General features: G+C 71.9%; 37 protein-coding genes and 1 pseudogene. 29 read left to right on the top strand and 9 right to left on the bottom strand.

The annotated features are described in order from the left end of the window. The coding region (locus CWC38_RS02675; RefSeq protein WP_133306229.1) for an NAD-dependent succinate-semialdehyde dehydrogenase at positions 1-1481 on the bottom strand (1481 nt) is incomplete at its 3' end. A 300-nt stretch (positions 1482-1781) separates the two neighbouring features. On the opposite strand from CWC38_RS02675, the gene CWC38_RS02670 reads away from it, so the two are divergent. Beyond that, positions 1782-3161 carry an NAD-dependent succinate-semialdehyde dehydrogenase gene (locus CWC38_RS02670; RefSeq protein ID WP_121845283.1) on the top strand — a complete coding sequence of 460 codons (1380 nt, stop codon included), beginning with the start codon at positions 1782-1784 and terminating at the stop codon, positions 3159-3161. 178 nt (positions 3162-3339) lie between these two features. Here CWC38_RS02670 and CWC38_RS02665 read toward each other — a convergent pair whose 3' ends face one another. The 3 genes from CWC38_RS02665 to CWC38_RS02655 form a co-directional block, all read right to left on the bottom strand. After that, positions 3340-4968, bottom strand: coding sequence for an amidohydrolase (locus CWC38_RS02665; protein WP_121845282.1), 1629 nt, complete (start codon positions 4966-4968; stop codon positions 3340-3342). 248 nt (positions 4969-5216) lie between these two features. Beyond that, positions 5217-6863, bottom strand: a complete 1647-nt coding sequence (locus CWC38_RS02660; protein ID WP_121845281.1) for a thiamine pyrophosphate-dependent enzyme — start codon at positions 6861-6863, stop codon at positions 5217-5219. A gap of 195 nt (positions 6864-7058) precedes the next feature. After that, positions 7059-8732, bottom strand: a complete 1674-nt coding sequence (locus CWC38_RS02655; protein ID WP_121845280.1) for an amidohydrolase — start codon at positions 8730-8732, stop codon at positions 7059-7061. 468 nt (positions 8733-9200) lie between these two features. On the opposite strand from CWC38_RS02655, the gene CWC38_RS02650 reads away from it, so the two are divergent. From CWC38_RS02650 to CWC38_RS02635, 4 genes are all read left to right on the top strand, one after another. Then, a complete protein-coding gene (locus tag CWC38_RS02650; RefSeq protein ID WP_121845279.1) occupies positions 9201-10694 on the top strand; it encodes an amino acid permease in 1494 nt (497 codons plus the stop codon). A gap of 132 nt (positions 10695-10826) precedes the next feature. Beyond that, entirely contained in the window at positions 10827-11162 is a 336-nt protein-coding gene (locus CWC38_RS02645) for a rhodanese-like domain-containing protein (RefSeq protein ID WP_121845291.1), read from the top strand. Continuing rightward, positions 11159-12160 carry a prephenate dehydratase gene (pheA, locus tag CWC38_RS02640; RefSeq protein WP_121845278.1) on the top strand — a complete coding sequence of 334 codons (1002 nt, stop codon included), beginning with the start codon at positions 11159-11161 and terminating at the stop codon, positions 12158-12160. Before CWC38_RS02645 ends, pheA begins: the two co-directional genes overlap by 4 nt. Positions 12161-12165: 5 nt before the next feature. Beyond that, complete coding sequence (locus CWC38_RS02635; RefSeq protein WP_121845290.1) at positions 12166-13560, top strand: GntP family permease; 1395 nt, start codon at positions 12166-12168, stop codon at positions 13558-13560. Positions 13561-13724: 164 nt separating this feature from the next. On the opposite strand, the gene CWC38_RS02630 is transcribed toward CWC38_RS02635, so the two are convergent. Next, positions 13725-14666: a diacylglycerol/lipid kinase family protein gene (locus CWC38_RS02630; protein WP_121845277.1), complete on the bottom strand. Its 942-nt coding sequence runs from the start codon at positions 14664-14666 to the stop codon at positions 13725-13727. A 126-nt stretch (positions 14667-14792) separates the two neighbouring features. On the opposite strand from CWC38_RS02630, the gene serS reads away from it, so the two are divergent. The 3 genes from serS to CWC38_RS02615 all read left to right on the top strand — a co-directional run bounded on the left by serS (position 14793) and on the right by CWC38_RS02615 (position 17979). Continuing rightward, positions 14793-16097, top strand: a complete 1305-nt coding sequence (gene serS / locus CWC38_RS02625; protein ID WP_121845276.1) for a serine--tRNA ligase — start codon at positions 14793-14795, stop codon at positions 16095-16097. A 168-nt stretch (positions 16098-16265) separates the two neighbouring features. After that, on the top strand, positions 16266-17282 hold the full coding sequence (locus tag CWC38_RS02620) for an HAD family hydrolase (RefSeq protein WP_240625014.1): 1017 nt from the start codon (positions 16266-16268) through the stop codon (positions 17280-17282). Positions 17283-17346: 64 nt separating this feature from the next. After that, positions 17347-17979, top strand: a complete 633-nt coding sequence (locus tag CWC38_RS02615; protein ID WP_121845275.1) for a hypothetical protein — start codon at positions 17347-17349, stop codon at positions 17977-17979. A 15-nt stretch (positions 17980-17994) separates the two neighbouring features. Here CWC38_RS02615 and CWC38_RS02610 read toward each other — a convergent pair whose 3' ends face one another. Both CWC38_RS02610 and CWC38_RS02605 read right to left on the bottom strand, forming a co-directional pair. Beyond that, entirely contained in the window at positions 17995-18774 is a 780-nt protein-coding gene (locus CWC38_RS02610; RefSeq protein ID WP_240625013.1) for a hypothetical protein, read from the bottom strand. Positions 18775-19061: 287 nt separating this feature from the next. Further along, entirely contained in the window at positions 19062-19577 is a 516-nt protein-coding gene (locus CWC38_RS02605) for an inorganic diphosphatase (protein ID WP_121845274.1), read from the bottom strand. Between the two features lie 141 nt (positions 19578-19718). On the opposite strand from CWC38_RS02605, the gene dacB reads away from it, so the two are divergent. From dacB to CWC38_RS02510, 20 genes and pseudogenes are all read left to right on the top strand, one after another. Then, on the top strand, positions 19719-21104 hold the full coding sequence (gene dacB / locus CWC38_RS02600; RefSeq protein WP_121845273.1) for a D-alanyl-D-alanine carboxypeptidase/D-alanyl-D-alanine endopeptidase: 1386 nt from the start codon (positions 19719-19721) through the stop codon (positions 21102-21104). A 75-nt stretch (positions 21105-21179) separates the two neighbouring features. After that, positions 21180-22277 (top strand): zinc-dependent metalloprotease, encoded by a 1098-nt coding sequence (locus CWC38_RS02595; RefSeq protein ID WP_121845272.1) that lies wholly within the window; start codon positions 21180-21182, stop codon positions 22275-22277. 44 nt (positions 22278-22321) lie between these two features. Continuing rightward, entirely contained in the window at positions 22322-22792 is a 471-nt protein-coding gene (locus CWC38_RS02590; protein ID WP_240625012.1) for a DNA-binding protein, read from the top strand. A 4-nt stretch (positions 22793-22796) separates the two neighbouring features. Then, positions 22797-24017, top strand: coding sequence for a tRNA lysidine(34) synthetase TilS (gene tilS, locus CWC38_RS02585; protein WP_121845271.1), 1221 nt, complete (start codon positions 22797-22799; stop codon positions 24015-24017). After that, a complete protein-coding gene (hpt, locus tag CWC38_RS02580) occupies positions 24014-24565 on the top strand; it encodes a hypoxanthine phosphoribosyltransferase (RefSeq protein ID WP_121845270.1) in 552 nt (183 codons plus the stop codon). The genes tilS and hpt overlap by 4 nt, the downstream gene beginning before the upstream one ends. Positions 24566-24804: 239 nt before the next feature. Continuing rightward, positions 24805-26934 carry an ATP-dependent zinc metalloprotease FtsH gene (gene ftsH, locus CWC38_RS02575; RefSeq protein WP_121845269.1) on the top strand — a complete coding sequence of 710 codons (2130 nt, stop codon included), beginning with the start codon at positions 24805-24807 and terminating at the stop codon, positions 26932-26934. Further along, positions 26935-27582, top strand: coding sequence for a GTP cyclohydrolase I FolE (gene folE / locus CWC38_RS02570; RefSeq protein WP_240625011.1), 648 nt, complete (start codon positions 26935-26937; stop codon positions 27580-27582). 2 nt (positions 27583-27584) lie between these two features. Next, on the top strand, positions 27585-28523 hold the full coding sequence (gene folP / locus CWC38_RS02565; RefSeq protein ID WP_240625010.1) for a dihydropteroate synthase: 939 nt from the start codon (positions 27585-27587) through the stop codon (positions 28521-28523). A 13-nt stretch (positions 28524-28536) separates the two neighbouring features. After that, on the top strand, positions 28537-28947 hold the full coding sequence (gene folB / locus CWC38_RS02560; protein WP_121845268.1) for a dihydroneopterin aldolase: 411 nt from the start codon (positions 28537-28539) through the stop codon (positions 28945-28947). Next, entirely contained in the window at positions 28944-29468 is a 525-nt protein-coding gene (folK, locus tag CWC38_RS02555; protein ID WP_121845267.1) for a 2-amino-4-hydroxy-6-hydroxymethyldihydropteridine diphosphokinase, read from the top strand. The genes folB and folK overlap by 4 nt, the downstream gene beginning before the upstream one ends. Next, positions 29456-30010, top strand: coding sequence for a DUF3180 domain-containing protein (locus CWC38_RS02550; RefSeq protein ID WP_121845266.1), 555 nt, complete (start codon positions 29456-29458; stop codon positions 30008-30010). Before folK ends, CWC38_RS02550 begins: the two co-directional genes overlap by 13 nt. Then, entirely contained in the window at positions 29994-30509 is a 516-nt protein-coding gene (locus CWC38_RS02545) for a PH domain-containing protein (protein WP_121845265.1), read from the top strand. The genes CWC38_RS02550 and CWC38_RS02545 overlap by 17 nt, the downstream gene beginning before the upstream one ends. After that, positions 30506-32251, top strand: coding sequence for a PH domain-containing protein (locus CWC38_RS02540; RefSeq protein WP_240625009.1), 1746 nt, complete (start codon positions 30506-30508; stop codon positions 32249-32251). The genes CWC38_RS02545 and CWC38_RS02540 overlap by 4 nt, the downstream gene beginning before the upstream one ends. A gap of 98 nt (positions 32252-32349) precedes the next feature. Further along, positions 32350-33372, top strand: coding sequence for a Rossmann-like and DUF2520 domain-containing protein (locus CWC38_RS02535; protein WP_121845264.1), 1023 nt, complete (start codon positions 32350-32352; stop codon positions 33370-33372). Continuing rightward, positions 33369-34202: pseudogene (panC, locus tag CWC38_RS12330) on the top strand (pantoate--beta-alanine ligase); the annotation flags it as partial. The gene CWC38_RS02535 and the pseudogene panC, both read left to right, overlap by 4 nt. Before the next feature lie 3 nt (positions 34203-34205). Continuing rightward, positions 34206-35774, top strand: coding sequence for a lysine--tRNA ligase (lysS, locus tag CWC38_RS12325; RefSeq protein WP_439108824.1), 1569 nt, complete (start codon positions 34206-34208; stop codon positions 35772-35774). A gap of 60 nt (positions 35775-35834) precedes the next feature. Continuing rightward, complete coding sequence (locus CWC38_RS02525) at positions 35835-36110, top strand: hypothetical protein (RefSeq protein ID WP_240625008.1); 276 nt, start codon at positions 35835-35837, stop codon at positions 36108-36110. 229 nt (positions 36111-36339) lie between these two features. Next, the gene (locus CWC38_RS02520) at positions 36340-36687 is read left to right on the top strand and encodes a histone-like nucleoid-structuring protein Lsr2 (protein ID WP_121845261.1); all 348 of its coding nucleotides are present in this window, start codon (positions 36340-36342) and stop codon (positions 36685-36687) included. A 286-nt stretch (positions 36688-36973) separates the two neighbouring features. Then, complete coding sequence (locus CWC38_RS02515; RefSeq protein WP_121845260.1) at positions 36974-39592, top strand: ATP-dependent Clp protease ATP-binding subunit; 2619 nt, start codon at positions 36974-36976, stop codon at positions 39590-39592. 161 nt (positions 39593-39753) lie between these two features. Beyond that, positions 39754-40272: an amino-acid N-acetyltransferase gene (locus tag CWC38_RS02510; RefSeq protein ID WP_121845259.1), complete on the top strand. Its 519-nt coding sequence runs from the start codon at positions 39754-39756 to the stop codon at positions 40270-40272. Here CWC38_RS02510 and CWC38_RS02505 read toward each other — a convergent pair. Further along, entirely contained in the window at positions 40256-41239 is a 984-nt protein-coding gene (locus CWC38_RS02505) for an iron-sulfur binding domain-containing protein (RefSeq protein WP_240625007.1), read from the bottom strand. The genes CWC38_RS02510 and CWC38_RS02505 overlap by 17 nt on opposite strands. A gap of 25 nt (positions 41240-41264) precedes the next feature. Here CWC38_RS02505 and CWC38_RS02500 point away from each other — a divergent pair, with 25 nt between their 5' ends. Beyond that, complete coding sequence (locus CWC38_RS02500) at positions 41265-41999, top strand: hypothetical protein (protein ID WP_121845257.1); 735 nt, start codon at positions 41265-41267, stop codon at positions 41997-41999. A 285-nt stretch (positions 42000-42284) separates the two neighbouring features. Here the strand turns inward: CWC38_RS02500 and disA are convergent, their stop codons facing one another. Continuing rightward, on the bottom strand, positions 42285-43361 hold the full coding sequence (disA, locus tag CWC38_RS02495) for a DNA integrity scanning diadenylate cyclase DisA (protein WP_121845256.1): 1077 nt from the start codon (positions 43359-43361) through the stop codon (positions 42285-42287). Positions 43362-43421: the final 60 nt, after the last annotated feature.

The raw sequence follows: 43421 nt of genomic DNA, 5'->3' as shown, positions 1-43421 counted from the left end.
GGCCGCGAGGGCGGTGCCGAGGGCATTGCCGAGTACACCACCGTCCAGTACATGGGCATGCCCTCGGCACCGCCCTCGCGGCCCACGCCGGACTCCTTGACGCCGCCGAACGGAGCGGCCGCGTTGGAGATGACGCCCACGTTCAGGCCCAGCAGGCCGTACTCGATGCGCTCGCCGATGCGCAGCGCGCGGGAGATGTCCTCGGTGAACACGTAGGAGGCCAGGCCGTACTCGGTGGTGTTGGCCAGGCGCACGGCGTCGTCCTCGTCCGTGAAGGTGATCACGGGCGCCACGGGCCCGAAGATCTCCTCCTGGAACACGCGGCAGTCCTCGGTCACGCCGGTGAGCAGGGTGGGCTCGAAGAAGTAGCCGGGCCCGTCCACGGGCTTGCCGCCCACGACGGCGCTCGCGCCCTTGCTCAGCGCGTCCTGCACGAACTCGTTGACGGAGTCCAGGGCCTTCTTCTCCACCATGGGACCCACGGTGGAGTCCTCCTCCAGACCGTTGCCGGGCTTGAGGGCGGCGAGCTTCGCCGCGAACTTCTGCGAGAACTCCTCGGCCACCGACTCGTGCACCAGGAAGCGGTTGGCCGCGGTGCACGCCTCTCCCATGTTGCGCATCTTCGCCGCCATGGCGCCCTCCACGGCCTTGTCCAGGTCCGCGTCCTCGAAGACGATGAACGGGCCGTTGCCGCCCAGCTCCATGGAGGTGCGCAGCACGTGGTCCGTGGCGGTCTTCATGAGCTGCTTGCCCACCGGCGTGGAGCCGGTGAAGGACACCTTGCGCAGGCGCGGATCCGCCATGATGGGGTCCGAGACGTTGGCCGCGGACTTGGAGGAGACCACGTTCAGCACACCCGCGGGGATGCCCGCCTCGATCATGAGCTTCGCGAAGAACTGCGAGGTCAGCGGGGTGAGACGCGCGGGCTTGAGGATCATGGTGCAGCCGGCGGCCACGGCGGGAGCCACCTTGCGGGTGGCCATGGCCAGCGGGAAGTTCCACGGGGTGATCAGCAGGCACGGGCCCACGGGCTTGTGGGAGACGAACATCCTGAGGTTGCCCTCGGGGGTGGACGCGTAGCGGCCGTAGTGGCGGACGGCTTCCTCCGAGAACCAGCGCAGGAACTCACCGCCGTAGACCACCTCGCCGCGGGCCTCCATCAGCGGCTTGCCCATCTCCAGGGTCATCAGCAGCGCGAGGTCCTCGGCGTGCTCCTGCACCAGGTCGAACGCGCGGCGCAGGATCTCGGAGCGCTCGCGGGCGCTCGTGCGGGCCCAGGACTCCTGCGCGTTCGCGGCGGCGTCCATCGCGGCGCGCGAGTCCTCCTCGGTGGCCGAGGCCAGGGTGGCCAGCACCTCGCCGGTCGCGGGGTTCTCGACGTCGAACGTGCCGCCGTCCGAGGCGCCCCGCCACTCGCCGTTGATCAGCAGGCCCTTGGGCGTGGCCTCGAGAACGGCGGAAACCTTGTCGTGGATGCTCATCTGTGTCCTTTCGGCGCGCACGGGTGCGCTTCGGTCTCGGGTTCGTGGGACAGAGCTGTCTGCGTTCATCGTATGCCCGGGCGCAAGGGGCGCCGGGCCGGAATCCTCCATTGTCCTGGGGCAACCCGCTGACGCGTCGAATGTGCCGGTTCGTGACGCCGGCCACGACGGGCCGTCTTACGGGGGCGCGACGCCGGACGGCCGGCTCGGCAGCCGGGGGGCACCGGGCGTCGTCGTCGTGTGCTCTCGCCCAGGGTGAAACCCCTGCCACCTGGGTGTGACGACGCCTACGCTGGGGCCATGGCTTACGCAACCACCAACCCCGCGACCGGGGAGACCGTCAAGACCTTCGAGACCGCCACGGACGAGCAGATCCGGGACGCCGTGGCCCGCTCCGCCGCCGAGTACCGTTCCTGGCGCTGCGTGCCGGTGGCCGAGCGCGCGAAGCTCATGCACCGCATGGCGGAGCTGTACCGCGAGCGGCAGGACGAGCTGGCCGCCCTGATCACCGAGGAGATGGGCAAGCCGGCCGCGCAGGCGGTGGGCGAGGTCCAGCTGGTGGCGGACATCTACGACTACTACGCGGACAACGCCGCGGAGTTCATGAAGGGCCGCACCCTCACCCCGTCCACCGGGGGAGAGGCCCGCGTGGTGCTGGACTCCACGGGCGTGGTGCTCGGGATCATGCCGTGGAACTTCCCCTACTACCAGGTGGCGCGCCTGGCCGCGCCCAACGTGATGCTCGGCAACACCGTGCTGCTGAAGCACGCCCCGAACGTCCCTCAGTGCGCGCTGGTCCAGGAGCAGCTGTTCCGGGAGGCCGGATTCCCGGAGGACGTCTACCTCAACATCTTCGCGTCCAACGAGCAGATCGCGGACATCGTGATCCCGGACCCCGCCGTGCAGGGCGTGTCCCTCACCGGTTCCGAGCGCGCGGGCGCGGCCGTGGCCGCCACCGCGGGCAAGAACCTCAAGAAGGTGGTGTTGGAGCTCGGCGGTTCCGATCCGTTCATCGTGCTGGACGACCAGAACGTGGAGCGCACCGTCAAGCAGGGCGTGTTCGGGCGCATGCTCAACAACGGCCAGGCGTGCACCAACGCCAAGCGCTTCATCGTGCTCGAGGACGCCTACGACACCTTCGTGGAGAACTTCGCGCAGGCCGTTCAGGGCGTCACCCCGGGGGACCCCACCGACCAGAAGACCTTCCTGGGCCCACTGTGCACGGTGGCGGCCCGTGACGGGATCATGGAGCAGGTCCAGGACGCCGTGGACAAGGGTGCCACCGTCCTCGCCGGCGGCAAGAAGCTGGACAAGCCGGGTGCCTGGATGGAGGCCACCGTGCTCGCGGACGTCACGCCCGAGATGCGCGCCTACACCGAGGAGATCTTCGGCCCCGTGGCCGTGGTCTACAAGGTCAAGGACGCCGACGAGGCCGTGGAGCTCGCCAACTCCTCGCCGTTCGGCCTGGGCGGCTCCGTGTTCGGCGCGGACGAGGCCGCAGCCCTGGAGGTGGCCCAGCGCGTGGACTCCGGCATGGTGTTCGTCAACGAGGTCACCGGCACCGCCCCGGACATGCCCTTCGGTGGCGTCAAGCGCTCCGGCGTGGGCCGCGAGCTCGGCCCGTTCGGCATCGAGGAGTTCGCCAACAAGAAGCTGATCCACACGCCGAAGAAGAAGTAGCGCCCCCGCGCGCCGCACCCGCCGCCCCCGCGCCTGCACAGGCGCGGGGGCGGCGTCGTGTCGGCGTGGGGACGGCCACGTGGGGGCCGGGCGGTGCGGTGGGCGACGCCGCTGCGCGCGGTGAGCGGGCGGCGTCGACTGCCGGGACAACGCCGCCGGGCGCAGTCCCCGGGGCCGGTCAGTCCTCGCGCTGGTAGCGGATCTGGGCGCCCACCACGGTGGCCTCCACCACCGTGTCGCGCACGGCCTCGGCGTCCACGGCGAAGATGTCCCGGTCCACGCTCACGAAGTCCGCGAGCATGCCGGGGGCCAGGCAGCCCTTGAGGTTCTCCTCGTAGGACGCGCGGGCCACGGCGTGGGTGTAGTAGGTGACGGCCTCGGGGCGGGTGACCACCTCGTGGGGCTGCCAGCCGCCCTCGGGGGCGCCGTCGCGGGTGCGGGTGATGGCGGCGTGGATGCCGTGGAACGGGTTGGGGTCCTCCACGGGGGCGTCCGAGCCGAAGACCAGCTCCACGCCAGCCTGCCGCAGGGTGTTCCACCCGTACGCCACGAGGTCGCGGTCCGCCAGGAAGCCGTTGAGCGGGATGTCCGTGGTGCAGTGCAACGGCTGCATGGAGGCCGTGACCCCCAGCTCGCGCAGCCGGGGGACGTCGCTGCGCTTGATGTACTGCGCGTGCTCGATCCGGTGGCGCAGCCCGAACGCGCGGGCCACGGACTGGCTCGCCGCCATGGCGTCCAGGGCCTCCGTGGCGGCCTGGTCCCCGATGGCGTGCACCGCCGCCGCGATCCCGGCCGAGGCCGCCGTGCGGATCCAGTGCTCGATCTCCCCGGGCTCCATGACGGCCATCCCGTGGTCGTGGGTGCCCGGCCACGCCTCGGACATGTGGCACGTGTGGGAGCCCAGGGCACCGTCCGCGAAGAGCTTGAGGGGACCCATGGAGATCCACTCGTCCCCGGAGTGGGTGCGGATCCCGCGCTGGATGAAGTCCTGGATCTGCTCCTGCCGCAGGATCTTGTGCACGCGCAGGTCCAGCTCGCCGCGCTCGTGCAGCTTCCGGTAGGCGTGCAGGCAGTCCACGCCGTCGATGTCGTGGAGGGACGTGATGCCCCGCTTGAGCAGCTCCCGCTGGCCCAGGGGCAGATAGGAGTCGATGCTTCCGGAGACGTCCGACTGCATGAGCCCGTCCCGGATGGGGATGGCCGCTGCCTCCTTGAGCACGCCGGTCAGTTCGCCGTGCTCGTCCCGCTCGAACTCCCCGCCGTCCGGGTCCTTCACCGTGCGGTCCAGGCCCAGTTCCTGCAGCGCCCGGGAGTTCAACCAGAGGGTGTGCAGGTCCAGGGAGCTCAGCGCCACGGGAACGTCCGGGGCCACCGAGTCCAGCACCCGCCGGTCCGGGCGCTGCGGCGTGGTCCACGCGTTGATGTTCCACTGCCCGCCGAAGATCCACGTGATGGTGGGGTCCACCCGGGCCTGCTCCACGTAGGGCCGCAGCACGGCCAGGGCCTCGTCAAGGGTGGTGCAGTGGCGCATGTCCGGCTCGATGAGCGAGCGCGAGTACATGGCGGAGTGGATGTGGCCGTCGCCCATGCCCGGCAGGACATACGTCCCGCCCAGGTCCGTGCGCTCGGTGCCCAGCGGGGCCAGGTCCCGCAGCTCGCGGTACTCGCCCACCGCCACGATCCGGTCCTCGGAGGTGAGGATCGCGTTGGGGTGGGGCATGTCGTGGGAGTGCCACTGCCCCTGCGGCGTCCAGCCCGTGGCCGGGTTCATGGCGTGGACCGTGGCGTTGTGGAACAAGCGGTACATCGGGGAACTCCTCGTGGTGCGCCGGGCACGGCGACGGCCCGGCAGCCGCCGGTCGTCAGGCACCACCCTACGACGCCGCCGCCGCGCCGGGTCGGGCACCTCGCGCTCACCCGGGCGCCCGGCGGGGACCGCGCCACGGTGCCGAACGGCGGGTGCCGCAGCGCACGCGCCTGGCCACGGGGCGGACAACGCCCGGGCTCCCGTGGCCCGGGGGCGTGGCGCCGCGGCGCCGCCGTGCGGGGCTCGGACTACATGCCGGGGAGCAGCTTCGCGGGGTCCGCGAGCACGTGCACCACGGCCGGGACCCGGTCCTCGGTGACGGCGCGGACGGCGTCGGCAATGACGCCCTCGATGTCCTCGTTGCGCTCCAGACGCGCACCGAAGGCCCCGTAGCCGCGCGCCACGGTGGCGAAGTCCGGGTTCTGCAGCTGGGTGCCGGAGACGCGGCCGGGGTAGTGGTTCTCCTGGTGGGCGCGAATGGTCCCGAACTGGCCGTTGTCCACCACGATGATCAGCGGGTGGGCGCCGAACTGGCGGGCGGTGGCCAGCTCCTGCGAGTTCATGAGGAACTCGCCGTCCCCGGCGATGGCGAACACGAACCGCTCCGGCTGCTCCAGGGACACGGAGACCGCGCCGGGCACGGAGTAGCCCATGGTGCCGTTGCGTACCGAGAGCTGCGACGGGAACGCACCCGTGGGCACGTACGTGTTGGCCCATGCGGTGTGGTTCCCGGAGCCGTACACCACCGCGGCGTCCTCGGGCAGGTGGGGGATGAGCGCCTTCATCACCAGTTCCATGTCCGCGGTGCCCTCGGCGTTGTTCCCCGCGGTGGCCGGGATCTCGAAACGCCTGCGGCGGGCAGCCACGGGGGTCTCGAGCCACGCGGACCAGTCCGGGTGCTCGCCGAGCTCCAGCTCGGCCAGGGCGCGCCCGAACGCCACGGGAGAGGCGAGGATCTGCCGGGTCACCGCACCGGAGTGCTGGCGCAACGAGGAGTCGATGTTCACGATCCAGTTCACCGCGGCGGGGTCCTGGCGCACCGTGAAGCCGTCCGTGGGGATGTCCGAGAGGGTGCCGCCCACCACGAGCAGCACGTCCGCGTTCTCCAGCGTCTCCACCGTCTCCCGGCTGCGGCCGTAGCCGGTCTCGCCCGCGTTCACGGGGGACGTGCCCGGCACGCGGTCCGCCGCGCGCCAGTCCGAGACCACGGGGATGCCGTGGCGCTCGGCGAACTCCGTGACCTGCCGCGCGGCCTCCGGGGTCCAGCGGGGCCCGCCCACGAGGATCGCGGGGCGCTGCGCACTTTCCAGGGCCGCGCGCAGGTCCGCGAGGTCCTCCCGCCCCACCGCGCCCTCGGTCACGGGCACGGGCTGGACCACGGGGGCGTCGGTCTGCCGGGTGATGACGTCCTCGGGCAGGCCCACCACCACGGGGCCGGGGCGCCCGGACGAGGCCGCGAAGAACGCCTCTGCCACGTACTCGGACGCCCTGTCCGGGTCGTCCAGGACCAGCACGCGCTTGGCCTGGGAGCCGAACCACTGGTGCGGGTCGAACTCCTGGAACGCCTCCCGCTCCCGGTGGGCCACCGGGACGAGCCCCACGAACAGCACCAGGGGAGTGGAGTCCTGCCACGCCAGGTGGATACCTACGAAGGCATTGGACGCACCCGGCCCGCGGGTCACCATGGCCACGCCCGGCCGCCCGGTGAGCTTGCCGTGCGCCTCGGCCATGTAGGTGACCCCGCCCTCCTGGCGGCACACCACGTTCTGCACCCCGGAGTCGTAGAGCCCGTCCAGCACGTCCAGGAAACTCTCCCCGGGCACGCTGAACACACGTTCCACCCCGTGGGCCTTGAGCGATTCGACGATGAGGTGGCCGGCGGACTGCTGCGCCATGGGTTCTCCTGACTCGGGTGCGGGTGCGGGTGCGGGTGCGGGTGCGGGTGCGGGTGCCCTGCCGGTCGTGGGTGTGACCGGGAGCACCTGCGGTGGCTCGTGCGGCGATCCTACCGCCGGGCCCTGCGCAGCCCGTCCCCTCGAGTCTGCAGTTCCCGTCCCCGCCCCCGACGAGGCCGACGCCGCCCGGAAGGTTCACAGCGTCCCGTGCACCACCTCACCGCCCACCACCGTGGCCGTCACGCCCAGGTCCTTGATGGTCGTGGGGTCCACCGCGAAGATGTCCGCGGAGAGCACCGCGAAGTCCGCGAGCATCCCCGGGACCAGCCGCCCCTTCTCATGCTCTTGGTGGGAGGCATACGCGCTGCCCACGGTGTAGGCGTGCACGGCCTGCGCCACCGTCAGGCACTCCTCGGGCACGAACTGCGCCCCGGAGGCGGTGCGCCGGTTCACCATGTCGTGGATGTTGGCCAGCGGCGGGGAGTCCACCACGGGCGCATCGGTGGAGGCGGGGACCTGCATCCCGGCGTCCAGCAGGGACCTCATGCGGTAGCACAGCCGGGTGCGCCGCTCGCCCATGGCCGTGGCGACCCCGTCCCCGAGCTCGTTCACGAACCGCCCCTGCGGCACGGGCACCACCCCGAGGGCCGCGGCGCGCGCCACCTGCTCGTCACTGGCCACGCCGAAGTGCTCGATGCGGTGGCGGCAGTCCTCGCGCGGGAACCGCCGCTGCGCCTCCTCGAGCACGTCCAGGACCACGTCCACGGCGCCGTCGCCGATGGCGTGCACCGCGAGCTGCCAGCCGTTGGCGTGCGCCGCGACCAGGTGCTGCGCGAGCCAGTCCCGCGAGAACTGCAGGTACCCCGCGTTGTCGACTCCCCGTGCGGCGTCGGCCGCGTAGTCCTCCGTCATGAAGGCCGAGCGGCCGATGAGCGAACCGTCGGAGAGCACCTTGACCGCCCCGATCCGCAGCCGCTCGTCCCCCAGCCCCGTGCGCAGACCCAGGTCCAGGCCGAAGGGCCGGTCCGCCAGGTCCGTGGCCTCGTCGTGCGCGTCCTGCGGGCCCACGGTGTGCAGCGTGGTCAGGTACGGCATGACGGTGGCGCGCACCCCCAGTCGCCCCTGCTCGCGCGCGAGCTGGTACGCCGCGACGTCCGTGACGGACTGCCCCAGGTGCTCCGGGGCGCCCAGCCCCGGTTCCGTGACGGACGTGATCCCGGCGGCCAGGGCGACGTCGCTCGCGGCCCCGATCTGCTCGGCCACCTGCGCGGCGGTCTTGGGCGGCATGGCTCCGGAGACGAGGCCGCGCGCCGTCTCCTCGAGCAGTCCCCGGGCGGCGCCGTTCGCGTCGAGCGGCACGCTGCCGCCCTCGGGGACCGTGAACCCGGTGCGTCCCGGGTACCCGGCGGCCTCGAACGCCGCGGTGTTGACCACCGCCATGTGCCGGGAGTTGTGCCACAGCCACACGGGATTCTGCGGTGCCACGGCGTCCAGTTCCTCGGCCGTGGGGTGCTCGCCGCCCAGGTGGTTCTGGTCGTAGCCCTGGCCCAGGACCCACGCGCCCGGTGCGGCCCCGCGCGCGGCGGCGGCCACGACGTCGAGCAGCTCGGCCATGGTCGAGACGGTCGAGGGGCGCAGGTCCGCCTGCACCAGGGTCTCGCCCAGCATGGTGAGGTGGCAGTGGGCGTCGTGGAAACCGGGCACCACGGTGGCACCGTGCAGGTCCACCGAACGCTCGAACACCTCCGTGGGCAGCTCGTCGTCCAGGCTCACGACTCTGCCCCCGTGGACCCCCAGGGAGTGCACCACCGGCCGGTCCGGGTCCTGCGTGTGGATGCTGCCGTTGCGGTAGATGACGTCGAGAGCCATGGGGCGCCGTCCTCGGGGATCGCGGGCTGCGGACCGTGGAGGCACGTCTGCCCGACGTGCCGCCGCCGGCCGGTCCGGGGACGCGCGGCGGTTCCCCATGCTCTCGCGCGGAGGTGCGCCGTGTCACGTGCCCTGCTGAACGGTCCGGCAGGCCTGTGCCGCACCGCAGCCGTGCGGAGGCCCTGGTGACCGGCACTCCCGCGCCCGCCTGGGTGAACGCGTCCACCCGTCCGGTCCGCGCGCCGTCGCCGGCCCGACCGGAGCCGCCTGCACCGGCACCGGGACCGGTGCGCGATGTTCTCCAGGTCACTGGGCGGGGCGCTACCCTCGTGGACAGCACTCAGCACTCAGCACTCAGCGCTCGGCACTGCTCGACCTGCGCCGCACCGCTCCACCTGCACCGCACCGCCGGCGCCGCGCAGAGCCGAGCCCACCCGGTCGTCCTGCCCCTCGCACCCAGGAGAACCCATGCCCTTCGATCCCCAGGCACCGGCCACCGGCCCCATGCCCGTCTACCAGGAACGGGGTGACCAGGGGTACAAGAAGTCCCTGGGCAACTTCCAGATCCAGATGATCGGCATCGGCGGTGCCATCGGCGTGGGCCTGTTCCTGGGCATCGGCGGACGTCTCGCCGCGGCCGGTCCCGCCCTGATCGTGTCCTACCTGGTGGTCTCCACCGTGGTGTACCTGCTCATGCGGGCCCTCGGGGAACTCGTGATCCACCGCCCCACCACGGGCGCGTGGGTGTCCTACGCACGCGAGTTCGTGGGGGACCGGTTCGCGTTCATGACCGGGTGGATCTACGTGGCGCTCTCCGCCGTGGCGGGCGTGGGCGAGATCGCGGCGCTCGCGGTGTACGTGCAGTTCTGGTGGCCGGAGATCCCGGGGTGGATCCCCTCGCTCGTGGCCGCCATGGTGATCGTGGGCTGCAACCTGCTGAGCGTGAAGCTCTACGGTTTCATCGAGACGTGGGCCGCGGCCATCAAGGTGCTCGCCATCCTGCTGTTCCTGGCCGCGGGCATCATCCTGGTGGTGGCCGGGGACATCTTCCACGCCCCCACGGCCGCGTCCGTGAGCAACCTGTGGAACCAGGGCTTCGCCCCCCAGGGGGTGCTGGTGCTCGTGGTCGTGATGACCGGCGTGGTGTTCTCGTTCTCCGCCATCGAGATCGTGGGCGTCTCCGCGGGTGAGGCCAAGGATCCCGAGAAGTCCATGCCCAAGGCCATCAACTCCGTGGTGCTGCGCATTGCCATCTTCTACATCGGCTCCATCCTGGTGCTGTCCATGCTGCTGCCCACGGACCAGTACTCCGGGGAGCAGTCCCCGTTCGTGACCGCCCTGTCCTCCCTGAACATCCCGGCGCTCGCGGGCATCATGAACTTCGTGGTGCTCACCGCGGCAGTCTCCGGCGTGAACGCCACCCTGTACGCGTGCGTGCGCCTGCTGCGGAACCTGGCCGCCCACAGACAGGCCCCCGAGGTGATGTCCAAGGTCTCGGAGCGCGGTGTGCCCTCCGGCGCGCTGGTCTGCATCTTCGGCTTCGACCTGCTGGGCATCGCGCTGATCTACGTGCTGGGCGCCTCGGACGCGTTCGAGGTGGTGCTCAGCGCCTGCTCGGTGTTCGTGCTCTTCGGGTGGATCTCGATCTTCGTGTCCCACCTGGGCTACCGCCGCCAGGTCTCCCGCGGACTCCTTCCGGGCGTGCACTTCAAGATGCCCGGCGCGCCCGTGACCAACTGGGTGTGCCTGGTGTTCCTGAGCGTCCTCTCGCTCTACATCATGTTCGACCTCTCCAACCCGCACTGGTACTACAGCCTGCTGGCGGGCGTGCTGATCCTCGTGGCCACCAACATCGGCTACGAGTTCTCCAAGCGCCACGTGGCGAAGAACGGCCTGCCCGAGCTCACGACCACCGGCGAGGAGGACGACGTGGAGGAGGCCCCGCGGACCGAGGCGCGCTGAGCGGCGTCGTCGTCGCACGCTCCGGCACGGGGCAGGCACGCGGTGCCACGGCGTGGGGCGGCCCGCGGACGTGGCCGCTGCCACTAAGGTGGACCACCGAACGAATCCGTGCGAGCGATGATGGAGAACGCCGTGGACAACGTGAACAACCTGCCGTCCGCCACCGTGGACGAGATCCCCGAGGGTGCCCCCGTCCTGGACGTGCGCGAGCAGGACGAGTGGGATGCCGGGCACATCGACGGCGCCCAGCACCTGCCGCTCTCCCAGCTCGCGGAGCGCACCGAGGAGGTGCCGCTGGACCAGGACGTCTACGTGATCTGCCGCTCCGGCGGTCGCGCGCTGCGCGCCACGGCGTACCTCGCGCAGTACGGCTACGACCCCGTGAACGTGCTGGGCGGCATGGGTGCGTGGGCGGACGCCGATAAGCCGATGGTCTCCGAGACGGGCGAGGCGGCGCGCGTTCTGTGAACGCAGCTCTGTCCGGCGTGGCCTCGGGTCCTGCGGATCCGGGGCCACACGCCCGTCAGTACGCCTTTCTGGGGCCCGCGGGCACGTTCACCGAGGCGGCGCTCATGCAGGTCCCGGGGGCCGACGCCGCCGTGCGCACCCCCATGAGCTCGGTGCCCGCCGCGCTCGCGGCCGTCCGTGAGGAACGTGTGGACGCGGCGGTGGTGCCCATCGAGAACTCGGTGGAGGGCGGGGTGACCGCCACCCTGGACGACGTCTCCTTCGGGGCGGAGCTGCGGATCCTGCGCGAGATCGTGGTGCCCATCCGGTTCACGCTCGTGGCCCCGGCCGGGACCGAGCTCGCCGAGGTCCGCACCATCTCCACCCACACGGTCGCGTGGGCGCAGATCCGCCGCTGGGTTGCGGAGAACCTTCCCGAGGTGGCCTACGTGCCCGCCCCCTCCACGGCGGCCTCCGCGGTGGCCATGCTCGACGGCGCCGGGGGAGTGAGCACCGACGGCCTCGGCTACGATGCCGCCGTGTGCTCGCCCGTGGTGGTCGAGCAGCACCCCGAGCTGCACGTGCTGGCCGAGGACATCGGGGACAACAAGCAGGCCGTCACACGCTTCGTGCTCGTGGCCCGCCCGGACGCCCCCATGCCCGCACCCACGGGGGCGGACAAGACCTCCCTGGTGGTGCCCCTGTGGGAGGACCGCCCCGGTGCGCTGCTGGACATCCTCGAGCAGTTCGCCACCCGGGGGGTCAACCTCACCCGGATCGAGTCCCGCCCCACCAAGACCCACCTGGGCGACTACTTCTTCTCCGTGGACATCGACGGGCACATCCAGGACGACCGTGTGGCGGACGCCCTCATGGGCGTGCGCCGGATCTGTCCCCGCACCCGGTTCCTCGGTTCCTACCCCCGCGCCGACGAGCGCGCGGTACCCGTGGCCTCGCAGCACAGCGACGCCGCATTCATCCAGGCCCGTTCGTGGGTCGACAACCTGAAAGGACAGTGACGTCCATGGAGATCGAGGGCTGGAGCCAGACGCTCACAGCGGGGCCCCTCCTGCTCATTGCAGCGGCGGCCATTGCGGTGCTGCTGGTGCTCATCATCAAGTTCCGGGTGCACGCGTTCCTGGCGCTCATCATCATCTCGGCCCTCACCGCTTTCGCCACGGGCATCCCCACCGACCAGGTGGTGCCCGTGATGCTCGACGGGTTCGGGAAGACACTGGCCAGCGTGGCCCTGCTCGTGGGCCTGGGGGCCATGCTCGGGCGGCTGCTCGAGACCTCCGGCGGTGCCCAGGTGCTCGCGGACCGGCTGATCCAGGCGTTCGGCGAGAAGCGGGCGCCCCTGGCGCTGGGCGTGGCGTCGCTGCTGTTCGGCTTCCCCATCTTCTTCGACGCCGGCCTGGTGGTCATGCTGCCCGTGGTCTTCTCGGTCGCGCGCCGACTGGGCGGCAGCGTGCTCACGTATGCGCTGCCGGCCGTGGGTGCGTTCTCCGTGATGCACGTGTTCCTCCCGCCCCACCCGGGCCCGGTCACCGCGGCCACGTTCTTCGAGGCCAACGTGGGCTACATCATCCTGGTGGGCCTGATCTGCGCGATCCCCGCGTGGTACATCTCCTCCTACCTGTTCGGCAAGATCGCCGGGCGTCGCATCGACCTCCCCGTGCCCAGCATCCTGGGCCGCGCGGAGGACGTGTCGAACCCGCCGAAGGTGGGCACCGTGGTGGCCATGCTGCTGCTGCCCATGGTGCTGATCTTCCTCAACACCGGTCTGGGGACCCTCGCGAAGTCCGGTGCGGTGTCCAAGGACACGGCGTCCCAGACCTGGTTCCAGCTGCTGCGGGCACTCGGTGAGACCCCGATCGCGCTGACGGTCACGCTGATCATCGCGGCCCTCACGATCGGCCGCGCGCGCGGTCTGAGCGGCAGCGCCATCGAGAAGACCTTCGAGTCCGCCCTGGGCCCCGTGTGCTCGGTCATCCTGATCACCGGTGCGGGCGGCATGTTCGGCGGCGTGCTGCGCACCTCCGGCATCGGCGCCGCCCTGGAGGACGTCCTCTCGGACCTCGGCATCCCCGTGATCCTCGCGGGCTTCCTGATCGCCGCCGTCATGCGCGTGGCGCAGGGCTCCGCCACGGTGGCGCTGACCACGGCCGCCGGCCTCGTCGCTCCCGCCGTGCTGGCCGGGGGCTACAACGGGATCCAGCTCGCGGCCGTGGTCGTGGCCGTGGCCGCCGGTTCCGTGGTGCTCTCCCACGTCAACGACTCCGGGTTCTGGCTCGTGGGCCGCTTCCTGGAGATGGATGTGCGCACCACGTTCAAGACCTGGACGGTGCTCGAGACGATCATCGGCGTGGTGGGCTTCGCTCTCGCCGCGGTCGTCTTCGCGGTGGCCGGTCTCGTGTGACACCTCCCGCGCCGGGGTGCTCGGCACCCGCGTGACGAACGGCCCGCCGTCTCCCCGCAGGGAGGCGACGGGCCGTTCGCGTGGGGCGGTGCGGCGTCGTCGTGCGGCCCGGCGCCCGTGCGCGGCCGTGCCGCTCGCACTGCCGGGGGACGACGCCGCCCGCGTCAGTCCGCGTGGGACGGCGGGACGCGCACCTTGAGGGACTTGTGGTCCACCACGGTCTCGAAGGCCTTGACGGAGCCCAGGGGATCCCCGTCCACCTCGGACTCGATGGGCTCGTGGAACTCCACGCGCACGGAGCGGCCGCTGAAGTAGTTGATGACGGGCAGCTCGTGGCGGTGGCGGAACACCAGCATGGCCGCCATCCGCAGCCAGCCCACGGCAGTGCGCGGGGTCATCACCACGAGGTCCAGCAGGCCGTCGTCCAGCCTGGCCCTGGGGGCGAGCACGAGCCCCGCGGTGAGCTCACCGCAGTTGCACACCATCACCGAGCGCACCAGCCGGGCGTCCCACGGCCCGCCGTCCACGCTGAACCGCGCCCAGCGCGGACCGTTGAAGAGGTGCCTGGCCCCGGCCTCGGCATAGGCGGCCCACCCCACCATGTCCTTGAGGTCGTCCCGGGTGTCCGCCATGATCTGGGCGTCGAAGCCCGCGCCGCCCATCACGAGGAACCGGTGGTCCTCGGTGCGCCCGTCCTCGGTCTCCAGGTGCATGGAGATGGTGTCGATGGCCTTCTCCGAGCCGAACAGCGCCACGTCCACCGAGTTGTGAGGGTCCGCGAGATCCGCCTGCAGGTTGCGGGCCAGCAGGTTGCCCGTGCCCAGGGGCACCAGGCCCAGGGGGATGTCTGTTCCGGACAGGGACTCGCCCACGGCGCGGATGGTCCCGTCACCGCCCGCGGCGAGCACCACGTCCACCCCCATCTCCACCGCCCTGCGGGCCATGGAGAAACCGGGATCGGCCGCCTCGGTCTCGAGGATCACGGGGTCGGGCCACCCGGCCTTGCGGCACGCGATGATCACCGCGTCCTGCGCGACGTGCGCGAGGGTCTTGGTCGGGTTGACGACGACGGCCACTCGCTGGGGCGTCCATGAGGTGTGACGCACGGGCTCCCTTTCCTGGATCGGTTGAAGGGCGGCTGGAGAGTCCCCCAAGTGTACGGGCGCGGGCCGCACGGCCCGCCCCGGGACGCTGCATCGCGTCCCCGAGCATCCGTTGGATACCCTGGTGCCGTGATCGACATCAACGAGCTGCGCGCAGACCCCGAAACCTACCGAGCCTCCCAGACCGCCCGCGGGGCGGATGCCGGTCTGGTGGACCGCGTCCTGGAGGCGGACGAGCGGCGTCGCAGTGCGATCACGGACTTCGAGTCCCTGCGGGCGGAGCAGAACGCGTTCGGCAAGCGGGTGGCCAAGGCCCAGGGCGAGGAGAAGCAGCAGCTGCTCGCCCAGGTCAAGCAGCTCGCCGCAGACGTGAAGACCGCGCAGGCGGCGGCGGACGAGGCGCAGGCCGTGCAGCAGCAGCTCGTGGCGCAGTTCCCCAACCTCGTCGTGGAGGGCATCCCCGCGGGTGGCGAGGACGACTTCGTCCAGCTGCGCACCGAGGGCACCCCCCGGGACTTCGCGGCCGAAGGCTTCGAGCCCCGGGACCACCTGGAGCTCGGCGAGCTGCTGGACGGCATCGACATGGAGCGCGGCGCCAAGGTGTCCGGCTCACGGTTCTACTTCCTCAAGCGGGACGTCGCCCGGCTCGAGACCGCGCTGCTGATGGCGGCCCAGGACCTCGCCCTGGACAACGGCTTCATCCCCATGACCACGCCCAACCTGGTGCGCCCGGCCGTGATGAACGGCACCGGCTTCGACGTGGAGCACGACGACGAGATCTACCGCGTGGGCAAGGACGACCTCTACCTGGTGGGCACCTCCGAGGTGGCCCTGGCCGGCTACCACATGGACGAGATCCTGGACCTCTCCGGGGGCCCGCTGCGCTACGCCGGGTGGTCCTCGTGCTACCGCCGCGAGGCCGGCTCCGCGGGCAAGGACACCCGCGGGATCATCCGCGTGCACCAGTTCAACAAGCTGGAGATGTTCGTCTACTGCCACCCCGAGGACGCCGCGGCGGAGCACGAGCGGCTGCTCGCGTGGGAGGAGCAGATGCTGCAGGCGTGCGGCCTCGCGTACCGCGTGATCGACACCGCCGCCGGGGACCTGGGCACCTCCGCGGCCCGCAAGTTCGACTGCGAGGCGTGGATCCCCACCCAGGGCAGGTACCGCGAGCTGACCTCCACCTCCAACTGCACCACGTACCAGGCCCGCCGGCTCAACATCCGCGAGCGGCTGCCCGAGACCACGGACGCGAACGGCAAGGTCAAGAAGGGCGGCACGCGCGCCGTGGCCACCCTCAACGGCACGCTCGCCACCACCCGCTGGCTCGTGGCGCTGCTCGAGACCCACCAGCAGGCCGACGGCTCCGTGACCGTCCCCGAGATCCTGCGGCCCTACCTGCGCGGCCAGGAGGTCCTGCGCCCGGTCGCCTGACCGGTCCACCCCTCCGGCTCTCGACGCCGCCCGCCCATCGTGCCCGCGCACGGCGAGCGGGCGGCGTCGTCGCGTGTGCGGAGGGAATGTGGTGGGCCCTTCACCCGCGCTTCACCGGCGGGTCCGCGCCCGGTCATGCGGGCGTGCTCGTGTGACACCATGACAGTCATGACTCACATCCAGGCCGGCACCGACGACCGGCACACCGACAAGAACCTCTCCCACGTCGGGGCCGAGGACCGCACGAAAGAGCACCACGCAGCCGGGGCTTGCCCGTCCGACGACCCCGTGGCCGCCGCCCGCGCGGCCGGCGAGCGTGCGCAGAGTGCGGCCAGCGCGTTCGCACCCGTGGAGGTGCAGACCCCGCGCTCGAGCGACTGGGCCCTGGAAACCGGGGTCTCCTACCTGGTGGCACTGGACGTGGACGGCACCCTGGTGGACCACGACGGCCACATGTCCCGCGGCGTCAAGGACGCCCTGCGCGCGGTGGTGGCCGCCGGGCACCACGTGGTGATCTCCACGGGCCGCTCCAAGGGGGCCACCCTGCCCGTGATCCGGCAGGCGCACATCGACTCCGGCTTCGCGGTCTGTTCCAACGGGGGCGTGACCCTGCGCCTGGACCCGCAGCTGGAGGAGCACTACGAGGTCACCGACCGCGTGAGCTTCGACCCCGCCAACGCCCTGAAGGCGCTGGCGAGCAAGCTGCCCACCGCCAAGTTCGCGCTCGAGGGCGCGGACGGCCGGTTCTACTCCACGGAGCGCTTCCAGGACGCGTCCTTCGGGATCGAGGCCGTGGGCGTGGACATCCACGAGCTCGCCGAGATCCCGGCCGTGCGCCTGGTGGTCTACAGCGCCACGGACGCCCCCGGGGACTTCGCGGACGCCATCGAGCAGGCCGGGCTCCACGGCGTCGCCTACTCCGTGGGCTGGTCCTCGTGGCTGGACGTGGCCGCGAACGGCGTCTCCAAGGCCAGCGCACTGGAGCAGATCCGTCAGCAGCTGGGCGTGGACCCGGCCCACACCGTGGCCATGGGGGACGGCCGCAACGACATCGAGATGCTGCAGTGGGCGGCCCGCGGCGTGGCCATGGGCCAGGCCCCGGACGAGGTGGCGCAGATCAGCCGGGAGGTCACGGGCAGCGTGTACGAGGACGGCGCGGCGGCGGTGCTGCGCACCCTCCTCTGAACCGCGAGGGGACCACTCGCGGGACACGACCTGTGAAACCTCATGGAACTGCGATACTGGGACCGTGTTCGTCCTGACCCTGACCCAGCGCGTGGCGGACGCACCCCGCCCGGATCCCGCCGTGGACCGCGAGGTGTGTCGGCTGCTGAGCGGGCTCCCCGCGCGGGCACCGTTCCAGCCCACGGGGCCGGGCCTGGTGCGCGGGCTCACCGAGGACGCAGACGCCGCGGTGGACGCCACCATGGTCGCGCTGCGGGGGAACCGCTACGCCGTGGGCATCGGGGTGGGGGACGTGTTCCTCACCCGCGTGGACCAGGAGGACGGCCGTGTGGCCGTCACGGCCGAGGGCCCGGGCATGGGTTTCGGCCACGACGCCGCCCAGTACGTCCGCGGCGCGGGCCGGGTGTCCGTGCGGGTCAGCGCGGCGGATCCGGTGGCCGCCGAGCAGGCCGAGGCGGTGCTCACCCTGGTGGGCCAGATCGTGAGCGAGCGCAGCGAGGCCGAGTGGCGCGTGGTGGACCTCATGGTCCCGGGCGCCCGCGGGCAGCAGAAGGCCGCGGCGCAGCAGCTCGGGATCACCCCCCAGGCGGTGTCCAAGGCCGTGGTCCGTTCCCTGTGGCACGAGGAGTGGCGGGCCCGCCCCGCGGCGGCCACCCTGCTGCGGCTGTGCGAGTCCACGGAGCTGTTCGGGGGCTGAGGGGTCGGCCGCCACTCACCACCAGGTGTCCACCGGGTGACCGGCGGCCGTGAGGTCCGCCTCCAGCAGGGGCAGGCACTCGGCGGGCAGCCGCAGGGACCCGGCGACGTCCCGCGCGTCGAAGTAGCCCGTGAGCCACGAGAACGCGGGGTGCTCCCGTGCCAGGGCCTCGCAGCGGGCCACGACGTCCGGGACGTCCTCCTCCGGGGCGAACACCCAGAAGGACTCCAGGTCGGTCAGCTGGAACAGCCCGATCCCGTGGTGCGGTGCACCGCCCGACCGGTTGGCCTGTGCCGCGGGCACGGCGGGTCCGGGCTCGTCCCAGGCCTGAGCGGGGCTGCGGACCCACCCGCCCGACGCCGCCGGGCCCAGGGCCGGGGCCAGCGGGTCCAGTTCCCAGCGGGGCGCCTCCGCGAGCCAGTCCGGGGGGCTCGGCGGGAACAGCGGTCCGTGGGTGGGCTCGGGCCAGCTGCTCTGCCACGTGGCCCAGCTGCCGGCCTCGACCCGCTCCCAGAACGCGTCCGCACCGAGTTCCACGGAGACCTCGGCCACGGAGCTGCGCTCCCGGGGCCACGGCAGCGGGCGCCCGTCCCCGGGGTGCTGGGCCGATTCTGCGGTGAAGGGACGTGAGGCGATGTCCGGGTGCCCAGGGGGAGCGGAGGCGGGAACCACTCCTGCGGCGGAGAGCAGGGTGCGCACCCGGTCCATGAACTCTGCCGGGCCGAGCACCTGGGTGCACCCGGTGCCGTGGAAGACGTACACGCGGTCGGCGGCATCGTGCTGCGGGTCGAACACGGGAACCACCTCCGGGAGGGAACGGACGAGCAGCGGGACGACCGCGCGGGCGCAACCGCCCGGTGGTGCGAACACCCCGGGCGGCTGCGGCGTGGTGCGGCGCCCGCTCTGCAAGCATCCCACCACGGCCCGCCGACAGGCATAAGCAGCAGCCACGGGAACGGGGTTCCCGTCGCCGGTTGGTGCACCGGCTGCGGGAACCCCGTGGTGGAGCGTGGAGGTCGCGTCGCGCTCCTCGCGGCCCGGCGGGGGTGCCGCTGGCGGGGTCGGAGAGGCGCGGGGCAGACTCAGTCGTCCTGCTCGGCCTCCGCGGCGTTGTCGTACTGGGACTGCTGGAAGCGCTCCTGCGCCTCGACGATCAGGCGCTCGGCGGTCTCCTTGCCCTCCCACCCCTCGCCCTTGACCCACTTGTTGGGCTCCAGGTCCTTGTAGCGCTCGAAGAAGTGCTGGATCTCCTTCTGCAGGAACTCGTTGACGTCCTCCAGACCCTGGATGTCGTCGTAGCGCTTGTCGGTGGAGACGCACAGCACCTTGGCGTCCCCGCCGGCCTCGTCCGTCATGTTGAACACGGCGATGGGGCGGGCCTCCACGATCACGCCGGGCATGATGTCCACGTCCATGATGACCATGGCGTCCAGCGGATCGCCGTCCTCGCCCAGGGTGTCCTCGAAGTAGCCGTAGTGGGTGGGGTACTGCATGGAGGTGAAGAGCACGCGGTCCAGCCGGATCCGACCGGTCTCGTGGTCGATCTCGTACTTCACGCGTGAGCCGCGCGGGATCTCGATGGTGACGTCCAGCTCCATGGTGAAACTCCTTGGGTCGTGGTGGTGTGAACCGGGCTGTGCGTCCACCCGGCGCCCGGGCGCACACCTCGGTGCGCGCGGACGGACGAGACCACGATACCGGCCGTTGTGCGTGTCGGGCGGGTTCAGGAGGATGGGACCATGCCGCAGACCTCGCTCTCCCCGCCCCGCCGCTCGGGCTGGTCGCTGGTGTGCGCGGTGCTGGCGGTGGTCCGCCCGGCCCTGGCCGGTGCCCGCACCGAGGCGGCTGCCTCCCCGGCGGCCACCGGCAGCACCGCGGCGGTCCCGGCGTCGCCGTCCGCGCCCGTGTCCACGGACGCGGTGGAGCGCGCCCTGCGCTCCGGGCTCGACGGCGCCCCGGGCACCACGGCGGCGGTCGTCACCGAGGCGGGCGCGGACCGGGTGCTCGCGGGTGAGGCGCAGACCCGCCCCGTGGCCCCGGCCAGCAACCAGAAGCTGCTCACCGCGCTCAGCCTCGCGGAGCACGTGGGCCCGTACGAGCGCCTGGCCACCCGGGTGGTCGTGGGGGAGGCGCCGGGGGAACTCACGCTCGTCGCGGGCGGGGACACCCTGCTCGCCCCGGGAGAGGGGGACCCCGAGCAGGTGAACGGCCGCGCCGGACTGGGCACCCTGGCGCAGCGCACCGCCCGGGCCCTGCGCGAGCGCTCGCCGGACGCGGCGTCGGGCCCCGTGAGCGTGGCCGTGGACACGAGCTTGTTCACCGGCCCGGACACCAACCCCGCGTGGGACCCGGAGGACCTCGAGAGCGGGGAGATCACGCGGGTGGCGCCCATTGCGCTGTACTCGCACCGGGTGCCCACCGGGGACGGCGGTGATCCCGGTGGTCGCGGGGACCGCCCGGGGGACCCCGCCGGGGCGGCCGTTGCGGAGTTCGCGCACCGGCTGGGGGAGGAGCTCGGCGGGACGGAGGTCACCGTGCGGGCCACCTCCCGGGCCCCGGAGGACGCCACCGAACTCGCCCGGGTGGAGTCCGCGCCCGTGCACGAGCAGAGCGCCTACATGCTGGCGCACTCGGACAACTCGCTCGCGGAGACCCTGGCCCGCGTCGCGGCATCCCGCTCGGGGCGGGAGGCCGGTGTGGACGGTGTGCGGGAGCTGCTCCCGGCCACCCTGCGGGAGCACGGGATCGACACCACCGGGCTGCGCGTCCTGGACGCGAGCGGGATGGCCGCGGCGGACCGTGTCACCGCCACCACCCTGGCCGAGACCGTCAACTCCCTGATCTCCGAACCCCGCTGCGGTCCCTACGGGCGCGGGCTGCCCGTGGCCGGGGGCGCCGGAACCCTCTCCGAGCGGTTCGACGACCCGCCGGAGGACCCTGCCCGCGGGATCGCGCGCGCCAAGACGGGCACGCTGCTGGACGTCGTGGCCCTGACCGGCTACGTGCAGCGTGCGGACGGGCGCGTGCTGGTCTACTCGATCGTCCTCAACGGCGTGAGCGGCCACGCGGACGAGGCCAAGGACCGGGTGGACCGCACCGTGGCGGAGCTGGCCCGGTCCGCCTGAGATCCGTCGCGGCGGTGGGGGGAGTTGCCAGCCGGCGCGCCTCCGCGGGTCGGAGCCGTGTGGTTGAGTGAGCGCATGAGCCGAGAACTGACGCACCGTTCGCTCGTGGACTGGGACGCCGCCGCGCAGATCGCCGCGAAGGTGACGCCTCCCGGTCCCACACCTGCGCCCCGTGAGATGTCCCGCGCCGTGGAGTCCCTGCGGTACTTCGCGCACGAGTCCGTGCACCACGTCCACACCATCACGGGTCTGGACGCCGCCGAGAACCTGCGGGACTCCACCGTCCTGGTGGTGGACCGCGCCGGGTGGGCCAAGGCCAACACCCAGACGTTCTCCGTGCTGATGCAGCCCGTGTTCGACCGGTTGCAGGCCAAGGACCCCGCCAAGTTCGGCGCCGCGCAGCGCGGGATCGCGCCCACGGCCACCGCTGCGGAAATGGGTGCCCTGGTGGGGTTCCTCTCCTCCAAGGTGCTGGGCCAGTACGACCCCTACGCGGGGCTGGTCTCGGAACAGGCCGCGCGGAGCCACCCCGGTGGGCGGCTCATGTTCGTGGCCCCCAACGTGCTGTGGACGGAGCGGGAGCTGAACGTGGCACCCGAGGACTTCCGGCTGTGGGTGTGCCTGCACGAGCAGACCCACCGCGTGCAGTTCGCGGCGGCCCCGTGGCTGCGGGACCACATGCTGGGCCAGATCACGCAGCTGGGCTCGCTGGACGCCACGGCGTGGCAGCGGCTGCGGGCCGTGGGTTCCTCCCTCGCGGGGCGGTCCAGGGGCTCGCACCCGGACACCGGGCTCGGGCCGCTGACCCACCTGCTCACGGAGTCCGAGCGGGAGACCGTGTCCCACGTGACGGCCGTGATGTCCCTGCTGGAGGGCCATGCCAATGCCGTGATGGACGCCGTGGACGCGAGCATCGTGCCCTCCGTGAAGACCATCCGCCGCCGCTTCGACGCCCGCTCCTCCACGCACGGCGCCCTGGACCGGCTCATCCGCTCCCTCATGGGCATGGACGCGAAGATGCGCCAGTACAGCAACGGGCAGAAGTTCGTGGAGCACGTGGTGCAGCGCGTGGGGATGGAGGCGTTCAACACGGTGTGGACCTCGCCGCAGACCCTTCCCACGGAGGCGGAGATCCACGATCCGCAGGCCTGGGTGCGCCGCGTCCTCGGCTGACCCATCCGGGAGCGCAGGGGAATCCCCCTGGTCCGTGTGCCAAGATGACCCCCGTGAGCTCTGAAAACATCAATCAGCAGATCCGGCTGTACGGTCAGCCGTTGTCAGAGCGTTTTGGCGCCGTGGTGGGGGCTTACGGCATCACGCAGCGCAGGCTGGCCCAGGTCCTGGGCCTGTCCGCGCCGATGCTCTCCCAACTCATCAGCGGCAGACGCATCAAGATCGGCAACCCGGCGGTGTATGAACGCCTGGTCATGCTCGAGGACAGCGTGGGGTCCTCGGACCGGGAAGCGGTGCTCTCCCGCGTGGAGGCGTCCCAGCCGGTGCTCTCCACGTCCCAGATCCGTTCGGGCATCACCACGGACACGGACGCCGTCTCCGCCCTCGCCTCCGTGGTTCCCGCGGGGGAGCTGGAGCGGGCTCTCGTGATGCTGGGGGAGAACACCCCGGTGCTGTCCAAGGTGCTGGCCATGGCCGAGGAGAGCGCCCGCCGCTCCGGCACGTCCCAGGGCTGAGCGCGTGCAGCACGGACGCAGCGGTCGGCTGCACCCGGCCGTCGCACGCGCACGGCGCGCCGTGGCCCGCGCGGTCAGGCCCCTGCTCGCCGACGCCGCGGGGGGCGGTCCCTCGCGGCCGCCCCTGGTGCTGGTCGGCTGCAGCGGCGGCGCGGACTCGCTCGCGCTGGCCGCGGCCACGGTGCACCTGCAGCGGCGGGGCGAGGTGCGCGTGGGCGCGGTGGTGGTGGACCACCAGCTGCAGCCCGGGTCCGCCGAGGTCGCCGCGCGAGCTGCCCGCACCCTGCGCGAGACGGGCCTGGACCCCGTGCTGGTGGAACGCGTGAGCGTGCACCGCGGGGGCGCGGGTCCCGAGATGGCCGCGCGGCTCGCCCGTTACGAGGCGTTCCGCGGTGCCGCCGAACGCACCGGGGCCGCCGCCGTCCTGCTGGGCCACACCCGTGACGACCAGGCCGAGACCGTGCTGCTGGGGCTCACCCGGGGCTCGGGCACCCGCTCGCTGTCCGGGATGCCCGGCAGTCTCGTCCGGGACGGGGTGCGCTACCTGCGCCCCCTGCTCAACATCACCCGGGTGGAGACCGAGACGGTCTGCGCGGCCGAGGGGCTCGAGCCGTGGCACGACCCCACCAATGCGGACACCGCACTGACCCGTTCCCGCATTCGGCACGAGGTGCTCCCGTTCCTGGAGGCGCAGCTCGGGCCCGGGGTGGGCCGTGCGCTCGCGCGCACCGCAGCGGTGCTCGGGGCGGACGCCGACTACCTGGACGAGCAGGCCGAGGCCGCGTACGACGCCGCCCTGGTCACCCCTCCTGCCCCGGTTGCCGCTCCCTCGGCGTCCCCGCTCCCCGCACCGGAGGACGGGCACGCAGCGGGCAGCGAGCGGACGACGGCCCCTGGGCACGCGGGGGCTGGAGCGGCGTCGCGGACCTCCGTGGTGCTGGACTGCCGCCTGCTGCGGGAGACCCCGGCGGCGCTGCGGCGTCGTGTGCTCGCGAGGGCGTGCGTGGCCGCGGGCGGCGAGACCCCCACGTTCGAACGGCTCGGAGCGCTCGAGGACTTCGCCCTGGGCTACGGCGCCGCGGGCCCCGTGCAGATGGCGGGTAAGGTGACAGCGTGGCGGCACCGCTCGGACGCGGCCCACGCGCGGGGGTGCCTGGAGCTGCGGGGTGGGAGCACGCCGCACGAGAGTACGACCAGCCAGAACAACCCCGGGAGCGCCCAGTGAAGGCCGAACACGTCAAAGACGACCTGAGCAGCATCCTGTTCACCAAGGAACAGATCGCGAAGAAGGTCAGCGAACTCGCGCAGCGGATCGACCACGACTACCAGGGCCGCGACGTCCTGCTCGTGGGGGTGCTCAAGGGTGCGGTGCCGATCATGGCGGACCTGATGCGCCAGCTCGACGGGCAGTACCCCATGGACTGGATGGCGGTCTCCTCCTACGGCTCCGGCACCAAGTCCTCCGGTGTGGTGCGGATCCTCAAGGACCTGGACACAGACCTGCACGGCAAGGACGTGCTGATCGTGGAGGACGTGATCGACTCGGGGCTCACCCTGTCCTGGCTGCGCACGAACCTCGAGTCCCGCGGCACGAGCTCCGTGGAGATCTGCGCCCTGCTGCGCAAGCCGGAGGCCATGAAGACCAGCATCGACGTCCGCTACGTGGGCTGGGACATCCCCAACGAGTTCGTGGTGGGCTACGGCCTGGACTTCGCGGAGCAGTACCGCAACCTGGACTGCATCGCCACGCTCGCCCCTCACGTCTACGAGTGACCCGGAGGCGGCGCCCCCCCGTTCTCACAGTCAACGCAGGGCCGCCGCATGTACCGTGACGACTTCGTGTGCGCTGAGAAAGAACGGGCTGCGCACGGGACGCCACGGCGTCAAACGAAACGATAGATTGTGCCGTACGCGCCACGGTCGCCGCATCCGGGTCCGGGATCCCTCGGGGTCCGGTCCGCAGGCAGGCCCACCGTCACGGCGCGTGTCACGTCCACGGGAGGATCAACGGCTTGGCCACGGCAAAAAAACCCACCAGCTTCTTCAAGGGCCCCTACTTCTGGATCCTTCTGGCCGTCGTGGTCCTGGTGCCCGTGGGTGCCAGCCTCTTCAGCCCCACCACGTCCCGCGTGGACACCAACGTGGGCCTGGACCTGTTGCAGGACGGCAAGGCCAAGGAAGCCAAGATCTACGACGGCGAGCAGAAGGTGGAGCTCTCCCTCAAGGACGACTACCACCAGGGTGACCAGAACCTCGGCAAGGACGTGGAGTTCTACTACGTCAAGCCGCGCGCCGAGGACGTGGTGCACGCCATGGACAAGGCGACCCTGGAGGGCTTCACGGACCAGCCCGTGGAGAACAACTGGTTCCTCTCCCTCGTGCGGTTCCTGCTGCCGTTCCTGATCATCATGGGCCTGTTCTGGTTCATCTTCTCCCGCATGCAGACGGGCGGGCAGGCCATGAAGTTCGGCCGTTCCAAGGCCAAGATGTTCAACAAGGAGAACTCCGAGGTCCTCTTCGCGGACGTGGCCGGCGCGGACGAGGCCGTGCAGGAGCTGGACGAGATCAAGCAGTTCCTCGTGGAGCACGACCGCTTCACCGCCGTGGGCGCGAAGGTGCCCAAGGGGGTGCTGCTCTACGGCCCTCCCGGCACCGGCAAGACCCTGCTCGCCAAGGCCGTGGCGGGCGAGGCGGGCGTCCCGTTCTACTCGATCTCCGGCTCCGACTTCGTGGAGATGTTCGTGGGCGTGGGCGCCTCCCGCGTGCGGGACCTCTTCCAGCAGGCCAAGGAGAACGCCCCTGCCATCATCTTCGTGGACGAGATCGACGCCGTGGGCCGCCAGCGCGGTGCCGGCATGGGCGGCGGCAACGACGAGCGCGAGCAGACCCTGAACCAGCTGCTCGTGGAAATGGACGGCTTCGACGCCAACACCAACGTGATCCTGATCGCCGCGACCAACCGCCCGGACGTGCTGGACCCCGCGCTGCTGCGCCCGGGGCGTTTCGACCGGCAGATCGGCGTGGACGCCCCGGACATGAAGGGCCGCGAGCAGATCCTGCGCGTGCACTCCAAGAACAAGCCCCTCGCGGACAACGTGGACCTCGCGGCCGTGGCCAAGCGCACCCCCGGGTTCACCGGCGCGGAGCTGGCCAACGTGATGAACGAGGCCGCCCTGCTCACCGCCCGCTCCCACGCGCAGCTGATCGACGACCGCGCCGTGGACGAGGCCATCGACCGCGTGATCGCCGGGCCCCAGAAGCGCTCCCGCGTGATGAAGGAGCTCGAGCGCAAGGTCACCGCCTACCACGAGGGCGGCCACGCCCTGGTGGCCGCGGCCCTGCGGAACACGGACCCGGTCACGAAGATCACCATCCTGCCGCGCGGGCGGGCGCTGGGCTACACCATGGTGATGCCCTCGGACGACAAGTACTCCACCACCCGCAACGAGCTGCTGGACCAGATGGCCTACGCCATGGGTGGGCGCGCGGCGGAGGAGATCGTGTTCCACGACCCCTCCACGGGTGCCTCCAACGACATCCAGAAGGCCACGGACACCGCGCGCAAGATGGTGACCCAGTACGGGATGAGCTCCAGGATCGGCTCCGTGAAGATCGGCGGAGACAACTCGGACCCGTTCGTGGGCCGCGAGATGGGTTCCGGCTCCAAGGAGTACTCGGACCGCACCCTGGCCGTCGTGGACGACGAGGTGCGCGTGCTGCTCGAGCAGGCGCACGACGAGGCCCACCAGATCCTGCTGGAGAACCGCGACGTCCTGGACCGGCTCGCGCTCGAGCTGCTGGAGAAGGAGACCCTCAACGAGGCCCAGATCCGGGAGATCTTCCACGACGTCCGCCAGCGGGAGCTGCGCCCGGTGTGGCAGTCCGGCGAGGAGCGCGAGATCTCGGGCGTCCCGCCCGTCGTGACCTCCGCCGAGCGCGAGGAGGCCCGCCGCAAGAACCTGCAGGACCCCGGCACCATGGCCCCGCAGGACCAGGCCGTGGCCGCCAAGCCCGAGCACCCGCTCGAGGTCCCCGAGCACCAGGACCCCCGGCCCGGTGGTGAGGGGCAGTCCGGACCCGGCAGCTCCGCTGGTGGGGACACCGGCCAGGAACCGGGCGGTGTGCGGCGGGAGAACCGCTGAATGGCGCCCCCGCCCCTGCACGAGACCCCGGAACCCGTCTCCGGGTCCTTCGCCGAGCACTCCGGTGAGGGCGTGTCCCCGGCCATCGACCAGCCGCGCATTGCCGCGGCCGTGCGGGAGATCCTGCTGGCCGTGGGCGAGGACCCGGACCGCAATGGGCTGCGGGACACCCCTGCCCGTGTGGCCCGCTCCTACGCCGAGGTCTTCGCGGGCCTGCACGAGGACCCCGCGGAGCTGCTCGCCACCTCCTTCGACATCGGCCACTCGGAGATGGTGCTGGTGCGTGACGTCCCGTTCTACTCCACGTGCGAGCACCACCTGGTGCCGTTCCACGGCGTGGCGCACGTGGGCTACATCCCGGGTCCGGAGGGCAAGGTCACGGGGCTGTCGAAGCTCGCGCGGCTCGTGGACCTCTACGCCAGGCGCCCGCAGGTCCAGGAGCGGCTCACCACCCAGGTGGTCGAGGCCATCGTGGAGCACCTGCACCCGGCCGGGGCCATCGTGGTGGTCGAGTGCGAGCACCTGTGCATGTCCATGCGCGGGGTCCGCAAGCCCGGGGCTAAGACGGTCACGTCCGCGGTGCGGGGCCAGCTGCGCAACCCCGCCACCCGCGCGGAGGCCATGAACCTGATCGCGTCGGGTCACTGACCGTGAGCGCCCCGCACGACGCCGCCGGGTCCCGTCCGGACGCGCCGGCCCCACCGCACGGCGACCGTCTCGGATGGGGGTCCTTCGACGCCCTGCCACAGCACCGCACGCTCGTGATGGGTGTGCTCAACGTGACCCCCGACTCCTTCAGCGACGGCGGGGTCCACGACTCCGAGGAAGCGGCCATCGCCCACGGGCTGCGCCTCGCGGAGCAGGGCGCCGACATTGTGGACGTGGGCGGGGAGTCCACACGACCGCACTCGCAGCGGGTGGACCCGCGCGAGGAGCGGCGCCGTGTGCTGCCCGTGATCCGGGAGCTGAGCCGCAGGGGCGTCGTCGTCAGCGCGGACACGTTCAACGCCGGGACCGCGGAGGCGGCCGTGGCGGCGGGGGCGCACATCGTCAACGACGTCTCCGGCACGAACGTGAGCCCGGAGATGGTCGAGTTCGCGGGCGCGAGCGGCATCCCGTACGTGCTCATGCACTCCCGCGGCACGCCCCAGACCATGACCACCCTCACGCACTACGAGGACACCGTTGCGGACGTGCTCGCCGAGCTGTGCGCGGTCCGCGAGCGGCTGTACGCGGCCGGCGTGCGCCCGGAGCGGCTCGTCGTGGACCCCGGGCTGGGGTTCGCCAAGGCCGGCGGGCAGGACTGGGAGCTGCTGCGCGCCCTGCCCCGCTTCCGTGGGCTGGGGAACAGGGTGCTCGTGGCGGCCTCCCGCAAGCGTTTCCTCGGCGCACTGCTCGCGGCGGACGGCGCACCCCGGCCGGTCACGGAGCGGGACGGCGCCACCGCCGCGATCAGCGCGCTGGCCGCGTTCGGGGGAGCGTGGGCCGTGCGCGTGCACGACGTCCGCGGCACGTGCGACGCGGTGGCCACCGCCCACGCGTGGCTCGGCATCGACCCGCCGGTGCTGCGCCCCCGCGACCACGACTGAACGGAGCACCAGCATGGACAGCCCTCACCAGCCGCCCCTCGACCGCATCACCCTCACCGGCCTGGGCGCCGTGGGGTACCACGGGGTGTTCGAGAAGGAGCGGCGCAGCGGCCAGCCGTTCTTCGTGGACCTCGTGCTGCACGTGGACCTGCGCCCCGCCGCCGCCACGGACGACCTCACCCTCACCGTGCACTACGGCGAGGTGGCGGAAATGGTGCGGGAGATCATCATCGGCACCCGCTTCCAGCTGATCGAGGCGCTCGCGGAGGAGATCGCCCGCGCCCTCCTCGCGAGTTTTCCGGCCATCGTCGCACTGGACGTGACCGTGCACAAGCCCAAGGCGCCCATCGACGTCACGTTCTCCGACGTGGCGGTGAGCATCTGCCGCACGCGCGCCGGCCTCCCGGATGGAGGCGCACGGTGACGGCCCGGTGCATCGTGGCCCTGGGCGCGAACCTCGGGGACCGGGTGGCCACCCTGCGCGCGGCCGTCCGGGACCTGGCAGGATCGCCCGGAACCACCGTGAGCGCGGTGTCGCCCGTGGTGGCCACCCGGGCCGTGGGCGGTCCGGGGGACTCCCCGGACTACCTCAACGCCGTGGCGGAGCTGCGCACGGAGCTCACCCCGGAGCAGGTGCTCTCCGTGTGCCAGGAGATCGAGAACCGGCACGGCCGCACCCGGGAGGTCCGCTGGGGACCCCGCACCCTGGACCTGGACGTCGTGAGCTTCGAGGGGGTGTGCAGCACGGACCCGCGGCTCGTGCTGCCGCACCCCCGGGCGCACGAGCGGGCCTTCGTGCTGCAGCCGTGGGCCCTGATGGACCCCGCGGCAGAACTGGCCGGCGCCTCCGTGGCCGAGCTGGCCCGCGCGGCACCGGACCTCGCGGACCTGACCGTCACCCACCACACCCTGAGACCGGAGGAGGAGCCGCCGTGCGCTACCTGAACCTGCCGTCCCTCGCGGCGGCCGCCGCGGTGGCCGGGGCCGTGGGGTGGAGCCTCGACCGCGTGGCGGGCGGCACCGTCCAGAGCCTGCTGATCCTGCCGTGGCTCAGCCTGGTTGCGGAGCTCGGCGCGGCACTCGTGCTGGGCTACCTGGGCCTGCGCGTGCGCGCCTACCGGGACCCGCACAAGGGGAGCGGGCGGCGTCGTGATCCCGCCCGGCGCGCGCCGTACGACCCGGTGTGGGCCGTGGGCACCGCGGCGGCGGCGCAGGCCGTGGCGTTCTACGGTGCCCTGTGCGCCGGGTGGCACGCCGGGATCGGGGTGGAGCAGATCGCGCTGCTCGGCGTGCGCTCCACCCAGGAGCCGTTGTGGCTGTGCGTGGTGCACGTGGTCGCGGGCATCCTGCTGGCGGTGCTCGGGTGGATCGTGGAGAAATTCTGCAGGCTCCCTCCGGATGACCCGGACGCGGAGGAGGAGACCCCTTACGGTGGACGGCAGGATCCGTACGCCGCCGGAGAGGGAGGATATGCCCGCGACCACTGAGCTCAGCCCGCCGGGCCTGCAGTGGCGGCACGTGTCGCCCAAGTACCTGCGGGTCCGCCTGATCGGCGCCGTGATCACCACGCTCGTGTGGGCGGTGGTCGTCTCCGTGCCGCTCGTGCTGCACCTGCTGGGCACGTGGGAGGGGAGCGCACCGTGGTGGCTGTGGCTGCCCGCCGGCGTGGTGCTCGTGTGGGGCGGGGTCAACCTCTTCCTGGTGCCGCGCCGCGTGCGAGCCATCGGCTATGCGGAGGCGCCCACGGAGCTGTGGCTGCGCAAGGGGTTGTTCTTCCGCACGGTGACCGTGGTGCCCTACGGCCGCATGCAGTACGTGGACATCAAGACCGGGCCGGTGCTCAACGCGTTCGGGCTCGCCTCGGTCACGCTCCACACTGCCTCCGCGAGCACTGACGCCGTGCTTCCCGGGCTGCCCCGGGAGGAGGCGGACCGACTGCGCGAGCAGCTCACGGAGCGCGGGGAAGAGCACATGGTGGGGCTGTGACGGGCGGGGAGGAGACCCGTCCGGAGCTGCCCGCAGCCCCCTGGGAGAGGTCCGGGGGCGGAACCGCGGACCCCGGCACCCCGTCACCCCCGGCTGCGGCATCCGCCCCAGCCGTCGCGCCCGGAGCACCCCAGTCCCGCGACGCCGCGGCCCCGGGCGGGGAGGTGGACGGCGAGTGGCACCGGGTCCACCTCCTCACCCCCTTCGTGCGCAGCTGGCTGCTGCTCGTGGCGCTGGTGTGGGGCTTCGCCAACACGTTCGTGGACGACGTCGTCTCGTCCTTCGTCAAGCACGAGCCGATCCAGGTGGACGTGGGCGGTGCGGTCCGCGTGGTCGGCGCCGGTCTCGGGCTCGCGGTGCTGTGCGGTGTGCTGGGGGTGCTGATCGGTTTGGGCCTGCTGTCCTGGTGGTTCACCCGCTATCAGATCACGGGCGAGCACGTGCGGTTTCGCAGTGGCTGGCTCTTCCGCACCCAGCGGCAGGCGCGCCTGGACCGGGTGCAGGGCATCGACGTGGAACGCCGGTTCCTGCCCCGCGTCCTGGGGCTGTCCTCCCTGAAGTTCGACGTGGCCGACGGCGGCTCCAGCGTGCTCGAGCTCTCCTACCTGGGACGTGACCACGCGCGGGAGCTGCGGAGCCAGCTCCTCGTGGCCGCCCACCGTGCCGCCGAGCGGCAGGAGACGGCCCGGGCGACGTCGCCCGCGGCCGTTCCGGACGCCGAGGCGGGCAGCGCCGGTGCAGACCCGGCCCCCGGCACCCGGTCCGGGCGCTCCCGCGAGGGTGTGGACGTCCGGGTGGCGCAGAAGTACGGGATCCTCAGCGAACGGGACGAGCTGCGGCGGGTGTTCACGGTCCCCACCGCCCGCGTGCTGCTCGCGCTCGTGTGCTCCCCGCCCGCCGTGGTGCTGCTGCTGCTCGCACTGCTCATGGCGGGTCTGTCCGTGTGGTTCCCCGAGGCGCTGGTCGTGGTGCTGCCCACGGCCGTCCCGCCCCTGCTGGGCGTGGTCTCCGGGCTGTACTCCCGGCTCGAACGCAGCTGGGGATTCACCCTGAGCGAGGTCCCCGAGGGCGTGCGGACCCGGTCGGGGCTGTTCAACGAACGCTCCTCCACCATCCCCACCGGCCGGGTGCAGGCACTGGAGGTCACCGCGCCGTTGCTGTGGCGGTTCTTCGGCGGCCACCGGGTCACGGTCACCACGGCGGGCAAGGGAGGGGCCGGTGGGACGGAGACGCTCGGCTCCGTGGTGCTGCCCGTGGGCACGTGGGAGCAGGTCCGCGGCGTGCTGGAGCTGGTGCTGCCGCTGGAGCTGACCCCCACGGATCTTGTGACCGAGGGGCTCCGCGGAATCGGGGGCGGCGAGAACTTCACCACGAGTCCGCGGCGGGCGCGCTGGCTGGACCCGCTCACCTGGCGGCGCACCGGTTTCGCGATGGACGAGGCGGTTCTCGTCCTTCGGCGCGGACGACTCGCCCGCCACGCGAGCGTGGTCCCGCATCACAAGACCCAGTCCGCAGCACTGTCCCAGGGGCCTTTGGAGCGTCGGTTCGGGCTCAGCGACCTCTCGGTGCACGTGACCCCTGGCTCCGTGACCACGGCGGTGGCCCACCTGGATGTCGCGGACGCCCGTGCCCTGCTGGAGCGGCACACGCAGCTCGCCCGCGCGGCCAGGGCCCGGGTCGGCGCCCGCGCGCCCGAGCGGCCCTGGAGCACGGCGGCCCCGGCACCCGACACCGTGCGCTAGCCTGTGCGTGCCGTGGCCGCACGTGCTCCCGCCGCGCAGACCACCATCCCGTCTGCGGTGCGGGCGCGCCCGGCCGTTCCCCTGCAAGGAGTCTTCGCGTGTCCTCACCCAGTCACCGTCCCGGCCGTCTCGGCGTGGGAGTCATCAGCGCCGGAAAGGTGGGTGCGGTCCTGGGGGCCGCGCTGCGGGCGGCGGGCCACGCCGTGGTGGGGGTCCACGCGTCGTCGGCGCAGAGCCACGAGCGGGCCGCGGCCCTGCTGCCGGACGTCCCGGTGCTGGACGTGGAGACCATTGTGGAGCGCAGCGAGCTCGTGCTGCTCGCGGTCCCGGACGACCAGCTCCCGGGACTCGTGGCCGGTCTCGCGGCCACCGGTGCGTGGCAGCCCGGCCAGCTGGTGGTGCACACCGCGGGCCGTTTCGGCACGGACGTCCTGGAACCCGTTCGCTCCGCCGGCGCCATCGGGCTGGCCGTGCACCCCGCCATGACCTTCACCGGGCTGAGCATGGACCTGCAGCGGCTCGTGGACTGCAGCTTCGGGGTGACCGCCGCGGCCCCCGTGCTCCCCATTGCCCAGGCGCTCGTGGTGGAGATGGGGGCCGAGCCCGTCGTGGTTGCGGAGGCCGACCGCCCGCTGTACCACGCCGCTCTCGCCCACGGCTCCAACCACGTGATGACGGTGCTCGGCGAGGCCATGCAGATCCTCGGGGAGATCGGTGTGGAGCACCCCGACCGCGTGCTGGGCCCCCTCGTGCGCGCCACGGTGGACAACGCCCTGGCCTCGGGGGAGTCCGCGCTCACCGGGCCGGTGGCCCGCGGGGACATCTCCACCGTGGCCGCCCACGTCGCAGCGCTGCGCGAGCTCTCCGGTCAGGGCGGCGTCGCCCCGGGAGCGCACGCGGTCGACGCGGCCCGCGACGAGCACGGCGCCCGGGCGCCTGCCGCCGACGCGGCCCACGCGCCGTCGGAGGTGCGTTCCGCAGCGGGGGCCAGCCCGGGAGCGCAGCTGCTGGCCGGGTACCGGGCGCTGGGGCGGCAGACGGCGGCCCGCGCGGTGACCTCGGGCAGACTGGATGCCACGACGTACCGCGCGGTGCTGGCCGCGCTCGAGGACGAGGAGTGACCGTGGGCGAACCCGTGGTGTGCACCACCGTGGCAGGACTGCGCGAGGCGATCGCGCAGCGGGTGGCGGGCGGTGCCGAGAGCCTGGGCCTGTTGCCCACCATGGGTGCGCTGCACCGCGGGCACCTGGAGATCGCGCGGCGCACGCGGGCGGAGAACGACCTCGCGGTCGTCTCGGTGTTCGTGAACCCGCTGCAGTTCGGCCCGGGGGAGGACTACGAGAGCTATCCCCGGCAGCTGGAGCAGGACGTGGCGCTGCTGGCCCGGGAGGGCGTGGACCTCGTGTTCGCCCCGGACGTGCGGGAGATGTACCCGGACGGCACGCCCGTGGTGTCGGTGACCTCCGGAGCCGCGGGATCGATCCTGGAGGGCGCCACCCGGCCCGGGCACTTCGACGGCGCACTGACGGTGGTCAGCAAGCTCCTCACCATCATGGCCCCGGGCCCCGGCGTCCCGTTCCGCGCCTACTTCGGGGAGAAGGACGCCCAGCAGCTGCTGCTCATGCAGCGCATGGTGCGTGATCTCGACCACCGGGTGGAGATCCGCCCCGTGCCCATCGTCCGCTCCCCGGAGGGCCTCGCGCTGTCCTCGCGCAACCAGTACCTCTCCCCGGAGCAGGCCGGGCACGCGCTGGTGCTGCACCGCACGCTCAGCGCCCTCGCCGCCGGGGAGCTCACGCTGGAGCAGGCCCGACGCCGCGTGGCCGCCGAGCCCGACGTGCGCCTGGACTACCTGGTGACCGTGGACCCCGCGAACCTCGCGCTCGTGGAGCCCGCTCCCGGGACGCTCGCGCTCGTGGCCGCGTGGGTGGGGCCCACCCGGCTGATCGACAACATGCGGATCCGAGCGCGGACGGTATCCTGGTCCACTGTGACCGAGCAGCCTGAGACCACCGTTCCCGCCGAGCCCGCCAGCACCGATCCGGAGCTGAGCGCGCGCGAACTCAACGACCAGATGGCCGTGCGCGCCGCCAAACGCCAGGCCGCCGCGGACTCCGGCATGGAGCCGTACCCGGTGGACGTCCACCGCACCACCACCCTCGCCAGCGTGCGCGAGGAGTTCGGCCACCTGGAGCCCGGTGAGGAGACCGACCACGTGGTCACCGTGGCGGGGCGCGTGGTGCACGTGCGCAACACGGGCAAGCTGTGCTTCGCCACCGTGCAGGAGGGGGACGGCACCCGGCTGCAGGCCATGCTCTCCAAGGCCAATGTGGGGGACGAGGCGCTCGCGCAGTGGAAGTCCGTGGTGGACCTCGGGGACTTCGTGGCCATCACGGGTCGCGTCATCAGCTCCCGCCGCGGGGAGCTCTCCGTCATGGCGGACTCCTGGACCCTGGCCTCCAAGGCGCTGCGGCCGCTGCCCACCATGCACAAGGAGCTCAACGAGGAGACCCGGGTGCGCCAGCGCTACCTGGACCTGATCGTGCGCCAGGAGGCGCGCGACGTCGTCCTCACCCGCTCCCTGATCACGCGCACCGTGCGCCGCGTCATGGAGGAGCAGGGCTACGTGGAGATCGAGACTCCCATGCTCCAGCTGGTGCACGGCGGCGCGGCGGCACGGCCGTTCGAGACCCACCTCAACGCGTTCGACCAGGACATGACCCTGCGGATCGCCACGGAGCTCTACCTCAAGCGCGCCGTGGTGGGCGGGATCGACAAGGTCTTCGAGATCGGCCGGGTCTTCCGCAACGAGGGCGTGGACTCCTCCCACAGCCCCGAGTTCACCACCCTGGAGGCGTACGAGGCCTACGGGGACCAGTTCACGATGGCGGAGCGGATCAGGGAGATCATCCAGGAGTGCGCCCGCGTGCTCGGTGTGGAGGGCATCGACACCCCGCAGGGCCGCATCGAGCTGTTCGGCGAGTGGGCCTGGGTGCCCGTGTACCCGGGCCTGTCCGAGGCCGTGGGGCGCACCGTCACGCCCGAGACCCCTGCCGCGGAGCTGCGGGAGCTCGCGGCGGAGCGCGGGATCGCCGTGAACCCCGCGTGGGATGCGCAGAAGCTCGTCATGGAGCTCTTCGAGGAGATCGTGGAGCCCACCCTGCTCCAGCCCACGTTCGTGTACGACTACCCGCCGGCCGCCCAGCCCCTCGCGCGTCCGCACCGCAGCGAGCCGGGACTGATCGAGGCGTGGGACCTCATCATCGGCGGCATGGAGCGCGGCACAGCCTTCTCCGAGCTCGTGGACCCCGTGGTGCAGCGGGAACGACTCGTGGAGCAGTCCCGGCTCGCGGCGGCCGGTGACGACGAGGCCATGCAGCTGGACGAGGACTTCCTGCGCGCACTGGAGCACGGCGCTCCCCCCATGGGTGGCCTGGGTCTGGGCCTGGACCGGCTCATCATGCTGTTCACCGATCTGGGGATCCGGGAAACCATTCTCTTCCCGCTCATGAAACCCGAGTGAGCCCCGCGCGGCATTCCCGCGCCCAGGAACCGTCCAGTCCCGGAGAGGATCATCACCACCATGGAATACCTGGCAGTCTTCGCCCCCTCTCTCGGTGTGGGGGTGGTGTTCTACCTGATCATGCGGTGGTTGCTGCGCGGCGACAGGGCGGAACGCGGTGCCCAGAAGGACGCCCAGGAGGATGCCGAGCAGTGGTACCGCGCGGTGCAGGAGCGTGAGGGGGAGAACACCCCCTTCGGCAGCACGGAGGAAAACCCCCGCGCGCAGCGCGGCCTGGGACTGCGGGGCAGCATTCCCATTCGTGATTCATCCGAGGACCACAATCGCGGGAAATAGCCCGTGATGACATTCCTGCAATGCCGTGCAATGATGGACGCAGTGATTCAGCAATAGATCTCTCTCCCCGCGCGAACCGGGTATTCACCCCCGCGTTGATCCCAGCGGCATTTGCGGGAATACACGGTCCGGCAGCCGGGACGAGATCCTGTGTTTCACCTCACACCATTGACGTGCAAGTGCGCACAATTCGACGAGACAGCCCGCGGGGCGTTTGGAGGAGCTGACCATGGCTCAGACCGTGAAAATCATCCTGGAAGACGACATCGACGGTGGCGAGGCCAACGAGACCGTGCGTTTCGGCCTCGACGGCGGCCAGTACGAGATCGACCTCAGCTCCGAGAACGCCACCAAGCTGCGTGACGCGCTGCGCCCCTACGTGGCGGCGGGCCGCCGGGCCACGTCCTCCGCGAAGGGGGCCCGCAGCTCGGGGACCACCACGCGCCCGAGCCGCTCCGGCAACCCCGAGACCCCCAAGATCCGCGCCTGGGCCAAGGAGCAGGGCCTGCAGGTCTCGGACCGCGGCCGCATCCACCAGGACATCCAGGACAAGTACTACGCCGCCCACAACGGCTGAGGTCTCCCGCACGTCGCCCGGTGGAAGCACCGCGCGGCGCGCGGTGTGACACCCGGGCCGCCCGGGAATACCGCAGATCCTGCCGCACCGGCCGGAATGCGCCAGAGATGGCGTGTTCCGGCCGCTGCTGTTCCCGGCCCCGGGTGGGAACGGTAATCGCGGCCCCGCCGCACCGGAAAACGCGGATATCGCTGAGAGCCGCACACCGTGCGCCAGTGGCGAACAGTGCCCATGGCGGCGAATCGGGTGCCTAGCATCGTGGGCAGAGATCAATGAAGGAGTATCCATGTTCGAACGCTTCACCGACCGTGCCCGCCGGGTGGTCGTGCTGGCCCAGGAAGAGGCCAGGATGCTCAACCACAACTACATCGGGACCGAGCACCTGCTGCTCGGCCTGATCCACGAGGGGGAGGGTGTTGCCGCCAAGGCCCTCGACTCCATGGGGATCACCCTGAGCGCCGCGCGGGAGCAGGTCCAGGACATCATCGGCCCGGGGCAGCAGGCCCCCTCGGGCCACATCCCGTTCACGCCCCGCGCCAAGAAGGTGCTGGAGCACTCGCTGCGCGAGGCGCTGCAGCTGGGGCACAACTACATCGGCACCGAGCACATCCTGCTCGGCATCATCCGCGCCGGCGAGGGCGTGGCCTCCCAGGTGCTGGTCAAGCTCGGGGCGGAGCCCGCCAAGGTGCGGGCCACGGTCCTGGAGCTGATCTCCGGCTACCAGTCCGGCAGCTCCGGTGGCGAGAAGGAGGCCGCCGGTGTGGGCGGCGGTGGCCGTGCGGATGGCACCCCTGCGGGCTCCGCCGTGCTGGACCAGTTCGGCCGCAACCTCACGGCCGCGGCGCGCGAGTCCAAGCTGGACCCCGTCATCGGGCGCTACCGCGAGATGGAGCGCGTCATGCAGGTCCTCTCGCGCCGCACCAAGAACAACCCCGTGCTGATCGGCGAGCCGGGCGTGGGCAAGACCGCGGTGGTCGAGGGGCTCGCCCAGGCCATCGTGCGCGGAGACGTGCCCGAGACCCTCAAGGACAAGCAGCTCTACACGCTGGACCTCGGCTCCCTGGTGGCCGGTTCCCGCTACCGCGGTGACTTCGAGGAGCGCCTGAAGAAGGTGCTCAAGGAGATCCGCACGCGCGGGGACATCATCCTGTTCATCGACGAGATCCACACCCTGGTGGGCGCGGGGGCCGCCGAGGGCGCGATCGACGCCGCCTCGATCCTCAAGCCCATGCTGGCCCGCGGTGAGCTGCAGACCATCGGTGCCACCACGCTGGACGAGTACCGCAAGCACATCGAGAAGGACGCCGCGCTGGAGCGCCGCTTCCAGCCCATCCAGGTGGACGAGCCCTCCGAGGCCCACGCCGTGGAGATCCTCAAGGGGCTGCGGGACAAGTACGAGGCGCACCACCGGGTGTCCATCTCGGACGAGGCCCTGGAGTCCGCGGTCAGCATGTCCGCCCGCTACGTCTCGGACCGGTTCCTCCCGGACAAGGCCATCGACCTGATCGACGAGGCCGGTGCCCGGCTGCGCATCAAGCGCATGACGGCCCCGCCCGAGATCAAGGCCCTGGACGAGCGCATCGCGGAGACCAAGAGCGCCAAGGAAGCCGCGATCGAGGACCAGGACTACGAGAAGGCTGCCTCCCTGCGCGACACCGAGCAGAAGCTCATCGCGGAGCGGGACGAGAAGGACACGGCCTGGCGCGAGGGCGACGACCAGATCTCCGAGGTCACCCCCGAGGTCATCTCCGACGTCCTCTCGGCGTCCACGGGTGTGCCCGTGTACAAGCTGTCCGAGGAGGAGTCCGGCCGTCTGCTGCACATGGAGGACGAGCTGCACAAGCGCGTCATCGGGCAGAACGAGGCCATCAAGGCCCTGTCCCGCTCCATCCGGCGCACGCGTGCGGGTCTGAAGGACCCGCGTCGTCCCGGGGGCTCGTTCATCTTCGCCGGGCCCACCGGTGTGGGCAAGACCGAGCTGGCCAAGGCGCTCGCCGACTTCCTGTTCGGTGACGAGGACGCCCTCATCACGCTGGACATGTCCGAGTACCAGGAGAAGCACACCGTCTCGCGGCTCTTCGGTGCCCCTCCGGGCTACGTGGGCTACGAGGAGGGTGGCCAGCTGACCGAGAAGGTCCGCCGCAAGCCGTTCTCCGTGGTGCTCTTCGACGAGGTGGAGAAGGCCCACCAGGACCTCTTCAACTCCCTGCTGCAGATCCTCGAGGACGGTCGTCTCACCGACTCGCAGGGCCGCGTGGTGGACTTCAAGAACACCGTGATCATCATGACCACGAACCTGGGCACCCGGGACATCTCCCGCACCGTTCCCGTGGGCTTCCAGGCCAGCGGTGACGCCGCCACGTCCTACGACCGGATGCAGGCCAAGGTGCAGGAGGAGCTCAAGGAGCACTTCCGCCCCGAGTTCCTGAACCGCGTGGACGAGATCATCGTGTTCCCGCAGCTGAGCGAGTCCGAGATCGTCCAGATCGTGGACCTGTTCGTGGCGCGGCTGCAGCAGCGGCTGCGCGAGCAGGACATGTCCATCACGCTCACGGACGAGGCGAAGAAGCTCGTGGCGAGCAAGGGCTACGACCCCGCCATGGGCGCCCGTCCGCTGCGGCGCACCATGCAGCGCGAGATCGAGGACCAGCTCTCCGAGCGGATCCTGTTCGGGGAGATCGCCTCGGGCGAGAAGATCACGGTGGGCGTCGAGGGCGAGGGCGACGCCGCCACGTTCACGTTCGCCTCCACGCCCATGTCCGAGCTGTCCGACGAGGAGATCCAGGAGATCGAGAACACCCCGACCCTCTCGGACCGCGACGACAGCCAGTCCGGCAAGGACGTCCCGCGGGCACCGCACACCGGCGGGGATACCGGCGGCGGGGCGGCCCAGGCGCAGGCCTGATCCCGCGGCGCTGACGCCCTGCCGAGGTGCGGGGCGCGGTCACGACGAGCGGGCGGCGTCGTCCACCACCACGGTGGACGACGCCGCCCGGTCGCGCATTCCGGGACGGCCTGCGGGCGCACGGGGCGGCGGGCACCGTGGCCCCGCGTACAGTCGGAACCATGGCTGAGATCCGCATCCGTCCCGCGAGGACGTCCGACGTGCACGGCATCAAGGAGCTCGTGGCTCCCATGGCGGCCGAGCGCATCCTGATCACCAAGGACACCGTCACGTACTACGAGAGCATCCAGGAGTTCGTGGTCGCGGAGGACGAGTCCGGCACCCTGGTGGGCTGCGGGGCGCTGCACGTGATGTGGGAGGACCTGGCGGAGGTGCGCACCCTGGCCACGTCCCCGGCGGCACGCGGTCACGGTGTGGGAACGCGGATGCTGCGCGAGCTGATGGCCCGCGCCGAACGGCTGGGGGTCAGCCGCGTCTTCTGCCTCACGTTCGAGGTGAGCTTCTTCGCGGCTCACGGCTTCGAGGTCATGGCCAACCAGGAGACGATCCCCGCCGAGGTGTTCGGCGAGCTGCTGCGCTCCCACGACGAGGGCGTGGCGGAGTTCCTGGACCTCGCGCGCGTGAAGCCCAACACGCTGGGCAACACGCGGATGATCCGGTCCCTCAGCCCGGGAGCCTGATCCCCGCCGGCTCCTCTGCCGCCAGACCGTCGGCCAGCAGCCCGGCCAGGGCCCGTTCTCGTTGCTCCGTGGGCGCATCCAGCCGCCACAGCGCACCGAGCCGTTCCACCACCACGTCCGGGGGCGCACTGTGCCCGGCCGCGAGCTGCTCGGAGCCGGCGAGGTCCGTGAGGAGCAGGGGCCTGGGCACGGGGTCCTGGGCGGCCCGCAGCACGGCCATCACGGCGCCGCGCACCTGGCGGTCGGTGCCCTGCCACGACTGGCCGCGGGGCTTCTCCGCCGCGGGCGGGCTGCCGGCGGCCACCCACGCGCACTCGTCCCGCACGGGACACTGCCCGCACCGGGGTGCCCGGGCGGTGCACACGAGCGCACCGAGCTCCATGACCGCCTGGTTCCACGCCACGGACCCGGCCACGTCCTCGGGCATCACGGCCTCTGCCAGCCGGTTCTCCGCCGCGGTCAGGGAGCGCGCGGGCAGGGCGTGGCCGGTGAACAGCCGCGCGTGCGCCCTGCGGATGTTGGTGTCCACCACGGTGTGGCGCTGCCCGAACGCGAAGACCGCCACGGCGGCCGCGGTGTAGGCGCCGATCCCGGGCAGGGCGAGCAGCTCGGCGTGGTCCTCGGGCACACGTCCGCCGTGGATGTCCCGGATGCGCTGGGCCGCCGCGTGCAGCCGCAGCGCGCGGCGGGGATAGCCCAGCCGGTCCCAGGCCCGCACGACGTCCGCGGGACTCGCCGCCGCGAGGTCCGTGGGCTCGGGCCACCGCTGGAGCCACCGGGTCCACACCGGCAGCACCCGCACCACGGGCGTCTGCTGCAGCATGATCTCACTGACCAGAACGCCCCACGGGGTGCGGTCCGGGGCGCGCCACGGCAGGTCCCGCGCCTCGCGCCCGTACCACTCCACCACCGCCCGGTGCAGGCGCGGCAGGTATCTGGGAGCGGGGGTTTCGGCGTTCGGGTTCATCACCGTCCACGGTAGCCTGGAGCCCATGGCTTCCCACGGTTCCGAGCACCACGATCCGCGAACGTCCCCCGCTGACCGGGACCCGGAGACCCGGCTCCCGGACCACGTCTACCGGCGACGCCGCCTGGTGGCGCTCGCGGTGCTCGTGGTCCTGGTCCTCCTGCTCGTGTGGGGTGTGGCGGCCGGGGTGCGCGCGGTCACCGGTTCCGGAAGCGCTGACGACGCCGCGCCGCAGGCCGCCCAGGAACCGGCGGTCTCGCCCACCGCGGAGGCCGGACCGCAGGAGAAGTTCGGTGACTTCACCCCGCGCCCGGACCCCTCCGAATCCGCCTCCTCCTCCGGCTCGCCCGCGCCCAGCGCGAGCAGCTCCGCAGCCCCGGAGTGCGGGGCCGATCTCTCCGTGACCGCGTCCACGGACAAGGAGTCCTACCCGGCCAAGGAGCAGCCGGTTCTCGCGATGACCCTCGAGAACACCGGGGATCACCCCTGCAGGGTCAACGCGGGGAGCAGGAGCATGACCTTCACCGTGGTCTCGGGAGCGGACACCGTGTTCGACTCCCGCCACTGCGCCGCGGCGGGCGAGGACCGGAGCATCACCCTCAACGCGGGGCAGAAGGAGACCGCCAGGCTCCCCTGGAACCGGGGGCGCACGGCGGAGGGCTGTCCGGCGGGCCAGGGAGAGGCGCGCGCGGGCTACTACAAGCTCACCGCGTCCCTGGGGGACACCACGAGCGAACCCGCGGCCTTCGTCCTGGAGTGATCCACCGCGCCCCGGGCCCTGCGTCCAAGCGGTCCCACGCACGCCCGGCGCCACGCCAGTGCGGCCCGATGCGTGCCCGGTCCAAGGTTTGCTCGGCCACATGCGCGTTCGGCCCGACGCCCGTCCGGTCCCGGGCGCGGAGGCGCTGACTCGTGGGGCCTCACCTGCCGAGCCGCGAGCCCCATGAGCCCTGCCCACCGAGCGGCCGTGACGCTCAACTCCGCCCACTGAACCGCGGGTGAGTGCGCCCGCCGGCAGCAGCGCCGGGGGAGAGGAGCGGGGTGCTCACATGAAGCGGTCCAGCAGGCTCGTCTCAGCCATCCGGGACAAAGACTCGCGCACGGTGCGCGCACGCTGCTCGCCGATGCCCTCCACGGACATCAGGTCCTCCAGGTTGGCGGCCATGAGGGACTGGAGACCGTCGAACTGGGACACGAGCCGCTTGGCCACGGCACCGGGCATGGACTTGATGCCCTCCAGCAGCCGGTAGCCGTGGGGGTGCAGGTCCGTCTCCAGTGTGGCCTGGGGCCCGGTGAGACCCGCGGCCACCGCGACCTTCTGCAGGTCGATGAGCTCCGCCGGGGAGAGCTCCGCGAGCTGGTCGAGGCAGCCGACGATCACCTCGGGGGCCGTGGCCTCCGGGAGGTAGTCCCGCAGCACCACGTCCGGGCCCGGTCCGTTGCCCGCCGTGAGCTCCTCGAGCTGCAGGGAGATCAGGCGGCCGTCCGCGCCGAGCTCCAGCACGTACCACGCGATCTCCTCGGAGATCCGGCGCACCATCTCCATGCGCTGCAGGGTGAGTGCCACGTCGCGGACGGTCACCGCCGCCTCGATCTCCAGGGCCGAGAGGCTGCCCAGCACCTGCTCCAGCCGGTTGCTGTAGTGCTCGAGGGTCTGCAGGGCCTGGTTGGCACGGGCCATGATGGCCTGGGAGCCCTCGATCGCGTAGCGGTGCTCGTTCTTGTAGATGGTGATCACGCTCATGGAGGCGCTCACCGAGATCACGGGCACCCCGGTCTGCTTGGCCGTGCGCTCCGCCGAGCGGTGCCGGGTGCCGGACTCCTGGGTGGGAATCCCCGCGTCCGGCATGAGCTGGATCCCGGCCTTGAGGATGCGGGTGGCGTCCCTGTCGCACACGATCGCCCCGTCCATCTTGGCGAGCTCGCGGAGCTTGGTGGGGGTGAAGTCGGTGTCGATGTCGAAGCCCCCGGAGCACAGCGACTCCACCGAGCGGTCGAAGCCCAGGACGATCAGGGCGCCGGTGCGGCCCCGGAGGATGCGTTCCAGCCCGGTCCGCAGCTCGGTGCCGGGGGCGACCCTGGCGAGGGTCTTGCGCAGGGCGCTTTCGCGAGAGTTCACCACGGCCTCATTCTACGGGCGGGCAGCGGCCGCACCCGCCGGCCTCACGGGCCCGGCTGTCTC

The organism is Kocuria tytonicola, assembly GCF_003687455.1.
Taxonomy (GTDB): Bacteria; Actinomycetota; Actinomycetes; order Actinomycetales; family Micrococcaceae; genus Kocuria; species Kocuria tytonicola.
This window is presented reverse-complemented; position numbering and strand designations above follow the sequence as displayed.

What these genes read in the sequence shown, in the direction of transcription:
- CWC38_RS02670 (WP_121845283.1), top strand. Translation starts at nt 1,782, where the DNA reads ATGGCTTACGCAACCACCAACCCCGCGACCGGGGAGACCGTCAAGACC.
- CWC38_RS02665 (WP_121845282.1), bottom strand. Translation starts at nt 4,968, where the DNA reads ATGTACCGCTTGTTCCACAACGCCACGGTCCACGCCATGAACCCGGCC.
- CWC38_RS02660 (WP_121845281.1), bottom strand. Translation starts at nt 6,863, where the DNA reads ATGGCGCAGCAGTCCGCCGGCCACCTCATCGTCGAATCGCTCAAGGCC.
- CWC38_RS02655 (WP_121845280.1), bottom strand. Translation starts at nt 8,732, where the DNA reads ATGGCTCTCGACGTCATCTACCGCAACGGCAGCATCCACACGCAGGAC.
- CWC38_RS02650 (WP_121845279.1), top strand. Translation starts at nt 9,201, where the DNA reads ATGCCCTTCGATCCCCAGGCACCGGCCACCGGCCCCATGCCCGTCTAC.
- CWC38_RS02635 (WP_121845290.1), top strand. Translation starts at nt 12,166, where the DNA reads ATGGAGATCGAGGGCTGGAGCCAGACGCTCACAGCGGGGCCCCTCCTG.
- CWC38_RS02620 (WP_240625014.1), top strand. Translation starts at nt 16,266, where the DNA reads ATGACTCACATCCAGGCCGGCACCGACGACCGGCACACCGACAAGAAC.
- CWC38_RS02605 (WP_121845274.1), bottom strand. Translation starts at nt 19,577, where the DNA reads ATGGAGCTGGACGTCACCATCGAGATCCCGCGCGGCTCACGCGTGAAG.
- dacB (WP_121845273.1), top strand. Translation starts at nt 19,719, where the DNA reads ATGCCGCAGACCTCGCTCTCCCCGCCCCGCCGCTCGGGCTGGTCGCTG.
- CWC38_RS02595 (WP_121845272.1), top strand. Translation starts at nt 21,180, where the DNA reads ATGAGCCGAGAACTGACGCACCGTTCGCTCGTGGACTGGGACGCCGCC.
- CWC38_RS02590 (WP_240625012.1), top strand. Translation starts at nt 22,322, where the DNA reads ATGACCCCCGTGAGCTCTGAAAACATCAATCAGCAGATCCGGCTGTAC.
- folE (WP_240625011.1), top strand. Translation starts at nt 26,935, where the DNA reads ATGGCGCCCCCGCCCCTGCACGAGACCCCGGAACCCGTCTCCGGGTCC.
- folB (WP_121845268.1), top strand. Translation starts at nt 28,537, where the DNA reads ATGGACAGCCCTCACCAGCCGCCCCTCGACCGCATCACCCTCACCGGC.
- CWC38_RS02545 (WP_121845265.1), top strand. Translation starts at nt 29,994, where the DNA reads ATGCCCGCGACCACTGAGCTCAGCCCGCCGGGCCTGCAGTGGCGGCAC.
- lysS (WP_439108824.1), top strand. Translation starts at nt 34,206, where the DNA reads ATGCGGATCCGAGCGCGGACGGTATCCTGGTCCACTGTGACCGAGCAG.
- CWC38_RS02525 (WP_240625008.1), top strand. Translation starts at nt 35,835, where the DNA reads ATGGAATACCTGGCAGTCTTCGCCCCCTCTCTCGGTGTGGGGGTGGTG.
- CWC38_RS02520 (WP_121845261.1), top strand. Translation starts at nt 36,340, where the DNA reads ATGGCTCAGACCGTGAAAATCATCCTGGAAGACGACATCGACGGTGGC.
- CWC38_RS02515 (WP_121845260.1), top strand. Translation starts at nt 36,974, where the DNA reads ATGTTCGAACGCTTCACCGACCGTGCCCGCCGGGTGGTCGTGCTGGCC.
- CWC38_RS02510 (WP_121845259.1), top strand. Translation starts at nt 39,754, where the DNA reads ATGGCTGAGATCCGCATCCGTCCCGCGAGGACGTCCGACGTGCACGGC.
- CWC38_RS02505 (WP_240625007.1), bottom strand. Translation starts at nt 41,239, where the DNA reads ATGAACCCGAACGCCGAAACCCCCGCTCCCAGATACCTGCCGCGCCTG.
- CWC38_RS02500 (WP_121845257.1), top strand. Translation starts at nt 41,265, where the DNA reads ATGGCTTCCCACGGTTCCGAGCACCACGATCCGCGAACGTCCCCCGCT.